Source organism: Streptomyces sp. NPDC050743, from assembly GCF_044456925.1.
GTDB lineage: Bacteria > Actinomycetota > Actinomycetes > Streptomycetales > Streptomycetaceae > Streptomyces.
On the sequence record NZ_JBITGJ010000065.1, the window covers coordinates 1 to 48,365 of the forward strand.

The following is a 48,365-nucleotide window of genomic DNA, read 5'->3' on the forward strand; positions in this document are numbered from 1 at the left end:
GTACGTCACCCCGCTCGAAACGAGATCCTTGCTCAGGCAGAACCTCGTCCCGGCAGCGTAAACACCCGCTGTCCAGTTCGCGGGGGGAACTTCAGCGAGGACTTGGTCGAGAGCCCGTTCCGCGGCGATGTGGCCTGTACAGCCGAGAGTCTTGTCAGACGTCAGGGGGGACATGGCGGCCATAGGAAGCCATCCCGATTGGGGTTGGCTCGAGAGGGAACTGCGCCGACTCGGGAATGCGGGGCTTGGAGGGCCGGGAAGGGCGACCGCGTTGGAGGTCCTCGGGCTTGCGGATCTGGAACGACACCATCAGAAAGTGATCGCCTGGCTCCTCGACCCTTCGCAGCCCCACCAGCTCGGAGAACGGCTGCTCACCTCCATGCTGAGGCGAGCCGGGCATAGGGATCTTCGGGCGCAGGCACTGGCCGAGGCGGAGGTTCTACAGGAAGTGGAGCAGCCGCCCGGCACCCGGGCCGACATCGTGATCAGAACCGAGGTGTGCACCTTGGTCATCGAACTCAAAGTGCACGCGACGGAAGGCCGCCGGCAAACAGAGCGGCTGGCCGACGGCTACGCCCACGAGGCGACACCGGTGTTCGTGTTCCTCACGCTGCACGGCAGTCTTCCTCTCTCGGAGCGATTCCATCCGATGACCTTGAGTCAGTTGGCCGAGGACCTGAAAGCGGCGCTGCGCAGCGCGCCGCGCCCTGCCAGCGCCGACGGTCACGCTGCGCGGACTGCTGCCTGTGACTACCTGGCGACGCTGCAAAGGATGAATCGGATGACTGCGCTGGACGACGACGCGGCGCGTCTGTGGCTGACCCACGGAATGGCCATGAAGGAAGCCGAAGCAGCCTCTGCACGGGTCCTGGAACGCCTGACGGAGGCTCTGCCAGGTCGCCTGGAGCAGATCGTGGCGGAGTTGAAGCTGGGCGCCGACGTGGAGGTTCTCCAGGAGCCGTACGCGTACCAATCGGAAAGACGCCCGGGCAGGCCGCCTTACCCGGAGCAGGCAGTGGTTCTGGCACGGCGGAACTGGCTCACCGCGGACGGCCGGCCGCGGGCTGGTGTCGGCTTTGGCTATCGTCTGCGCAAGGCCGGTGAGCCTGAGCCGGCCATCGACGTCTTCAAAACCGAACTTCGGCCATTTATCGGCATATTCGTTCCCGACCAAGCCGTGTACGCCGCTCTCAGTCCACTCTCGGGCAAGGCCTGGGCGAACAGATGGCTCTACCTACAGTACGCCGAGATCGCTCCGCCACCCGGCGGCGGGAATCTGGTTGAAGGCCTCACCGAATGCGTCCTCGATCAGTTGCTTGCATCATGGAGGGAGCTCAGCGGCCGGATCGACACCGCGATTTGCGACTGAGGTTGCGCGAGGGCGGATCGTGGCCGTCGTGGAGACGGCCACCGCTGACACTGGAAGGTCGGTGAGCTAAGAGGAGTGAGGATTCTCTAGCTCGATGGCAGTGACATCTGCATCATGCTGCTCAGCGTGTTCCGTGGCGGAGGGCTCGTGAACTTGCACGACTTCCCCATCTACAACTTGGTGTGTTGGCTTCGTCAGCTCCAAGCTTGAGAGGTGCTTCTTCAGCCTTTTGGCCATAGGAAGGTAGGTCGCAAGAGTGAGTCCGCCAGATACAACGGCCCCGACGACAGGGATGGCCTTTGAGACGGTCTTTGCGAAGGTTTGCTTCGTCATCTGAACGCCGAGGTAGCCTGCGACTTTTTTGACTATTGGGTAGATGACGCCTTGGGTGAGTGCCTTCTGGGGTAGCTTCTTGGCGACCTGCTTCGACATCATCCCCGCGACCTTGCCCACGGCAGCGTTCGCAGACTGGGTGCCGAACATCACGCCAAAGAAGAGCGTGAGCACTCCCTTGGTCGCGTCATCGAGGTCATCGCTGTCGCCCGAGAACAGATCGGGCCAGCCGTAGAGGTAGGCCAGTTTCTGCGCGATACGTAGCATGTGGCCGAAGTATTGGGCCACATCGGCGGGCACAGTGGCGGGAAGGGCGATGAAGCCAGGTATCCCAGCAGCCGCGGAGAGTGCGCTGGCCTTGGTGGTTTCGTAGCCGATGGAGTCGTTGGCCGCTTTGTCCAGAACTTCGAGAGGGATACCCGCCGCTGCAGGAGTTTCTTCGATCGCTCTGCGGATGTCGTCCTCGGAGCAATAGCGAGCCAGCGCCTTTCGGAGGTATGCGTCCCTATTGATGCGCACGCCCGGCAACTTTGCTGCGCCCACCAGCACTGCGGAGAAGTGTGACTCCGGGTTCTCGATCACTTTACTCGTGGCCATAGCAAGAATCTACAGTAACCCGGGAGTTACGCATCGGTCTTTCGGGCTGTGGGGCTGACGCTCCGCTCTGCCCTCCAGCGACCAAGCTGCGTCAGCTCAGTCTGGGCCTATGCGGGTGACGGGCGGGCTGGCCGCAACGCCCAGGGCTCCTGTGCCCGTTGAGCGAAGAGCTCTGCTTCGGTCTTGCAGGATGGCAGTGGCCGTTTCGCAACAAAGGGCCGTCTCCAGAGCAAGGTTGGTGATCCCGTAGACAGTGACCGTGTACGGGAGCCAGCGCGGCGGTCGTTGTCAGTGGCGTACGCCATGCTGCCCTCCTCGCAAACGGAGGAGGGGGCACAGGGTGGATGAGACGGTGGCGGACCGTCCGGAGCTTGCGGTGCAGCTGGCTGAGGAGGCGGGCCCGGCGCATCTAGTGTCGTTGCGGCGCCGAGGGAAAGTGGCGTGGGTGTGCCCGCGGGGTGCGGATCACCGGTGGGAGGCGTCTCCATACAACCGGGGCGTGCTGGGGCATGGTTGCCCGTATTGCGCCGGGAAGCGGCCGAGCGCCGGCCGTAACCTTGCCGTGCTGCACCCGGCTGTCGCGGCCGAGCTCGATGTCACCCTCAACGATGGGTTGCGGGCGGAGGAGCTGCTGCCGGGCAGCCATGCGCGCGTGTGGTGGCGCTGTGCTGCCGATCCTGCGCATCTGTGGCAGGCGGCGGTGCACACCCGCACGAAGACGAAGCCGCGGCCTGCCGGTTGTCCGTGGTGTTCCGGCAATCGGCTCGATCCCATGTTGCGTTCGCTGGCGGTGACACACCCGCGCGTGGCGGCGGAGTTCGACTTCGACCGCAACGAGGGTGTTGATCCCGGGCAGGTCTCATACGGCTCCAAGCGTGTGGTGTGGTGGCGTTGCTCTGCTGGCCCGGACCATCGGTGGCAGGCCGCCGTCTGTGCTCGGACCAGCGCATCAAATCCAACGGGCTGCCCTTACTGTTCCGGATACCAGCTGTCGGTCACCAACAGTCTGGCCGCGCGTCATCCCGAGCTCGCCGCCGAGCTTGATCCGGCACTCAATGATGGACTGACGTCCGAGGAAGTCCTCGCCGGGACGCGCCAGGTAGTCACCTGGCGTTGTCCGGAGGGTCCCGATCATGTCTGGTCTTCACCTGTGGTGCACCGCACGGCCACGGGTAACGGCTGTCCCTTCTGCGCCGGCCGACGGGCGTCAGTCACCAACCGTCTGTCCCTGTATCCCGACGTTGCGGCCCAGTTCGACCTGGATCGCAATGCTCCGCTGACCCCCGGCACGGTCTCCGGCCGGTCACGCGCCAAAGTCTGGTGGGCGTGCCCCGCAGGCCCCGACCACCGATGGCAAGCCGCGCCGTCTGTCCGCACCACCCTTGGCAGCGGGTGCCCATGCTGCGCCGGCCATCTGGTCTCGGTTACCAACGCGCTAGCGGCCCGCGCCCCGGATGTCGCAGCCGAACTCGTCCCGAGTCTCAACGACGGCCTCACATCGTGGCAGGTCACCGTGTCCAGCAGCCGCCGCATTACCTGGCGCTGCCGTCGAAACTCTCTGCACGTGTGGACCACCTCCTGCTCTGCCCGGACCGGCCCATTGCGCTCAGGCTGCCCCCACTGCCGCCTATCTCGCGTGTCCCGCCGGCAACTCGCGCTCGGCTTCGAACTCCAGGCCCTGCTCCCGGACACTCAGCCGACCGGCGCCAAGCTGACTGCGGGTGGCAGGCGCTGGGAGGTGGACATCCTCATTCCCGCGCTCCGTGTCGTCGTCGAGTTCGATGGCCGCTACTGGCACGCCCGGCCCGGTTCCGAGGCTCGAGACAGGCGCAAGTCTGACGCCATTCGCGCTGCTGGGTACACGCTCATCCGGGTCCGTGAGGATCCGCTGCCCGTACTCCATCCCCACGACGTAAGTGGGCCAGTCGGTCATACTAAAGCGGCAGTTGTCGCGGTCCTGAACCGCATCATCGAGATCACTGGCCAACCCATTTCGGCGGCTGCTGCCTACGCAGCGACCCCCGGCCTCCTCGCAGAAGCAGCCTTTCACGCCCACGTGGATTCCGCACTGGGAGACGACACAGCAGACACGCTGTGGTAGCGGCCGGGAAGTGTGGCTGCCCGCCCCGATTGGGGCGGCCGGTTGGTCTCCGGGAGCCTCTGACCCCACTGCGGCGTTCGGCCAGGGGCGCGGCATGTGATAGCGGTCCACGGGGCGCAGCACCGTTCGACCTCTTCGGGATCCTCTCAGCATGAGGCACCACCCTGAACCGCATCCGCATCCCCCCTGCAGGTAACTCAGTCCGAGGTTCCGTAGATTTTGCCGATGCCGGTGTGGTGGCGTCGGCGAACGGTCGCGATCTGGCGTCCCTCATGCAGCACTCGGAAGCAGTCGTCCTCCAGCAGGACTGTGACGTGCTCCCCGCTGAACGCCGCGCCCACCTTGATCGTCTGTCGGGCCACCATGATGTGGCCGGAGGCGTGGACCTTTCGGCGAACACTGGGCACGTCGAGGGGGCCCGCGGCAGGGCACGGGGAGGCTGCGCGCGACGTGGTCGCCAGAGCCGGCTGAGCGACGATCGGAGGGTTTTGGTATTCCATGATCGCGTCACGCAGCTTCACTTCGGCTTTGGATTCGATCTGACGCACGGCCTCTCCGGTGACCCCCAGGACTTGGCCTATCGCTTCAAGCGTCAGCGCGGGGCTCCCCTCAAGCCCGTGTCGCAAGGCGAGCACTCGATGCTCCCTCATCGGCAGGCGGTCGAGCAGCGTGTGAACCTCGTCGGGGGAGAGATTCCGGTAGTAGTTGGCTGGTTCGGACCAATGCGGTCCGCGGAGGGTGCGGTCGGCTTCCTCGTGTACGGCGTCGTCGCCGATCGCCTCGGCCAGTTCTTCCAGGGGGATGGTCCGGCGCACCTGCGAGAGCAGGTCCTCCGCCTTGTCCAGCGCCACTCCTGCGTGGGCGGCCACGGCCGGCAGGGCCTCGGCTGGCGCGTCATACCCTAGCTCCCGCGCCGCCTTGTGCAGCACAGCGAGGGTTTCGTGCGCGTGCACCGGGAGCCGGATGGTGCGGCTGTGGTCAGCAAGAGCCCGCCGGATTGCCTGGCGAATCCACTGCACCGCATAGGTCGAGAATTTGAAGCCCTTGCGGTGGTCGAACATCTCGATCGCGTGGAGCATGCCGATGTTGCCCTCCTGGACCAGGTCCAATAGGCCCAGCCCGCGCCCGGCGTATCTGGTGGCGACACTCATCACCAGCCGGAGATTCGCCTGAGCGAACTCTGTGAAGGCCTGCTCCCCGAGCCGGGCGACCTGCTGCAGGTCGCGGCGCATCCTGGGGGCGATCTTTCGATCGGACGCTTCCAATTTCTCCCGCGCCAGCAGTCCCGCCTCGATGGCCTGGGCCAGTGCTGCCTCCTGTTGTCGGGAGAGCAGCGGGTACTTCCCGATCGACTTGCGGTAGTACTTCAGCGAGTTGAACACAGGCTGGCGGGCGGAGGAGTCGTCAAAAGCCGCGTCAGCAGCGACGCAGTCAGTGCGGGCCGACGCCGTGTGCACCGCAGGCGTGGGCTCGGCGGGACCGGCAGGCGTGGGCTTCGGCTTGGGCTCGGCGGACGGGGGCGCAAGGGTCTGCACCGCTCTTGCCTGCCACCCGGCCGGGAGAGGGTCCGGGAGCAGGGTATGGAGCGTCAGCGTGGTCAAGTCCAGCCGGCTGTCCGGGCCTAGCTCGATGGTGAAGTGCGGCCCGGGTACTTTCTGGTTCGGCACGGCGGGAAGTCCTGTCCGGCCAGACGGTTCGTCCCGGGTGCGCGTGGGCGTGGGGCGTTCCGGCTGGGAGGGCGGCTGCGGGGTGGCCTGGAGGCCGAACGCGGCCGCTACGGTGGGTGGGAGCGTGACCCCCTCCCGCACGATCTGGCTCAGCGCCTCAACGAGCACCGTCTTGTCCGCGCCCACCAGCAGTCCCCGCAAGGCCATCAGCGTCAAGGTCCGCTGTGGTCCTGCCGCTGCCACAAGCGCGGCGTGTAGAGCGGTCGACGTTTTGACCCCGATATCCGTCGTCATCGACGTGCCCCCATGTGCTGAACGGCAGTGCTACAACCCCTGTTGCATTGGACCACCCACCACTGACAACCGGTCACGCTCCGGAGGCTGCCGCCTTCTGATGGGGCCGTGCCCGGGCACAGCGGACCGGGAGTGCGACCCCTGACCCACGGATTCCCTGTGGCCATTATGTGAAGGAATGGTAGAACGGTAAACTTCGGTCGTCTGGACTGCAAGGAGTACGGTCCGGGCCGGGGGAGGGGAAACATGCTGGTGGATCCCACACAGCTGTTGGACGACTGCGAGCGGGCGTGGCGAGAGGCGGGGGAGCCATCAGCCGTCGGCGGGACGCAGGATGCCGTCAGGCGTACCACGCTCGTCCTGGAGGCCCTGGTGGCCTACCGACTGCTCGCCGACCACTGTGACCTGCCGGCCGACACCGTCTTCACGCGCTGGCCCGCCTGCACGATCCACGCTGTGGCACTGGGCGCACAGAGCGAGACACCAGATATCGCCCAGTTGGTTTCCCAGGCGCGGACCCATGTCCTTGCGCAGCGCCCGGAATTCGGGCGTAGCAGGGTCGCCACGGACGCCGCGGCAACCGCCGGAGAATGGGTGTGGGCCGCGCGGGAGGCGGCCCGCATCCTGGGCTGGACCTGGAGTCCCCCGACCACCGCCACGGACTGGGGGATCGCACCGCCGGGCGAGGCCGCGCCCGGGGCCGCTCCCACTCCTCCGGAGCTGCGTCTGGGGCCTGGAGGGGGCAGCGTTCTGCTGACCCTGCCCGGTGGCCCGGAGGGATCCGTCTGGCAGTTGGCGGCCGAAGCCGAGTCCTTTACCGCTCGCCCGCCGCACTGGGTTCTGCCCGGCCCCCTGCGTCGCGTCGAGGCCACCGACCCGACGGGAACCATCCACGTATCGAGCGTCGTCGATCCAGACACGGTTCTGCTGGCCTTCGCCGCCGACGGCCAGCGGATTCCCCTTGAGGAGCCCCTACCCGCAGCCGAGACGTACCTGCTGCACGTGGGCGCCCTGGAGACAGAGGGCGCCCCTGTAGGAGCCGTTGAGCTGCCCACCCCGTACGGGTGGAGCGGGTGGACGCTGAGCAAGGCGTCTTTGGCCGGCGTGACCCGGCTGCGGGCCTGCGAAGGGGCCCCTGGCCGCTGGCTGGACGTGGCGGCAGGACGCTCGCTCGGCTGGGAAGGCGGCACGACGCTGCCCTACCTCACCGATACCGGCGGAGCGCCGGTGTGGAACCGTCCACCCGCACTGCGGCTGGCGCGCCGACCGGGCGAGCCGGATACACGCCACTGGCGCATCGAGGTGCGCCGCCCGGGCCACGAGGACCCTCTCGCCCGCCTCACCGGCAGCCCCGGCGCGCTTGTCGACCCTTGGCAGGACGTGCCTGGCCCGCTGCTTGGCCCCTACGAGGTGCTCGTCTACCGCCCCGACCAGCGGCGGGGTCGGCGCCGACTGACCGCTTTCCTCGCCGAGGGCATCACAGCGCAACCGTCCGCCGAGTGGCGTCTACTCGCCCCGCACGGAGGACTGGTGCCCGCCCGACTGGACCTGCGTACCAGTGCAGCGGTCACCGTCTCCCAGAGCGCGGTGTCGTTCGCCCCGTATGAGATCGCCAAGGCACTCGTAGTGCGTCATGGGGCCCGGATGTTCGACGTCCAGGCGCTCATCCCACACTCCGAAGTCCGCCTGGAACTCGACGGACACCCCCTTACCTGGTCCATTCGGCCGCTCGACATCGACGCAGCCGATCTGGCGCGGGACAGCGCCCTGACCGTGCGCCTGCCGGAGCAGGCCGTCGCCGTGACACCCGAACTGGCGCTGGTCGTCGAGGGCGCGACCCTGCACACCCTGCGGCCGGAACGCCGCACCCGTACCCGCAAGGGTGACCTGCGCTATGCCCTGGCTGCCCTTGCGGACACCGTGCGCGACTGTGTCAAGGCGGAGATGCGGCTGCTGGTCGCGGGACAGAGCATCCTTGTAGGGACCGTGCGTACGCAGCCCATCGCGGAAGACGTCGTAGCGGACGGCACCGGACTGATGGTGCGGCACCTACGCCACCCGGGTGAGCTAACCGCACATGTGCACGCGGTGTTCGCCCCCTGGGAGCACCCCTTGACCGTGGCTGTCGACCCCAGCGGGCGCATTCCGCTGCCTGCCGCCTGGCGTTCGGCCGGCCCCCTCGTCGTGAGCCTGCGGGCAGGAACCCCCACGCCCGGCGCCGCGCCAGGCTGGCCGAGCCTGCGTGAGCGCGACACCCTGGTGCTGCGCCGTGTGCCGTGGATGTCCACCGGCATCGACACAGCCGCGGCGAGGACCACGGCCTACCTAGCGGGACGTGGAACGCTGCCTCGCGGCACCGAGGCGATCCCCTACCAGTGGATCGTGGCCGCCCACGGACGCGATCTGCAGGCGTGCGGAGCGAAGGAGACCGCACCCAGGGAGTGCCTGAAAGCCTTGGGGGACGCCGGAGGTGACGCCCTCATGGGGGCGGCCGACAGCTTTCTGCGCTCCGGCGAGTTGGCCGCCGCGCTGGTGGGCAGCGGGCTGGCCGCCCTGCGCATCCGGGAGGTGGCGGACCCGGCCGGCGTACGCCCTGTGTGGCGGCGGGCTCCCTTGTGCGCACTGCTGCTGACCGCGCCGCTACTGCCCTACCTGTCCGGCGACCCCGCCTACGACACCAGCGAGCTGTACCCGCAGGAGGAGGAACTCCTTTCCGAGGTAGGGCAGTTCCTAGGCGACGGTGGAACGTCGCTGCTGGGCGGCCGTGAAGATCCCAGTGGCACGGTCGGCCGGTTCGATGCCCACGCCCGCGCCCTGGACCAGCTTCCCGAGATCCAGCAGAAGGCCATGTGGCGTACGGCCCGTGTCGTACCCCGGGGACTCCTGGACGCGGACACCCGGGCCGAGGCGGCCTGGCAGGCGTTTGGCAACCGCCGCACTTTGCAGTACTACGCCGTGCGCGAGGAGTGCGACGACTGGCTGGAGGCCATCGCGCTCTTCCTCAAGGACGGACACAGCGTCCTAGCCCAGGCCTTCCACAACCGACGGCCCGGTGTGCTGCGCGGCCTCGATGAGGCCTGGATGCGGGTACCTCAACTCTCCCTGGGCTGCGCGCTGATTGCCCGGCTTGCCGCCGCAGGAGACGTGCGGGCTGCCAAACTGGAGCAGCAACTGCGCCCATTGTGGACATCCGTCGCCTCCCACGCGCCCGACCTCACCGCCGTCGACCTCGCCCTCGCGGAATGCCTAGTTACCGCGGAGACCGTGCACCGCACCGGCTGAAATGCGGCCCAGACACACCCCGTTGCCGTAGCCGAAGCCGCGCCGGCCGAGCGCCGGTTCACCAAGCCACCCCGTCCCACTCGCCGCCGTCCCGGAGCCCGATAGTGCACAGCCTCGACCCGCTCGCCACCTCCGCGCTGATCAACGACACCTACCGCCGTTATCTACGTTCCCTGTTGCCCCTGCGCGAGCCCCACCTGGCTGAAGCCCTTGCCCACGCCATCGACACCAGCCCGCTGCTCACCAAGGGTCCCCTCCTTGAGGCCACCCCCGCCTACGCACCGGGTGCCACCTTGAACGAACTCATCGCCGAGGGCGTGCTCGATCCCGCGTTCCGGCAGCTGACCGGTCCCGCCTTGCCCGCCGACCGCCCCCTGTACCGGCACCAGGAGCAGGCGCTGCGCAAGGCCGTGGCCGGACGCAACCTCGTTGTTGCTACCGGCACAGGCTCCGGCAAGACCGAGAGCTTCCTTTTGCCGATCCTCAACACCCTCGCCGTCGAACACGCCCGCGGCACCTTGGGCCCTGGCGTCCGTGCCCTGCTGCTGTATCCGATGAACGCCCTGGCCAACGACCAAATGAAGCGCCTGCGCAGGCTGCTCGCCGCCTCTCCCCACATCACCTTTGGCCGCTACACCGGCGATACCAAGGACGATCCGCAGCGCGCCGCTGACACCTTCGAGCAGCTCAACCCGGGCGAGCCACGCCTGCCCAACGAACTGCTCAGCCGCCGCGAAATGCGCGCCACCCCGCCCCACATCCTGCTCACCAACTACGCCATGCTGGAGTACCTGCTGCTGCGACCCCAGGACATGGACCTCTTCGAAGGAGACCATGCGGGCGGCTGGCGGTACATCGTCGTCGACGAGGCCCACGTCTACGACGGCGCGCGCGGCGCCGAACTGGCCATGCTGCTGCGCCGTTTGACAGACCGCGTGGGCCAGGGACGCGACATCCAGGCCATCGCCACCAGCGCCACCGTCGGCGCGGAGGAGAACCCGGCCGCCGTCACCGCCTTCGCCCAAGCCCTCTTCGACGTCCCCTTCCACTGGGATGCCAGCGATCCGGCCGCACAGGACCTGGTCACCGCCACCCGGGTGCAGGCACCCCAAGGCCCGCACTGGGGGCCGTTGCCGACCACCGAATACGTGCGCCTGGCCAGCGCGGCCGATCCCGGAGCCGAGATTGCTTCTGTCGCGCGCAGGCACGGCCTGCCCCCAGACACCACCCCGGCCGCGGCCTTGGCCTGCGAGGCCGCTACAGCGGCTCTGCGCCGGGCCCTGGCCGAAGGCCCTCGCCCCGTCGGCGAGATCGCGCAGACCGTCTTCCCCGGCGATGTTGCTGGGCCCGCTGCCGTCACTGCACTCATCCAGCTCGCCAGCCAGATCACCGACACCGACGGCGCCCCGGTGCTCTCCGCCCGCTACCACCTCTTCGCGCGCGCCACCGAAGGTGCCTTCACCTGCCTGAACCCGGCCGGCCCCCACCTCGACCTGGCCCGCCACGAGACCTGCCCCCACTGCGTCCGCCCCTCCTTCGAGCTGGGCGCCTGCCGCCGCTGCGGCGCCGTCCACCTACACGGCACCCTCACCGGCCAGCAAGCCCGCAGCCGCCTCGCGCACCGCAAGTCCCCCGATAGCCCCCACACCTGGCTGCTCCTGGACGCGGACAGCTCGGGCGCCGGTGCCGACGAGGACGACGAAACGCTCGGCGACAGCGCCAAGGGCGGCCTCAAGGAGCGCAGACTGTGCACCCGCTGCGCGACCCTGCACCCCGCGACGACGACAGCCTGCACGGCCCCCGACTGCGAGCGAAGCGAGCTGCGCCGCGTCCACCAACTCGACACCCACGAAGGCACCCCGGCAGCCTGCCTGGCCTGCGGCGCGCGCGGCCACGGCATGATCCGCCTCTTCGAGGCCGGCAACGAGGCCGCGGCCGCCGTCCTGGGCACCGCCCTCTACCAGGCGCTGCCACCGGCATCCGACGGCCCCGCCGCCGCCCTTCCCGGGCAGGGCCGCAAGCTGCTGTTCTTCAGCGACAGCCGGCAGGCCGCCGCCTACTTCGCCCCCTATCTCGAGGACTCCTACACCCGCATCCAACACCGGCGCCTGATGACACAAGCCCTGAAACAGGGCTGCCCCGATCCCGACGATCCCCTGCACCTCGACGACCTCGTCGCCCACACCATCCGCGCCGCCGACCACGCCGGAGTCTTCCGCCGCAACCACTCCCGACAGGCCAAACAGCGCGAAGTCGCCCTGTGGGTGATGCAAGAAGTGCTCAGCCTCGATGACCGCCAATCCCTCGAAGGCCTCGGCCTGCTCCGCGTCGACCTCGACCGCGAACCCTTCTGGCAGCCACCCACCGCCCTGACCTCCCTCGGCCTGACCGACGACGAGGCATGGCTGCTGCTCCAGGAACTCCTGCGCACCGTGCGCAACCAGGGCGCCCTCACCATGCCCGAGGACGTCGACGCGGGCGACGAGGCGTTCGCGCCACGGCGCGGCCCCGTCTGGGTCCGCTCCAAGGGGTCCGACGCCAAACGCAAGGTGATCAGCTGGCTGCCCAGCACCGCCGGCGCCTCCAACCGACGCGTCGACTACCTGGTGCGGGTCCTCGACGCCCTCGGCCACCGAGGGGACCAGCAACCGAGGGCACTGGAGATCCTCAACCGTCTGTGGACCGACCTCACCACCGGCCACCTCACCGACTGGCTGCCCAGTGAGAACCAGCCCGGAATCGGCGTCGTGCGCCGTCTGGATCACGCCTGGCTGCGGCTGCGACCCGTGAGCGCGGACACCGACCCGCTGCATGTCTGCGACCGCTGCCGACGCATCGTCGCCGTGTCCGTGCGGGCCGTCTGCCCCACGCTGCGCTGCACCGGCCGCCTGCACGAGTACAAGCCCACCGTCGAGACGGACGACCATCTGCGCCGCCTCTACCTGACCTTCGACCCCGTTCCGCTCCGGGCTCAGGAACACACTGCCCAGTGGACCGGGGAGAAGGCCGCGGAGATCCAGGGCGAGTTCGTCCGCGGACAGGTCAACGCCCTGTCCTGCTCCACTACCTTCGAACTCGGCGTCGATGTCGGCGAACTGCAGGCCGTCGTCCTGCGGAACATGCCCCCCTCCACCGCCAACTACGTCCAGCGCGCCGGTCGCGCCGGCCGCCGCTCCGACTCCGCGGCCCTCGTCGTCACCTACGCCCAAAGGCGCCCCCATGACCTCGCACGGTTCGCGCAGCCGGAACGGATGATTGCCGGCGAGGTGCGGGCGCCGATCGTTCCCGTCGACAACGTCCGCATCGACCGCCGCCACGCCCACTCCATCGCCCTGGCCGCGTTCTTCCGCGCGATGAAGGACGAGCGGGGCCGCATCTGGCGCAAAGCCGGCGAGTTCTTCCTGCCCGACGACACTACCGGCGAGATCGCCGCCCACACCGTGCGCGACTGGCTCACCCCCGTCCCGGAAACCGTCCTAGCCTCCCTGCGCCGCGTTCTACCCGACAGCGTCCAAAAGGACATCGACGTCGACTCCGGCGCCTGGGTCGACGAACTCGACCGTCTCCTGCAGGCCGCCCAACAGATCATCGACCAGGACGTCACCGCCTACAGCGAACGCCGCGACCAGGCAGCCGCCACCCGGAAATACCGGCTGGCGGAAATGTACGAAAAGGTCATCCGCAACCTCACCCAGCGCGACCTGCTCGGCGTCCTCGCCAACCGCAACGTGCTCCCCAAGTACGGCTTCCCCGTCGACACCGTCGAACTGCGCATCCCCCAAGACGGCGGCACGATCTCCGGCCACCTCGAACTCACCCGCGACCTCAGCGCCGCCGTCCACGAATACGCCCCCGGCGCCGAAATCGTCGCCGGCGGCCAGCTGTGGACCTCCGCCGGCGTCTACCGCCTGCCCGACCGCGAACTGGTCAGCCGCCACTACGCCGTCTGCGCCACCTGCGGCCGCTACCGGGAAGCCACCGAACCCGTCGACCCCGCCTGCGCCGCCTGCAAAACCCACGCCACCACCGCACAACGCCGCTACGTCGAACCCATCTACGGCTTCGTCGCCGCACGAGGACCCCAACGCCGCCCAGGACAAACCCCACCCCGCCGCGCCTGGTACGGCGATACCCACATGTCCACCCACACCGCCGACCTCCACGACGGAGCCACCATCTTCACCACCGGCCACACCACCACCTGGTCCGCCGGTACTCGCGGCGAAATGGTCGTCGTCTCCGAAGGACCAGCCGGCGCCGGATACCAAATCTGCGACTGGTGCGGCTGGGGCCGCCCCCACGCCCATGCAACGCCCCTGCGGACAGGCCACCCCCACCTGCTGAAGGACGCCCAATGCACCGGCCCGCTCCGGGTCGTCTCCCTCGCCCACCGCTACCAGACCGACTTCCTCCAAATCCACCTCGACCCCCTCACCGCCCTCACCGTCACCCCGGCCCGCCTCCGCTCCGGCCTGTACGCACTCCTGGAAGGCGCAGCCACCCACCTGGAGATCAGCCGCGACGACATCGACGGCACCATCCACACAAGCAGCGACGGCATGCCCTCGCTGCTCCTCTTCGACACCACACCCGGTGGCGCAGGCAACGCCGTGCACATCGGGGAGCGACTCGAACCGGTCGTCGACGCGGCGCTTACTCGCATGCAAGCCTGCGAATGCGGCCCCGAGAGCAGCTGCTATGCGTGCCTGCGAACCTTCCGCAACGAGCGCTTCCACGAACTGCTCAGCCGCCGTGAGGCCATCGCCCTACTGGACGCCCTGACGGGTAGCAACACCAGCTGATCAGTAGGGAGAGGGGCGCGGCCAGTTTCACGGTCGCCGGGAGGACCTGCTCGCAAAGGAGCCCGCCCATGCCGAACAAACCCCTCGGGCGGCCTGATCCTTTACAGACTGCACGGTCTTGTACTGGACCGGCGCCATCGGCAGCACCTGGTAGCTGCCGGCACATGGTCTGCAGGCCCGTCCATCCCCGAGAGCCGGGAATCTGGGGAGGAAGGACGGGCGCCCGGGGATGGCGGCGTAGCCGCTGATTTACGCCGCATTCGCCTCGGGATGTTTGAAGACCTGCTGGTCGTGCCAGTCGAGGTGGGCAGGGGCGACGGTAAGCCGGCCGGGCCGGGGCATTGCGACAGGCTGGCCGTGAAGGGCGTCGATGGCTCGACCCGCCAGGCTGCGCGCGACGTACAGCTGAGAGACCCGGATGCGCCAATCGGGCAAGAGACCCAGGACGCCGAGATCGAACAGCGTGTGGTGCAGGGAGCACAACGCCAGCCCGTTGCTCACCTCGTCCGGCCCGTCCTGACTGTGCCACTGCACATGCGCGGCCTCCAGCCCCACGGGATTGCGGCCGAGCGCCCCGTCGAAGCCGCAGAATGCGCAGGCATACGCATAGGCGTGGAGGACTTCCTCGACGAACCCTGCCCGCCGCTTGCGCAGCATCTTCTTCGCCGCTACGGATCCTGTCTCCTCCCCACCGATCAGCTCCAGACCGACTGCGTCACAGATCGGTGCTTCCAAAACCGGCGTGAAGTGTTGCTGCAGAAGGAGCCGGGCGGCTGCCGTCAGCGCGCCCTCATTCGCCAACAGCACCTCCACCTCGGGGCGCAGACGAGCGTGGGCGCCCCGCGCCCGCAGCCAGCTGCCGCGCTCAGGAGCATCCGGCGGGATGTGATGTCCCTCCCGGTCCCATACCTGCCACAACGCACGCTCCAGGTGCACGAACGGCATGGCCGCTCGTTCCCGCGCGCGAGAGCGGTTCACCACGGCGGGTCCGAAGTCGTTGATTAGCTGGCTGACGGGCCCCTCCGCCTCGCTGTAGGTGACCGCCCTGCTGCCCGACGCTGTGAACCTCCCCAACAGCCACAGCATCAGCAGAGGTTTGTGCGGGGCTCTGCGGCCGCCTATCTGTGCTTGCCGCAGAGCGGACAGAGCGCTCAGCAACTCGACGCGGGTCATCACCAGGCAACCTTGCCACCAGCGCAGCGCCCACCTGCCGCGGTCCTAGAAAGCCGCAGCGGTGTCGTGTGGCGAGAGCCATGGCGGAGAGTAGCCTCGCTGGCTAATGAAGGCCAGAAGCCAGCGAGGCCTGTCTCGAGCTCGCTCAGGCCACCTTTCGCCGCCCCGGGCTACGGTCCCACCGCTCAGCGAAGGACCGGATGGACTCGGCGGTAAAGACCGGCCCTGCTCCAATGCGGCCTAGGGGACGCGGGAAGTCTGGGTGGTTCCCGTCCAATTGGGCGACCCGCTGGCGGCTGACGCCCAACTCTGCAGCCGCTTCCCTGTATCCCATGAGCTCCTGCTCCCTAGGGTGGGCCCGTTCGGCGTTCGCCTGCTCTGCCATGACCACACGCAGGTCCGTCAGCCGAGGCTTGTCCTCCAGTACGGTATTAAGCCCCTTGTAGGCCGACTCGAGGGCGCTTTGCGTGGCCTCCGGCAAGCCAGATGCCCACAGACGCCACACGACGTAGAGGCGTCGGCTGTCAGCCTCATGCCGAATGACGCCCTGCATGAATGTCCATAGCTCCTCGTACTGCTCATCGCCCAGAGCGTCGACCGCATCCACGGTCACGGATGCCTCCCACTCTTGCTTCACGCCTTTCTCCTTTCCTCCTTGGCCTGGTTCTGATTCGTTCGGCTGGACAGCGGGCGGGGGCCTGGCCTTCTGGCCCCCGCTTGCGCCCGGCTAGTCCTCTTCTGGGAAGACGAAGCCTGCGCCCCGCAGTTCGCTGATCAGGACGATCCACTTACCCGGCGTCTCCGGTTCGCGGCCGACCATGATCGTGGTCCCGTTCCGGGAAAAGAACCATGCGCCCTGCCGGGTCTGCCGGCTCTTGAATCCCTGACGGTCCAGCGCTGCGAGGAGCACATCCAACCGACTCGTCATGCCTATTCCCACCCTCCCTTCAAACCTTGCTCATGTCAAGCTTTGATCTCGGTAACCTACACGCCAAACCTTTCCATCGGCAAGTGACGAGGTGAGAGGGGTGAGGGCTGTCACGCGCGGGCGTTTTCCTCGGCGGGGGCCCGTCGCACGGAACGCCCCCTGTATCCAGGAACGGGGCACGTACGGCTGTGTTACCTGCATGCCGGACTGTGCCACGCGAGCTGTGGCATGCAGTGGTTGCCTTCGGATTCTGGGGGCGGGGGTGGTACGAGCCGTCACGCTGGGCCTTTTCGAGTGGGTCATGCGGGATCTGCGACGGTGGGGGAGGTGGGGCGGGGGATAGTGCCGGCGGGGGTGTACTGGGCGGCCTGTGCGTTGAACATCGAGGCGTAGCGCCCGTTGGCGGTCATGAGTTCGTCGTGGGTGCCGTGCTCGACGAGTCGTCCGTGGTGCAGGACGTAGATGCGGTCGGCGTGGCGGACGCCGGACATGCGGTGGGTGACCAGGACGACGGCCCGGTTTGGGGCGGCGAGCTCGCGGATGCGGTCGAAGGCGGCGATCTCGGCTTCTGGGTCGAGGGCGGAGGTGGGCTCGTCCACGATGAGCACACCGTCGGCGTTTGAGGTGGAGCTGCGCCAGTGGGTTCGGGCGAGTCCGATTTTCTGCCATTCGCCGCCGGAGAGTTCGCTGGCGCCGCGGAACATGCGGGCCAGCAGGCTGTGCAGGCCGTGGGGGAGTTTCGCGATGACCGCTCCGGCTCCCGCGTAGTCGACGGACGGCTGCAGGTCCTCGGGGCCGGCTTCCCGGGTGGGCCGGCCGATCCGGATGTTCAACGCGGCGGTCACGGGCCAGCGTTGGAAGTCCTGGGTGAGCAGTGCGACGCGTTCGAACACCTGGAAGCGGTCGAGGGAAGCCACGTCGGCATCACCCCACAACACCGTTCCGCTCTGCGGTAGCAATAGGCCCGACAGGACCTTCATCAGCGTGCTCTTGCCGGAGCCGTTCTCGCCGACGACGGCGGTGACCGTGCCCATAGGCAGGGTGAGGGACACGCCGTCCAGGGCGGGGGTGTCCCGGTCCGGGTAGCGGTAGCTCACCTGGTCGAGGACGATCTGCTTCACCTGTGTCGGAACGGGATCGCCCCCGTCGGGGATGGTGCGTCGTGCCGCCTCGTTAAGGAACCGGGCGTGGTCGCGGACGTAGAGGGACTCCTCGTGCAGCTGGTTGATGTTCATCACCAGCGCGCCCAGGCTCGCTGAGCCGGAGCGGACGGCGATGACGGCGGTCCCGGCCACGGCCAGACCCATGTGCCCGCTCGTGATCAGCCAGAACATGGCCGCGTACGTCGCCGCCATGGCCAGGCCGGACAGCGCAGCGGCCACCCACTCGGTGACGGCCTTGCCGGCGGCCAGCCGCTCCTGCTCGGCCTCCGCGCTCTCGGCCATCCGCTCGTAGCGGCTCAGCAAAAACGGGCCGACGGCGTGGATACGCACCTCCTGCGCGGCGCCGCGCTCGGTGAGCAGGTTGCCGATCAGGCGGCTGGCCCGCACATGCTCGACCCAGGTCATCACCGACACGTACCGTTCCTGCGCCACCCGCATCGCGCCCCAACCGCGCGGCGCCGCGATCAGGATCAGCATCGGCAGCAGCACCGGGTGGAGAATGGTGAGCACGCCGGCCGTGGAGATCAGCGAGATGGTCCCGTTCAGGGCGGCCACGCAGGCGCTGATCATGCGGCGGGCGGAGCCGGCGCCGTACTGGGCGACGTCGATCAGCCGCCTAAACTCCGGGTCCTCGATGGCCTCCAGCTCCACCGACGCGGCGGCGGCCAGGTACTGGGTGGTGGCGATCCGCTCGACCAGCGGCTCCAGCCGGCCCGCCCGCGAGGTGGACCATCCGGCCAGGCCCGAGTTGACCACGGCAGCTGCGGCGGCGGCGAGCAGTCCCGGCAGGACCGCGTGCAACCGCTGTTCGGGGGTGCCCGAGCCGAGCAGCGCGTGCATGACGGCGTTGACCGCGAGCAACCCGACCGCCGCGGCGACACCCTGCCCCACCTCGCTGATGGCGACCGTGAGCAGCGCGCGGCGATCCGCCTGCCACGCCATCCGCAACGTCGCCCCGACCAACCTCGGCAGAGAGCGCAGCGCCGACAGCATCGTCAAGTCCAGCCGGGCACACTCGTGTTCCGACCAGCCGAAGTCATAGCGCAAAGGCCCGCCGAAGAGCTCCTGCTCGGCGTCGGAGACCTCCGGCTCGGCCATCCGCACACGCCCGAAAAACCTCTTCACAGGGCGCCTCCCGACCTGGGCCAGCTCGGCGCCCGGAAAGCCGGCGCGGGCAGCCGCCCCGCCATGGCGACCGTGCTCGAGGGCACAGGGGCCCTGCAGCTGGAGTCGTCGCGGTACGAGTACTCCTCGTCCCGCGCCGCGTGATGGGAAGTCGTATGTGCGTGTGTCTTGGCCGAACTCAACGTGGTTCCCCTTGACGGTCGTGCAGCTCCTGCTGTGACTCAACGAGCCAGCCGGAATTTCGAACACATGTGTTTCAGTCGTGTTGGTAGCCCTGGGATTGAGCGCGCGCTGGAGCTTGTGGGTTGCATCGACCCTTGCGGTGCATGGGCCAGGGGCTGGAGCGGCGATGGCCAAAACGCCGAGCATGCCGCTGTTCCGGCGCCCGGGGCTGGGGCGCGGTCTAGCGGGGCTGCGGTCGACTTCGACGAAGGCGCGCAGCTTTCGCCGGTGTTCGCTCTCGACGGCGATGTAGTACATGACCGCGTCGGCGACGATCCACTCGCCCTCGCCGATGGAGTGGGACACCTCGGGGGTCCAGTCCCAGGGGCCGTGCTCGTGACCGAGCCGGCGGGCGTCTTGAGCGAAGGCGAGGTGGGCGCGTACGACGGCGAGCGTGTGGGGGGTCTTCAGCGACGCTGCCGTGGTGGAGGTGATGGGGTAGGGCGGCCGCCCCCGCAGGATGGGCAGGTCCCGGGTCAGCCGCGCGCCTTCCTGCGTGAGGTACCAGGCGTGGGTACGGGTGCGGTTCGCGTCCGGGAGCACCGTGCGGTCGACGAAACCGTCGGAGCGCAGCCTGTTCAGAACGCGGGATATCAGCTGCCGTGTGCCGTCGGGGCGCAGCATCCGGCGCAGACGTTGGCTCATGGAACACAAGTGGCCGGCCTGCGCCGCGGCCCCTGGCGGTGCGCAGTGAGCGCCGCAGAAAAGCCGATGAGCGGCGCCGTGGTGGAGGGCGTCGGCTTCGCCCGCTGGGGCGGTCATCCTGTGCAAGCCGGATGGGCGTGGAGCGCGGTCTGGTCAACCGCATCCTTCAGATGATCTCCTTGGCGGGCATCCGGGTCTGCGATCGCATGGACGTGGTGGCCCAGGCCTGGCAGGCGCACGTCGTCTACCGGGACCTCCTCGCCGACACCGGCCGTCTCGACCTGCGCGACCTGCCGTCCTACATCGACGCCGCCTACGTGGGCCGAAAGGTCACCATCGCCCTGGGGCACGGCGATCCCGGTATGCACGCTCGGCTGCGGCAGGTCATCGGCCATACAGACCCGACCCGGGCGGCAGCCGGCACGATCCGCGGGGATCTTGGCGAGGACAGCGTGGCGGCCGCCGCATCGCAGAAACGGCTCGTGCGCAACCTGGTCCGCACCTCAGACGACCCCGCCGCCGCCCGCCGCGAGTACGGCACCTGGTACGGGCCCGGTATCCGTCTGCAGGTGTCCGACTTCCACCGGTGCTCGGTGATCCTGTGCAAGCCGGACGCGGTGCAGCGCGGCCTCGTCGACGCCGTACTCGACCGGCTTGCCGCCGCCGGCGCCACGATCGCCAACCGCATCGACGTCACCGTGCAGCCGTGGCAGGCCCATGTGCACTACTGGGATCTGCTCGTCGACGCCGACTGGTTCCCCGACCGGGACATTCCCGTGTGCCTGGATGACGCCTACGCGGGCAAGACCCTTACGGTCGCCCTCGCCTACGGGGAACCACTCTCTCCGCTGGCGCGCTGGTCTCTTTCAGTTCCTCTTCGACACGCTGAATCAGTTCCGGATTCGCCCGTGAAGGCAACTTTTCCAGAAAGATCCCGGGGGAGGTGAACTGAGCGCCCAGTTGAATGTCACTTCAGAGATATCAACTCCACCCTTCCTGATGGCATCTAACATTGCCGAGCACAATTCACTGGATACACCCTCATCTACTGCACTCAAGACATCCGACTTACTCGGTGCGCGATCAGGGATGACCGTCATTTCAAAGAGCGTGGCCAGGGCCCTGGAAAGGGTCGTGAGCATGCGGCGTCCGATTGAGAGCGTCGACCAGGCCGTTGGGGGGCAGGTGCTGTCCTGCTCGCGGCCCGGTTCGGGGCGGCGAGACCTGGGTCGGCCAGCCGTCCGGGGTGGCGATGACCTGCACGTTCCCACCGTGATGCCGGTGTTTTCCGGACCACCACAGGTCCACGCCGTGGGGCCCGGGGCGGCGACGCGGTCGGTGCGGATGAGCGTGCCGTCGAGGTTCAGATACGTCACCTCGGCCGCCTTACGCGGTTGCGGGGTCCGGCGCCCAGGCCGCCAGCACAGTCAGCCCTTCGTGGAGGTAGCGGTATGCGGTCAAGGCCGATACCCCGTTGTCGCAAGCGAGTTGGGAAAGGCTTACTGACCCCGGCTTTTCCTCGGCCGGCGGCAGCCGGGCCCCGACTGGAGGCCGACCCGTGGATGTGATGGGCATGGACCTAGCATCAAGCATGATCGTGGAATACGACATCAGGCTCGGATGAGAGACAGGGGCGTGCCGTGAGCAGCGTCGAAGTGGATCCCGCCGCAGTGCGCTGCGGTGCCGTGGACCACGGTGATTCCGCGTCGCAGGTCGGACCGGAAGCGGCGTCAGTGGTGGGGTCGGGCGTATTGCTGACACGTCGCGGTCTGCGCGGCCGAGAGGCCGAACTCGAAGAGCTTGAGGCGCTGATCGCCTCGGTGGCCCGCACTGGAAGCGGCGCACTGGCCCTGATCCAGGGGGAACCGGGCATCGGCAAGACCACGCTGCTCGCGGAGGCCGTCACCAGGGCCAGGGCAGCGGGATTCTCGGTCGGCCTCGGCAAGGCCGATGAGCTGCATCGCATCGTGCCGCTCTCGTCGTTGGCGACCTGCGTCCTGCACGGCGATCAGCCGCTGCTGTCCGGCGACGTCTTTGCCGATCTCGCACGGAATCAGGATCAGCGGATCTGGCTGGTGGAGCGCCTGGCGGAGGCGATCGAAGCCAGAGCCGGCGGTGTGCCGGTGCTGATTGCCCTGGACGACGTGCAGTGGGCCGATCCGCTGAGCAGGTTTGCCCTGAAGCAGCTTCGGGTACGCCTGCGGACCTCGCCGGTCCTGTGGATGCTGGCCGGGCGACCGGACCCCGCCGTTCCGGCGGAAAAGATCCTTGCGGCCGCGGCCGACGGACTTGCGACGGTCACCGTGCCCTTGGGGCCACTGTCCAGCGCGGCCATCCGCCAGCTGGCAGACGACACGCTGGGGGAAGCCGTCGACGAGCGGATACGGGACCTGCTCAACGGGGCCGGAGGGAACCCGTTTCTCGCGGTCGAGATGCTCGCGGGGCCGGGTACCGCCGATGCCTCGAGTGATCTCGTGCCCTCAACGCTCGTGGTGGGTGTGCGTGGCAAGCTCAGATCCCTGCAGCCCAGCACCCTGCGTTTCCTTCAGATGGGAGCAGTGCTGGGGTGCCGGTTCGCCTTCTGCGACGCCGCCGCGCTGTGCGGCCAAGCGCCCGCCACGCTGATTCCGGCGCTGGAGGAGGCGATGCGCGCCGCGATTTTGGAGGACGACGGCGACCAGCTGGTCTTCCGGCATGATCTGCTGCGCCAGGCCGTGTACGTCGACATCACACCGTCAGCCCGCAAAGCCCTGCACCGGGAGGCTGCCGACCACCTTGTGTCCGTGGGCCGCCGGCCGATCGACGCGGTGCCGCACATCCTCAGGGGCGCCCTGCCCGGAGACGAGGAGGCCGTGGCGCTGCTGCGACGAGCCGCTGAGGACGTGCTTGCGGTCACGCCCGATCTCGCGGCCGACCTGATGACGCGCGCCCTGGAACTCGTGCCGTCCGCAGGGCCGCTGAGGTTCGACGTGGGTGAGCAGGCGATCCTCTGCCTGACTCGGTCCGGCCGGAGTCGAGAAGCCCTGTCGACCGGTGACCGGCTGCTGGCCTGCCGACCGCCCCTGGAGGTGGTCAGCCGCCTGCAGGCCGCCCTCGGCGGGACGCTGTGGAACATGGATCTCGCCGAGGAGCTGCGCCGCCGGACCGAATCGGCCCTCACCCTCGGAGGCGCCGCCCCGGAGGCCGGCGCGAGACTGGCCGCCCTGCGGGCGCTGGCTCTGTCCCGGGGCGATGATCTTGTCGCGGCGCGTGAGGCCGGCGAGGCCGCGCTGCGTGCCGCCACCGCTATCGGTGACCGGGAGGCGCATATCCTGGCCCTGTCCGGGCTCGGCGAGATCGCGCAGAACACGGGTGAGAACGCGGTCGCGCTGGAGCACTTCGCCGCGCTCAGCACCATCGATTCCGCTTTCCTTCCCGAAGAGATCGTCGCGCACCTGCACGTGGACGACTTCGCCTCCAGCGGACGACTGCTCCTGCAAGCAGGAGACAATGCCGCAGCGACGCGTCAGGCGATGATGCTGTGGGCACAGGGCCAGCACGATCTCGGGCTCGGCAGGCTCGACGACGCCGACGCCGACTTCACGACCATGGAACGCCTGGAAGACGACGTACAGGTACCCGTCCAGCAAGTGAACGCTCGCGTGATCCGCTCCCGGATCGCCTTGCTGCGCGGCGACCGGGAAGCAGCCCGCGAGCACCTGACCGCAGCGCAGGAAAGACTGGCGGTCAAACCGAACCCGAGCAACACGGCAGCGGTGCGCTTCATGGAAGCCGTCCACGCCGAGGCCGAGGGGAACATCGGGCTTGCCGTCGACAAAATCCGGCAGGTGCAACAGGAAGGCCTCTTCATGCGCTGGCGGCTGTTGCGCAACTGGGTCAATTCCGCGATACGCATGGCCCTGCGCGGCGCGGACCACGAGCTCGCCGAGGACCTGGCCGTACAGGCCGGGGCCTACGCCGAACGCAACCCTGCTGTGCCGACCGCCACGGGCATCGCGGCGCAGGCCCTCGGGCTCGTGAAAAACGATCTCGCCCTGCTGGACGACTCCGTCGCACTGCTCAAGGCAAGTCCCCGCCCGCTGGTCCGGGCCGCCGCCTACGCCGATCTCGGACAGGCACTCCTCGCAGCGGGCCGGAGACCTCAGGCAGCGGCCGCCCTGGCGCAGGCCCACGCCCTGTACGCCGAGTCCGGCGCCCAGGCCGCAGCGGCCCGCCTCCAGCGCGATCTGGACGGGGCAGGGGCCCGCAGGCGCACGACGGCGTCCCACCCCGTCCAGGGATGGGGCGCCCTGACGGCCTCGGAGAAGAAGGTCGCGCGCCTGATCGCCGAGGGCCACACCAACCGGTCGGCCGCCGACCTGCTCGTCGTCTCCCCGCACACGGTCAACACGCACCTGACCTCCGTCTTCCGCAAGTTGGCGGTGAACTCCCGGGTTCAGCTCGCAAACCTGATCATGGCCTTGCCCGACGACTGAGGGGACCTGTGGGTGATTTGGTACGTTCACGCGATGCCCCGGCGTGCCCGGACCCACTTGGCTGGCACAGCAGACTCAATCGGAGGGCACCGCCATGCCACCCACCTCCCCACCGCCAACCATCGTCCTTGTGCACGGGGCGTTCACCGATGCCTCATCCTGGGCGGCGGTCATCAGCCTCCTTCACGCTGCCGGTTCGACCGTGCGCGCCCCGGCGAACCCGTTGCGCGGCCTGACGCAGGACGCTGCCTACATCAAAAGCGTGGTGCACGACATCGATGTCCCTGTGGTGCTGGTCGGCCACGGCTACGGCGGCGCCGTCATCACACACGCCGCCACCGACGCCGACAACGTCGTGGCCTTGTGCTACGTCGCAGCGTTCGGCCTCGACGCCGGCGAGTGCGTCCTGGACATCACGAGCCGGTTTCCCCCTGTGCCGGCGGCCGACGCGACCTTCACCACCGATCTTCCGGCGCAGCTTCCCGGCGGCCCGGACAGCGAGTTCCGCATCCGTGAGGAACGGTTCCCACAGGTGTACGCCGCCGACCTGCCGCCCCACGTGAAGAATGTGATGTCCGTGGCGCAACGCCCGATCGCCCAGAGCGCGTTGACCAGTAGATCGGGCCCGCCGGCATGGGCCTCCAAACCGTCCTGGTACGCCATCGCGACCGCCGACCGGATGCTCAACCCCACCGCTCAGCGCTTCATGGCACAACGCATGGCGGCCACCGAATACCTGCTGGACGGTTCGCACGCCGTTGTACTGTCGCAGCCCGACGCCGTGGTGACGATGATCCGGGATGCCGCCGGACGGGGCAACGGTCGCGGCGACGAGCTTCGACACCCCTTCTGAGCAGGTAAAAGAGATCCGCCATGCCACCTGGCCACTGCTGCGGCCCGTGGTGTCCCCGCGACCGTACTGCTCGTCGTCGCTCGGCGCTACGCCGCCGTCGGCGCCACCAGCCCAGCCGTCAAGTCAGGGACCGTCCCCGCTCAGTCCCACACCCCCTGATCTAGCGGATTCACGCGATGTGCTGACCCAGGCCCGCTGACACCGTGTTTCACAAAGCACACCGGTCGAAGGTTGGAGATCATGTCGCCGGATGTTCTGGAAAGAAGCGCCCCCGGCAGCTTCCACAACACCGATTTGCTGCCCGCCGACCGCAGACGGGCGTACTGGCGCGAAGCCCTGTCCCGGACATTCGGCGCCGTGGACATGACCGTCGCCGACGAGGTGCATACCGGCACGATCCGTACGACGTCGCTCGGCCGGATCCAGGCCGTCACCTTGGAGGGCGACTGCCTGTCAGCCCTGCGCACGCGCCGACTCGTCGCGCAGGGCAGCGAAGACGAGTACGTGGTTGTCAAAATGATGGACAGAGGAGTCGCCCGACTGGAGCAGGACGGCCGTGAAGCACTCCTTGGGCCGGGGGACATCTTCGTCTACGACATGGCGCGCCCCGCCCGGCTGAATCTTCCCCAGCCCTTCCGGACGAAGTCCCTCGTCCTGCCGAGAGACATTCTGGGCCTGAGCGAGTCCGACATCGCTCACGTCACGGCCTCCCCGCTCAACCCCGCCACACCCCTCGGCGGTCTGCTCTCGCCCTTCCTGGCCAGGCTCGTGGACGGCGCGGGAACCTACCCGCCACGCACCAGCGAGCTGATGGCCCGGAGCGTCGCGGACCTGCTCTGCGTATGCACCGACGAGCTACTCGGCCGGTCGAGCGCGGACACGCCCGGCGGGAACCGGGCGATGCTGTTGCGGGTCCACGCGTTCATCGATCGTCATCTCGCAGACCCCGACCTGACCCCGCAGGTCATCGCCCGAGCCCACCACATATCCCTGCGCTATCTGCACAAGCTGTTCGAGAGTGAAGACCTCACTGTCGGCCGGTGGATCCAGCGGCGTCGCCTGGAGGAGTGCCGACGCGACCTGGCGCGCGACGCAAATGGCTCGACGATCGCCGCAGTGGCGCACCGATGGGGTTTCACCAATGCCGCGCATTTCAGCCGGGTGTTTCGGGCCGCCTACGGGATGGCCCCGCGTGAATGGCGCGAGACCCGGGGCTCGGCGCCCTGACGCCGATGCGCAAGGGGGCGGGCTGACCGACGAGCGGCGGGCCTTCCGTGAGAAGTTGAGGACGGAAGCGGCCGAGCGGTTCGCCCAGGGCGGCGAGAACGCGGTCATTGCGCACGACCTCCCGGGTCAGCGTCCGGTCGCTACAGCGCTGGCGCAATGCATGGTCGCAGAACGGGCCGAGGGCCCTGCCCTCCCCAAGGGCCGGCGTCGTTGCCGCTGCTCAGTACGAATTGTTCGCCGTTGCTGGAGCAGGAGCTGGCCAAGGGGCCGGTGGCGCACGGCTGGCCGGACCAGACCTGGACCCTGTCACGGATCAAGACCCTCATCGGGCGTCGGTTCCAGGGTGTTGCCGCGCTGCTCAAGCGGCATGGGCGGAGCTGCCAGATGCCGGCCCGCCGGGCGGTGGAGCGCGATGAGGCGGCAGTTGGCAGGTCGGGTGAAGGAGACCTGGCCCAGCGTGGAAGGGTCGTGGCGGCGCTCGGGGCCTGGCCCGTCTTCGAGGACGAGGCCGGATTCTCGATGACGCCGCCGACCACCCGCACCTGGTCCCGCCGCGGGCGCACTCCCGTCGTTCGTGTGCGAGGCCGTACCCGCCGCCGCTTATCCGTCGCCGCCCTGGCCTGCTACAAAGCCGGCGAACGCCCGCGGCTGATCTACCGGCCCTGCCCGGACGCCCGGCCCGACGGACGCAAGAGCTTCTCCTGGAAGGACTACCGCGACCTGATCCAGACCGCTCACCAGCAACTCGGCGGCCCGATCGTTCTCGTCTGGGACAACTTGAACACCCACCTGACGGCCGGCATACGCCGTTACATCGCCAAGCGGGACTGGCTCACCGTCTACCAACTCCCGACCTGCGCACCGGACCTCAACCCGGTCGAGGGCATCTGGTCGGTACTGCGGCGCACCACCACGGCCAACCGCGCGTTCGCTGACCCCCATGACCTGATCACCGCCGTCCGGCGGGGCCTGCGCCAGCTCCAGTACCGCCACGACGTCCTCGACGGCTGCCTCACCGGAACCGGACTCGTACTCGCCCCACCATGACGACATCACGCTTTCAAAGTCAGTAGACCTCACGGTCCAGTTCGAACAGCACCGCAAGGCTCACAGCTCCTCATCCCGGGACGCTGGGTGACCGCGATCAGGTCAGCGGTACTCGCGGGGACATCCGCAGCGAACGCCTGGTGGAACTTGGACTGGTCGATGTAGAGGTCGACATCCTTCGAGCCGTCGGGGTTGGTGATCGGGACGGGACGCAGAACATCGCCGATGATGCTGCCCTCGAACTTGCTCGCCGGCTCATTGGCGCTCTCGCCCTTGTCGGGGAGGAAGGCGTCGGCGTATACCAGTGCCGTGACATTGTCGGAGCCGTAGGCGGCGTTGCTGATCACCGCTCTGCCGTAGGAGTGCCCGACAAGAACCACCGGCCCGCGATGCTGGCCAGCAGGGCTTTGACGGAGGCGGCGTCGTTGTTCAAACCCCGCAACGGGGTGGCCGCGGCCACCACCGGATAGCCGTCCTCCTTCAGCTTCTTGATCACGCCGTTCCAGCTGGAGGAGTCGGCGAAGGCGCCGTGGATGAGCACGACGGTCGGCTTGGCGCCCTGTGAGGTGGTGGTGCCCTTGGTGGTGCTGGCCGACCCGACCGACGTAGCAAAGAAGGCGGTGGCGACCGTTGCGGTGGCCACGAGCGCGAGAGGAGTGCGGGCACGGCGGTAAAGCGAATGACGGGACATGAGAAGTCCTTTCGAGCAGGGATTTCAGCCATGTCCGGACAGATGGACACGGCCGCGGTTGCGGCAGGATGCTGCCGCAGGTCATGGAGAGGCGGGCCGTGGGCTGCAAGCGGGAACATGTCTGAGGCCTGCCAGGAACCGGCTACGGCCGAGGATCGGCTCGGTGATCCGACCGGGCTCGACGGTCCCCGTGCGTGGGTTGGCAGGTGCCGAGCGACCGTGCTGATCGGCTCGCCCACGGTGCTCATCGTGCTGCTGGGATCGATGCGCAGTGGAGAAAACGGTGATCACCGTTGTGTGCCTGCGCCTGTAAGGTCCAAGCGCACGAGCGCCGACGTTGTGAACAGCTGCCTGCGGGTCGTCGAGGACCTTCCGGGGCACTCACGTCGGTTGTGGGGCACGTCTTCAACTCCGTTGTGCATACGTCGCCTGCGACCCCGGCGCCGGCCCCGGTCTGCGCTGTCGAGTCGCTGATCAAGCAGCTTGATGCACAGCACGGCAACCACGAAGGGGAGTCTCAACAAGCTGGTCCAGCTCAGTCACGAGCCGAACAGCACCTTCGCGGCGGAGAACCTGTATGCCTGCCATGTGCCGCCCGTGTTGAATGCGAAGTACTTGGAGCAGTTGGCCAGTAGTCCACCGTCGAATTGGACGAAGACTGACATGGGCTCCCTGCAGAAGCTGAAGGACTTCAAGCCGCAGGACAACGATGCTTTGCACTGTCGGATTCGCAAGTCAGAGGAACTGATCACGATGGGCTACATCCCACCGCAGGCGTGGCCAGAGGCTCTCCTACGCCTCGTGATCGACGCACTGTACGGATCTCCCGGCGTGGCTGGCCAACTGCTTTTGGGGCTGCTGGCCGGCCTTCCAGCACGTGCCGAGGTCGCCACCGCACGCCCGCAAGGGCGCATGCGCTGCATCCGTGCCTGGCTCAGGACGGTGACCGTGTCCAGGCGGGGTCGGCGGCCGAGAGGCGGTGGGTGGTCACGGAGGTGAGGGCGAGGAGTAGCAGGGCCAGGCTCAGGGTGAGCACGAGGTGGCCGTGCAGGACCAGTTGGGCTCCGACGAAGGCGCCGAGGAACATCACCAGTACGGACAGGATCCGGCGGCCGGGCCGTGGCGCCGCACCGCCGGCCGCAGTGGAGTCCGCGGCCAGCCCCGTCAGGGTCAGGGTCAGTACGGTCGTGGTGAGGTCCGGTACGCCCAGGCGCCGGGCGACCGCGTTCTGCAGGCCCATGGCGATCCCGAGGAACACGATCAGCGTGTACCGGACACTCGTGGTGACCTGGCCGTCGGTGACCGCGGCGGCAGCCACGGTGACGGCGACCAGTACCGTCTGCACGGCGGTGGCCCTCTTCAGCAGGTTTCCGCGGTGGGTCGCGAACCGGGTGCCCAGCCTGCCCCCGGCGAGCGCGCCGACGAGGAACGCCGTCAGCGCGACGACGGAGGCGGGCGCCGACAGCCCCGGGGCACCCACCAGAGCGAACCCCAGGAACACCACGTTGCCGGTCATGTTGGCGACGAAGACGTGCCCGAGCCCCAGATAGCTCACCGCGTCGACAAGTCCGGTGACCAGGGTCAGTGTCAGCAGCAGGGGAGGCAGCGGGCCATGGCGGTCTCCCTTGGGCGGCGCCAGGGTGTGGACCGCATCAGTCAGCAGCCGGTGCATGGGGCATCCTCTCTGAAGCGGTGGGCTCGCGGTGCAGCACCAGACGGGTCAGCAGCCCGCCGGCGGGGCCGACCACGATCGCGGGAAGGACGACCCACAGCGGCCAGGACGTGACGCCCAGCGCATGGTCGAGCGACCACCGGCCGGGCCCGGTGAGGGCCAGTGCCGCGGAGACGACGACGAGGACCATCGGATATTCGTAGCCGTCGTTCTGCACCCACAGGCCTTTGGGCCATTTGACGGTGACCGCGACCGTCATCACGCCCATCACGACCATCGCGGCCAGGGGCGTGAGCAGTCCGGCGGTCAGGAACAGGCCGGCACCGATCTGGCTGGCTCCCGCGACGATCGCGGTCAGCCGACCGCCGCGGAACCCGTCGTGGCGGAACTCCTCGGTTCCGCCCGCCAGGCCGTGGCCTCCGAGCCGATAGCTCACCTTCTGAACTCCGTGGCCGGCGACGAGGAGTCCCGCCACCAGTCGGAGGACCAGCAGTCCAGCGTTCATCTCTTCCTTGCCTGTTCCTGACTCAGTCCTTGACTGCTCGGTGAAGGGGCGGGGATCAGCCGGCGGCGTGGGCCCCGATGACGGCCTGCGCGTAGACCACGCCGAGGCCGTAGGCGCCGGCGTGCTCCTTCACCACGTCCATGACCGGCATGTAGGTCTCACCGCGGGCCCAGTCACGCTGCAGCTCGAGGAGGACCTGCACCCAGGTGACCGGGACGGCGCCGGCCTGGACCATGCGCTGGATGGCGTGTTCGTGGGCCTGCGGGCTGACGCCGCCGGACGCGTCGGTGACGACGTAGACGTCGTAGTCCTGGGCGAGGGCGGAGAGCGTGGGCAGGACGATGCAGACCTCGGTCCACAGGCCGGCGATGACGAGCTTCTTGCGGCCGGTGGCCTTGACCGCCTCGACGAAGGCGACGTCCTCCCAAGCGTTCATCGTGGTGCGGTCGATGACCTTGTGGTCGGGGAAGACCTCGGCGAGCTGCGGCAGGATCGGGCCGGAGAAGGATTCGGCGGCCACGGTGGTCAGCACGACCGGCACGTCGAACACCTTGGCGGCCTTCGCCAGGCCGACGGTCGAGTTGATGATCGCGGTGCGGTCGCCGCTGCCGGTACCGAAGAACATCTGCGGCTGGTGGTCGATGAACAGCACCGCGCAGTTGTCCGGCGTGAGCAGGTCGGGGCTGGGGAACGCGGTGACCTCGGCGATGTTGACCATGAGAGAGCCTTTCCAGGTGTGTGGTGATCGCGGACGGGTGTCCGCTGATGAGCGCAACCGCGCGGTGGGCGGCGCGAGTGAGGGTGGTCTCCTGGGAGGGGCGGTTCGTGACCGGGCTCCTCCCGCGGCATCAGAGGGAGAAGCAGGGATCGAAGAAGGTGCTCGCTGTCTCCGGGGCCAGGCCGCGCCGGGCGCGCCACTGACGGTGCTGCTCCGACTCGGCGACGGCCTGGCCGAGCAGTTCGGCCTGTCGGGCGCCCGTCAGACCCGTACGGGGCGTGGCCTGGTAGCCGCCGAAGTGTGCCACCGGGCTCCACTCGGGGCTGACCGGCGGCAGCTCCTCGTCCAGGCCCTCGTACTCACCTGCCGCGTAGACGATCCGGCCGCCGGTGACCGTGAGCAGCGACTCGATGTGCGCGATCTCCGGCTCGGGCACGGTGAAGTAGTCGTCGGACAGGACCGCGAGGTCCCCGTAACACCCCGGTCGCAGAACGCCCTTGACGTCCTCCTCGCCGGTCAGCTCGGCGCCGGCGCGGGTGAACATCGTCAGCGCGGTCTGCCGGTCGACACGGTTGCTTCGCGGGCGGAGCACGAGGTCGCCGACGTTGCGGCCGCTGACCAGCCAGTGCAGGGCCACCCAGGGGTTGTAGCTGGAGACCCGGGTCGCGTCGGTGCCGCCGCCGACGGTCAGACCGCGCTCCAGCATGGCCCGGATCGGCGGGGCGTCGGCGGCGGCACCGGGACCGTAGCGGCGTACGAACGCCTCTGCCTGGAAGGACAGCCGGTTCTGCACAGACATGGCGCCGCCGAGGGCGGCTATGCGGTCCAGACTGTCCGCGGAGACGGTCTCCGCATGGTCGAACAGCCACCGGTTGCCGGCCGGGAAGAGCCCGTCCGCGGCAAGCTTCTCGAACACCGTCAGGTCCCGGCGGATGGTCTCGTCATAGGTGGCGTGCAGCCGGAATCCCCAGCCGTTCTCCATGAGCAGACGTACGGCCTTCTCGAATTCCGCCTCATACTCACCGAGTTCAGGCCGCGGCTCGGCGAAGTTCTCGAAATCCGCCGCCGCCCACGTCAGATTCTCGCCTGCACCATTGAGACGCAGCCACTCGTCCCCGTCCTCGGGGCGAACCATTTCGATCCAGCGGGTGAGATCGTCGATTTCCTGGCCGACGGTCTGCGGGAAGAGATGATAGGCGATGCGCAGAGACAGCTGACCGGCCTTCGCCAGTTCGGCGACCGTGCTGTAATTGTCGGGGAAGTTCTGGAACCCTCCGGCGGCATCGATCGCCGACGTCAGGCCGAACCTGTTCAACTCCCGCAGATAGTGGCGGGTGGAGGTCTTCTTGTCCTCCCCTTCCAGCACCGGGGCCTTGGCCAGGGTCGAGTAGAGAATGAGGGCGCTTGGGGCGGCCAGCAGCATGCCCGTGGGCTCACCGTCCCGGCCCCGTACGATCTGACCGCCCTTGGGGTCGGGGGTGTCCCGGGTGATTCCGGCGGCCTTGAGAGCCGCCCGGTTGAGCACCGCCGACTGGTAGAGGTGCAGGACGAACACCGGGGTGTCCGGCGCGGCGGCGTTCAGCTCGGCAACGGTCGGCAGACGCCGCTCGGCGAACTGCTCGACCGACCATCCGCCCACCACCCGCACCCACTGGCCCTTGGGCGTACGGGCCGCCTGCTCACGCAGCATCGCCAGGCCGTGGCGCAGCGTGGGGACACCGTCCCAGCGCAACTCCAGAACGTAGTTGAGCCCGCCTCGGATGACATGCAAATGCGAGTCGTTGAGGCCAGGCACCATCCGGCGGCCGAGAGCGTCGACCACCTTCGTGGCAGGGCCGACGTGGGAGGCGACGTCGCTGTCGTCGCCGACAACCGTGATGACACCGTCGCGGATGGCGATTGCCTCGGCCTGCGGGCGGACCGGGTCTCCCGTGTGGATCTTCGCGTTGCGGACGACCAGGTCCGCGGCGTTGTTCGTGGCGCGGGGAACCAGCCCACCGACCAGCATCGTGGACACCTTTGGACAACCTCCTACGGAATGAACGACGTCGATGGCATCTGTATCGACTTCCAGGTGCGTCGACAGCGGCCGGCGGAAAGAACCGACGCATGCGCAATTGCTGCGCCAAAGCCGAATCGATCCCCATTCCGGGGCAGGCTTTCCGTGCAATACACATGCCCGAACCCGGCGACCTTCGACTGCTACGCCGCCAGGCTATTTCAAGCCGAAGATTCCGTTTATCTCGGCAGTGCACTGGATGTGTTCCGACAGTGCATTGCCTCCCCATGCACTGTCGGAGTCAGTTCCGGTGCACTCACGGACAACGCCGGCCGCCCGAGCGGGCTAGCGTGGCGACCGACGACTCCGCAGGCCTCTGACCTGCCCCAAAGCCGCCTCACCTCGCCGAAGAGACCGGCGCACCACACGAATTCGGGAGACATACATGTCCAACTCCAACGCCGTCGTACCGATCCGGCTGGCCCTGGAGCCGGCTGCAGCCACGTTCGTCGAGGCCACGGCCAACCCGCCCTACCTCTACGACCTGCCCACGGCCGAGGGCCGCAGGGCGGTCGACGAGGCGCAGTCCGGCGAGATCGAGAAGCCGCAGATCGACGAGGAGTGGATCACCGTCCCGGGCGGTCCGACGGGCAATGTCCGGGCCCGCATCGTCAAGCCCGCCGGCGCCGAGGGGGTCCTGCCGGTGATCCTCTACATCCACGGCGCGGGCTGGGTGTTCGGCAACGCCCACACCCACGACCGTCTGGTGCGCGAGCTCGCCGTCGGCGCCCATGCTGCCGTGGTGTTCCCCGAGTACGACCTTTCCCCCGAGGTCCGCTATCCGGTCGCCATCGAGCAGAACTACACGGTCGCGAAGTGGGTCGTCGAGCAGGGCGCCTCGAAGGACCTGGACGGCTCCCGACTGGCCGTGGCCGGCGACTCCGTCGGCGGCAACATGGCCGCGGCGCTCACCCTGATGGCCAAGGACCGCGGCGGACTCCCGCTGGTGCAGCAGGTGTTGTTCTACCCGGTCACGGACGCGAACTTCGAGACCGATTCCTACTATCAGTTCGCCGCCGGCTACTTCCTGCACCGCGACGCCATGCAGTGGTTCTGGGACCAGTACACGACCGACGAGGCCGAGCGCGCCCAGATCACCGCGTCCCCACTGCGCGCCACCACCGAACAACTCGCGGGCCTGCCCCCGGCCCTGGTCATCACCGCTGAGGCCGATGTCCTGCGCGACGAGGGCGAGGCCTACGCGGGCAAGCTCCGCGAGGCAGGCGTCCCGGTCACCGCCGTGCGCGTCCAGGGCATCATCCACGACTTCGTGATGCTCAACGCCCTGCGCGAGACCCATGCAGCCGAAGTCGCCATCACGCTGGCCACCGGCACCTTGCGCACCGCGCTCCACGCCGGCTGACAGCACGCTCCGCGCTCACCTCCGGCATACCCGGCCGTGTTCGCCGTCGTCGTCCCTGCCGCCGTCACCCAGGTCCTGCGGTGGCACAGTGCCCTCCACCCGCTGTGGCGTTCGCGGAATCGGCTCCCGCCGGCCGCGTGAATGACCAAGCCCCCCGTGTCCTGGCCCAAGAAGACTGCAGATCTGAGCCGCGAGGCAGTACACGCGACCAGCTGACAAGACGGCGGGCGGCATGGCGGCCGCGCGGACGGACTTCGCACGGTGGTCCGTCCGCGCGGCCCTTATGTCTTGGCGCAGGTCGGGATCCCGCCGCAGGCCTGGTCACCGGCGCGGCACCGTAACCACCGCGACCAGGCCCGCCATGAGCAGGCCGCCTGCGCGTGCAGCGAACCGGTGCCGTGATGCCGGTCGAAGGCGCTGCGGACGGCGACGGTGGCGGCCGCGACGGACTCGCCGAGGACGATGAGGGCGAACAGTTCGTAGCGCTCGGCGATGTGATGCGGATGCCACGGCGTCATCCCACCCGAGCGTGATGACGTGCAGATCCCCGTCCTCGAAGGCGAGGCGCACGCCGACGGCGAGGATCAGCGAGCCCGTGATCTGCACCAACACCGTCAGCCGGTACGTGACGTCGTCCGGGTCGTAGGCGGAAGTGAACCAGGTGCAATTCGTCCACGCCCACCAGATGGTGAAGAAGACCGGCTCGAAGCGCAGCGCACCGCTGCCGTAGTCCCCTTCCAGCAGCGCCCCACGCAGACTCGTGGACGCCTGCGCCACCGCGACGACGAAGCACAGGTCGAAGAAGAACTCCAGCGAGGTGGCGGAACGATACGGTTCGACGGGATCGCCGCCCAGCACGGTGCGCCACCGCCTGGCGCCCGGGTCCGTCCGCGGGCCCCTGCTCGACGAAACACCACCCACCAGTACCAGCCCACCCCGGATGAGACCCGACCCGGCCGTCGTCGCCGGGCACCGCGAGGGTCTTGCCCGGCGGCCCGGGCGGAGCGGACGGCAGGCAACAGGGCCGCTTCTCGGCATCGCGCACCAGGTCCTCAACGAACGCGACCCCCTGATGGGCCCAGCGCCACAGCAGCTGTGCACGTCGGTACGTGGGCAGTTCGTCCAGGCTGGCCATGTGGGAGATCCTGGCCTACGGCACTGACAACCGGGCCGGGGCCGGTACGCTGCGGCAGCAGAACGGCCCCCGAGCGCCTCTATCGCACGGGGCCGTTCATGGTGCGCCACCGTCAGTCCGCGACCAGGCGGAGCCAGGCGCGCAGCGGGGGCGGGCTGTCCGGGTCAGGCCAGTCATCGGCCGCCAGCCCGTACGACGGCGGAGCCACGGTAGCGATGGTAGACGTCCTCCCACGGCGCCTTGAAGTATTTCGGCAGCAGGCACCCGGTGTTGGGGGCGCCAGTCGGCCAGGTCATTGCACCCTCGGTCGTTGAGGATTTGCTGAAGCGCTGGAGGTGGAGGCCGTCGCCCATCACAAGGTCGCGAAACCTGCCGGACTGCACAATGAGCGAGGCTGCCGGTCTGCGGCCTGGGCGGGGCCGATCCGTGGCGGGGTGGTCGGAGGCAGCAGGAAGCCCCGCCCGTCCGCCAGGGGGGGAGGCAGACAGGCGGGGCCGTTCCGGGAGGGTCTACCAGCGGATGGTCTGCCCTTGGGGGGTGAGGTGGACGGTGAAGTGCTCCAGCGTCGGCGCACCACTGGCGCGCCAGCGGCCGAGTTGGTCCTCGACGGCGTCCCACAGCAGAACGGGGCCGTCCTGACGGACGGTCCAGCGGCCATGCTGTTCGTGTAGGGCCGCCCAGGAGCCGGAGTCGACGTCGACCAGGACGTGCTGCTCTTGTCCGTCCTGCGTGAGGGTCAGACGCTGCGCGTCCGGTACGGCGGCCTGCACGACGAACCGCGTCGTCCAGTCGTCCAGGACGTCGGCGCCGATGATGGCTTCCCGCTCCACGCCCGCGTTGAGATCGGGCAGGAGACCGAGCGGGGGCGGCAGTTGCGGGCGGGCGAGCATGAAACTGACCTGCCCGCCCAGCAGCGGGCCCGATGCCGTGCCGTCGTCGTGGACCGTGAGCCGCGCCAGCTCGGATGCTGCGAGCCAGCCGCCGACGGTCGCCAGGATGATGCCGCCGGGCCGGGTCTGCTCGATCCACGCTGCGGGCAGCGTGCGCACTCCGCACGTGGCGATGACCCTGTCGTATGGTGCGCCCTCCTCGTAGCCGAGCAGGCCGTCACCGGTGACGAGGGTGGGATACATGCCGAGCCGGGCGAGGACGGCGCGTGCCCGAGAGGCCACGTCCTGGTCGTACTCGATGGAGGTGACACGCTCATCCCCGAGGCGCGCGCGTAACAGCGCAGTGGAGTAGCCGGTGCCGGTGCCGATCTCCAGCACCCGTGCCTCCGGCTCGACGTGGAGGGCTTCCAGCATCCGCAGGACGAGGGAGGGCAAGGTGCTGGAGCTCGTTGGCTGACGCATGATCTGGCCCCGGATGTCCGCAGGCGCGATCGTTCCGGCGATCTGTGTCACCAGTGACTCGTCCGTGTAGCAGGCCTTGAGCCATCCCGGGTCGTCGTCCAGGACCGGCGCCCACGCCGCCGGCACGGCGCCCTCGACGCGGCGGAAGAACCCGCCGCGCAGGAACTCGTGCCGGGGGACCGTCTCGGCCGCGCGTTTCCACGGCTCGGTGCGCAGGCTGCCATGGGCAGTCAGTGTGTCGATGAGCTGCTTGTGCAGCAGGGCCTGATCGGTCACGTCGTCCTCTCCAACAGGTCTGCCAGGGCGGCGAGCATCGGCAGGCCGGTCTCGGTTTCCAGCCAGTACCACTGGCCGGAAGGGTTGCACTCCAGGAACCACCATCGCCCGTCCTCACCGACGCAGAAGTCGAAAGCGCCGAAGAGGAGCCCGAAGCGGTCCATGTAGCGGTGAAGGGCCGGTTCGATCCTGGGAGGCGGATCGACCGGGGTGTAGGTCAGCCGGCTGTAGTCGGTGCGCCAGTCCAGAAGGTCTGAGTCGATGCGGACGCAGAAGACGCGGGAGCCGATGACGGTCACGCGCACGTCGGCCGTCTTGGGCACCAGCTGCTGGAACAGGTGCACCGTGCCGGCCACGCGGTCGTCTATGTCCTCGGCTGTCACCTCGGCGACCTTCACGACGGAGGAGACACCGGCGATCAGGTAGACGGGGTTCCACAGCGGCTTGTAAATGACCGGGGCGTGCCGCTTGATGAAGGCGCGGGCCGCGTCCGGGCTCGAGGTGATGAGCGTGGGCGGCACGTAGAACCCGGCAGCGGCGGCCGCGGCCAGCCCGGACGGTTTGAACTCGGTGTCGCCGATGCGGTGCGGGTGGTTGACGTACAGGCAGCCGGGCAGGGAGGCCAGCACCCCGCCGAGCCCGTACCGGGCCTGGGTGAGGGCGAACCGTGCGTCCTGCTCGCTCAGGTGCGGGAAGGCGAACCCTGTGGGTCGCCGGTAGTAGAGGGAGCGGACGGCTGCCAGGTCGGCGGTGCGCGACGAGGTGTGAATGACCCCCTTCACGCCGTGTGAGGTGATCTCGGCCTCCACCGACAGTGATGCGGGGAAGTCCCCGGAGTCGAACCGCACGACCGGGACGCCCCGGTCGTGCAGCTCGCGTATCACCACGTCGGCGGTGGGGTCGTACAGACTGGTGACGACCAGCACCGGACGCGAGTCATTCACTGGTCGCTGTCGCTGCCCTGGTCGGAGTCGGTGTTGCCCTGGCCTTGTCCGTCGGGGCTGGTGCCCGTGGCCGGGGCGGTGCCGGTGCTGGTGCCGTGCCCGGGCGCCTCCATGACGTGCCCGGAGGCGTCGAAGAACACGGCGGTCTGGGTAGCCGGGTCCAGCATGACGCGCGCGAAGTCCGGCGCCATGGTCGGGTACGGGGCCATGCGGCCGACGCCCCAAGGAACATGGGTGGCGAAGCCCTGCGGGACCGCGGGGCTGGTCGGCATGCGGTCGGCGTGGACGAACATCTTGTCTCCTTCGTGTCGAAAGTGGTGGGCCCGCCCAGGTGGCGGATCGTGGACCGTGCGGCCGGCGCTGGGGCTCGCAAGGGGGGAACCCCAGCGCCGGCACTTCCGCCCGTGCCGACTGCCTGGTCAGGAGCGGGCGGAGCTTGTGAGCGGCCGCGGCGGTGCCGCTTGTTGGTGCAGCGTGAGGAGTGAGCGAGTCAGGGATGCCAGATCGTCCAGGCGGTCAGCCCGACGCGACTCGGCGACGGTGACGCCGAGGGCGCTGTGCGTGCGGCGCACGACGTGCTCCGCGGTGTGCCACCACTCGCCGCGCATGTGCGGCATCTGGCCCTCGACCTCGGACAGGAGCAGTCCGGCGCGCCCGCGCAGCAGCCCCGCCAGACGCGTTCGCTGCTCCTGCGGCAGGTGCCCGGTGGCCCGCAGCACCGTGTTGTAGCTCTGGGGGATCAGGTCAGCGTCGATGGGCGCCGCCTCGAGGTCAGCGGACGCATCTCGCGTGTTCACTGGCACGTCCCGGCAAGGGCGAGGCGGCACCAGGTGGTGGCCCCCTCATCGCTCGTTCCCCACCCGCCGCCGTGTGCGCCGGCAAGGTGGTCAACGAGGAACAGGCCGCGGCCGCGCTCGGCGTCGCTGCCGGCGTTCTGCACCGTGAAATCGCCGGGCGTCTCGTCATGCACGGCGAGGTGCAGGAAGCCGTCACGGACCGCGAGGGTGAGGGTGACCTGTGATCCGCTGCCGTGCACGACGGCGTTGGTGACCAGCTCGGACACGATGAGCGTAGCGTCATCGACCAGGTCCGGCAGGCCGCAGTAGCGCAGCCAGGCCGCGGTGACCCGGCGGGCCATCTGCACGCGACGGGCGTCCGGCTCGGCGACGTCGCGCCCGTTGCTGCCCGGGGAGACGCAGAAGCACACACTCATCAGGCCTTCGGCCACGCGGGGGCGCCCACGCTCTATGCGGGGGCCGCCTGTCGGCGTCGCCGAGCCAGTTCTCAAGGGTGGTGCGCTCGTCACCGCTGCTCCCAAGGCCGAGATCAGTCGCTTTACTCGTAAGAGGTAATCGCGCGGTCACGGTCTGCGGGTACCGTGGGCGGTAGGTGCGACCGTGAACACCGTGAACGCCATGGAGCTGTCGGGAGTTGAGACATGGCCACGAGGAAGCGCACGCCCAATCCAGCCTTGGACAGGCTGCTTGAGCAGGCACGCTGGACGCGCACGCAGTTGGCGCAGCAAGTCAACAGGCTCGGCCCGCAGGCCGGACTGCAACTGACGTACGACCGGACGGCCGTCGCGCACTGGATTGCCGGTACGCCACCGAAACCCGAGGTCAGGCCTTTGATCCTTGAGGCGCTGTCCGCCCGCTTAGGGCGACCGGTCACTCACGCGGAAGCAGGACTTCAGCCCGCCCGCCCCGCAGACGGCTCCGAACCAGTCGACACTGTGGAGGAGTTGATCGACCTCGGAAGGGCGGATATGGACCCATCCCGTCGCAGTGTCCTGGCCGCGACTTTGTTCTCTGCCGCGCTGACGGTGCCTGCGTTCAGCAGCAGCGCCCGGGCTGCCGACGACCCGGTCACCCCGGGCAAGGCCACCACCCGGATCGGCGCCTCCCAGGTCGCCTCGGTGCGCTCGATGACGGAGCGGATCGCCGACATCCTGGACGAGTTCGGCGCCGGCCACGCGCGCCCCATGGCGGCGGCGTTCCTCGTCAACACCGTCGGCCCGTGGCTCAGGGCGCAGGCCTCCGAGCCGGTGAAGCAGGACATGCTCGCCGCCGCGTCCGACCTGACCTACCTGACGGGCTGGATGGCCATGTACGAGAAGGCCCACGGCCTGGGGCAGACGTACTACACCACGGCGCTGAAGCTCGCCGACGAGGCGGGCGACCACCTCACCTACTGCCGCACGCTACGCGGCATGTCCCTCCAAGCGTCGAACCTGCGACACGGCCGGATGGCACTTCAGTTGGCGGACTCGGCGGCCGAGGCGGCACCGTCGGCCGGCCCCCGCCTGGTGGCATTCCTGCGGGGACAGCAGGCACACGCAGCCTCCATGGTCGGGGACCGGCGTCAGGCCCATGCCCGACTCCGCGATGCCGAGGCGGCGCTGGCCAAAGCTGACAACCGACGCGATGCGATCGGCGGCTACGACCAGACCGCCTACCTCTTCCACGTCTCCCACGTGCTGATGGAAGAGGGCGACCTGCCGGGCAGCATCGAGGCGATGAAGCAGTCGATCCGCGTGCAACCCGCGCAGGAGCGGCAGGGCCGCCTCCACGCCTACGCGGTCCTCGCGCAGCGCCAACTGCGGTACGGGCATGTGGAGGCCGCATGCGAGTCGTGGGCTCGGTTCCTGGATGAGTACGAGCACGTCTCATCCGTCCGCGGCGATGACCACTTCGCCACGATGCGCACGGACCTGGCGCCGTACGCGAAGACGCGCGCGGTGAAGGAGCTCGCTGGGCGGGTCCGGCAGGTGGCTGCGGCCAAGGCCTGAAAATGTGGGGGCCTCCGGGGAGCTGTCGGCAAACCCCGGAGGCACCTCCCACGACACGGCCCCCAGGCGCAGGCAGCGAGCGTGCCGCATCCTCCCTGCTGCACCCACACGTACGACAGTTCGATGGCGCGCGCATCGCAGGACGCTAAGCAAGCGGCCCCACGGTTCGGAAAACTGCCTGCCGCCCCAGGACCGGTCTCCTGGGGCGGCAGGCTGATCAACAGCTATCGCCGGCGCAGGCGATTCACAGGTCCATCCATGGGCGGCGCTTACCGCCGACCAGAGGCATCCACACGGCCTGGGCGGGACCGTGTTGCTCAAGGTCTTCCAGCACGGCGGCGGAAACACTAGGTCTCCTTCCGTCGCGGGCCGCCCGTGGCGGGTGGGCCGGAGGTAAGGGCGGGTGGCTGGTCAGTGGGTGACGGTGACGGTGTAGTCGGCTTCCAGGACGGCGAGCGCGGCACGGATGGCGGCGCGGGTCTCCGGGCTCGGCACCGAGTAGGGGAAGTCCAGGGCGTGCACGGCGTCGTCCAGGTGACCGTCGGGCATCGGCAGCACATAGCCGCTGCGGTAGAGGGCGACGGTGGTGGCGGTGGCGACGCGGCTGCGGTTGTAGGCGACGGCTTCCTCGGTGTCGAACCTCGGTTTCGAGCGCCTCGCTGGCGGTGGGCGGCGGCGCCGCGATTCCGGCGGTGAAGCGGCGGGCGGGAATGCGTAGACGGGCCGGTCGCAGGGCGGGCCGCAGCGTTCGCAGCCTGGCAACTCCTGAGGTTGGAAGCGGGGGAGGGGGGAGAACGAAGGTGCTGAGCGCGGCGGGCCGGCGCGGAGGGGACGGAATCTTCCCTGAGCCACCCCGTCTCGGTCTGCTGCCGCCTCCATAGTCGTGCGAGGACCTCCTGCTGCGGATGCCCGAGCGCCGGATCGGCGGGCAGCACGACACGAACTGGCACCGGCACCGGCACCGGCTCAGGTCGGGCGGCATCGTCACGGCCCCCACGGTAAGCGGGGAGGCTGGGGGCCTCGTACCGCGAGGGGCCGCTGAGCCTGGGCGGCAGGGCTGGATATCGCCTTGTGACTGAGGGTGCCGGTGTGGTTACGGTGGTGGCTGACCTGATGGTGATCACTGGGGGGCAGGTATGCGCGTGACCTCGCAGACTCTGCGGGCCGCTGCACTGTGCGGTGCCGTGGCGCTCACTGGTCTGTTGGCTGGATGCGGCTCTGGCGGGGATGACAAACCGGCACCGTCGACGCCCGCGTCCTCGACTGGTGCCGCCGCCTCGGCGAGCCCGTCGGTGCCGGCGGATCCGCAAGCCGCCGAGCGGGCCCGGGCGCTAGCGGCCTACCGGGCGATGTGGGTGGAACAGATGAAGGCCTACGGCAAGGCGTCGGAGCAGGGCGCTGAGCTCACCCGCTACGCCTCGCTGGACGCGCTCGCGACGTTCCGTCTGGATCTAGCCCACATGCGCCGCTCGGGCGTCGTCGCCACCGGCAGCCTCGGGCACACCCCCAAGGTGACCGCGCTGGACCTGCACGCCTCGACACCGACCGCGACCGTGACGGACTGCCTGGATCTGGCCCACTGGCAGGAGAAGCACCTCAAGACCGGCCAGGCGATCGCACTGCCGTCCGACCAGCCGCGGCGCTATCAGGCGACGGCACGTGTGGAGCGGTGGGACGGCGGCCGGTGGATGGTGACGCAGTACACCCCGCACGGGGACCGGACATGCTGAGCCGTGTCGTCGCCACCGCGGCCGGGACTGCCGCCCTACTGGGAGCACTGACCGTCCCGGCCGCCGCCGACGGTCACAGCTCGGCCGACCCGGACTGCGGCGGATCCAACGTGGTCGTCACCGTCTGCGCCGCGGCAACCTCCTCCACGCCCGGCTCCGGCGGCTCGGGGCCGCCCGCCGCGCACCACAGCCAGGGCGGCTCGGGCACCCCGAAGTGCACCTACAGCAAGCTCACCCCCCAGCCCCCGGCCAACAACCTGGCCATGCAGGACGGCAAGAGGAGGGGCGGCAAGGGCGCGGTCTACCAGGTGTGGTGTGACACCGGACGGTTCGGTGTGGTCTGGATCCCGGACGGCGCGGCCCCGGCGCAGCCCGCGGTGGACCCTCAGATGCTGGCCCGCCGCGCGGCCGACTCGATGGCGCTGCGCGGCCCGGACATCGCCAGCCCGCGCGCAGCCGGCCGGTACCTGGTCGGGATGCCGATGTGGATGTGGGTGGACCAGACGCCGACGACGTACGGGCCGCAGAGCGCCAGGGCAACGGCCGGCGGGGTGACGGTGACAGCCACGGCGAAGGTCTCCTCCGTCAGCTGGAACATGGGCGACAGGACATCCCCTGTGGTGTGCACCGGCCCCGGCACGCCGTACACCGCGTCCGCGGGCAAGGCCGCATCGCCGGACTGCGGCCACCTCTACGCCACCACCCCGAGCACACCTGACGGCCGCTTCCCGCTCACCGCCACATCCACCTGGACCATCACCTGGCACGTGGACGGCAACCAGACCGATGCCGGGCAGTGGACCGAGACCCGCACCAGCACCCTCGGCGTTCACGTGAGCGAAGCCCAAGTCGTGAACCAGTAGCCCCGATTGCCCCGCGCGCAGCGCTATGACCTGCGATGGTCGGGCCTGTGGTGGGGGTCTGGGACGTCGTGGTCGGGGTCCTGGACGTGCCAGGCGCCCCGACAACGGCGGGGCTAGCGGCGGGGATCGGTCCAGCGGACCCGCCTGTCGGGGTCCTGGACGGGACGCCAGACGGGTGCTGAGGGACCGTGCTGCAGGATGTCGACCAGGGGTGCCACGAGTACAGGGACGTCGTGCAGGAGGGCGGTCAGGGCCGGATCCGCGGTGGCGGCATGCAGGGCGCGTACGCGTGTGTCGATGCCGGCCGGGCCGGTGCCGTCCAGGACGAACAGCAGCCGCGGGAAGAGGTGATACCGGCGCCGCCACTCCTCCTGCAGGGGCTCGAGCGTCAGCCGCCGCCCGATGGGTGTCGGCACATACCGGTGAAGCCGGCCGTAGTTGCCGAGCTTGGCGGCCAGGCGCTCGGGTCCCATGGTGGCCCGGTCGACCTCTACGAACGCCCGCATCATCGACCCGCCGGTGCCGCTGTCCGTGTCGCGGCTGCGGTAGTAGAGGAGGGCGTCGGGGATGACGGCCTCGCCGGCGCCGAGGGGGTGGTAGACCTCGGGGAGCCAGTCCAGCGGCTGGCACAGGTCACCACGCTTGCGGGCGTCCTGGAGGAACTGCAGTCCCGTCTTGGTCACCGTGAGGGCGTGCCCGACGGCCAGGCGCACGGCGGTCGGGTCCGTCGCCGTTTTCGGCGGCCGTCGGCCGCGCAGCTCGGGCCACTCGGACGCGACCTGCGCCCCGTACTGAGTGGGGTGCCAGACCCGCAGGCGCCCAGCCTGGGGCAGCGTGACCCGGTCAATGAGCCCCTCGGCGCGCAGCTTCATCAGCCGGCGCCTCGTCTGCTCGGTGCGTACATCGGGGGAGAGGATCAGGTGCATCTGCTCGCTGGTGGCCATTCGGTATTGGGTCAGTACCGCCAGTGCCAGCCGGTCACGGCCGCCTGCGTCGACATCGGTCATCGCCGAGTGCTCCTCGCGTACGGGGCGGCACCATCCCTTGTTGGGTGCCGCGTGTACGGCGCAGGCCATCAGCCGGCCCCGACCCGACCACCGACCATCAAGGCCCGACCATGGTCACGATGCGACAAGGGGGCCCTGATCGGTCCGACATCCAGGCCGATATCCCGTCCGACCGCTGTGTGCGCGTGTCTGGGGCGTGGCGCCCACCAGGCCCTGGTCGGCAGCCCGACGTCCCCTCCGCACACCCCCGTGTCACCACAGACAGAAAAGGAAGGAGAGGGGGGAGGGACGGGCTGCGGCTGCGGCGCGCGGCCGGCGGATCGGGGCGGGGCTGTGGAGTGTTGCGCTTCGGCGGCGCCTCCGCGCGGCCACACAGCATGGCCTCAGTGTTCTGACGAGTGTGCGCCGCTGTGTTTGCCCAACCAGTAGGGGCTTGTAGGGTGTTGCGGTGCTGGGGGAGCAATGGAGTCGGTTGCGGCGGTGGGTCGTATCGTCGCCGGGGCGACGGGTCCTGACGCGAGCGATTCAGGAAGATCTCGGCTTCTTCGATCTTCTGCCGAGCGACGCAGTGGGTGTCGACGGTGCTCGGCGTAGGGCGTTGCTGTTCGCCTCGCTGCGACTGCGCGGGACCGAAGCCGTCGCTATGCGACGGATCCGAGTGAATGCCATCGTTTTCCTCCTTCCGTTCACGATCGCTGCGTTCGTCACCAGCATCCGTAATGCAGCAGCGGACTATGTACCGCCACCTCCGACACCACCAGGTGCACAGCCTCCAGCCGTGATCGACTCGCCCACGGCGCTGATCTTCGGAATGACGACGGCGGTCATCTGCAACGTCGTAGTCGCCCGGGCACGCCGTTTGCCTGTCGTCAGCTATTCCCGCGGCCGCCGTCTGGCTGTGGCATCTGCCTTGCCTGGCTTCTCCGCCGCCACCGTGCAGATCCCTTTCTCCCTCATCACCCCGCACACCGCCTGGTGGCATTACTGGGTCGGCTACTACTACGTCACCGGCGTCTTATTGATCACCCTGGCTGCCGTTGTCCTGTTCGAGCAACCCCTACCTCGTCGGATCGCCGGGCGCTGCCGGCCGACCGACCGCCTCCTCCTCCAGACAGTGGCGACCGCTGCCGAGATACACGCACGAACCCGTCGCCGTCTGACCCCCACGCGATGCCGCTCGCTTTGCCGCGACTTGGAGCACCTGGCCTACATGGCGGAACGCGATCTGACGTTGCCCTACCGGGCACCCCACCACATACGCCGCGCCCTGCGGCAAGACGCGCTCCGGGTAGCAGCGGTCTACCGTGCCCACCAAATGCCCCTAACATTGGTGGATCACCCGCGTGATGCAAATCCGCTGGTCGCCTCCTTGCTGGCAGCCGCCGATGCGTTGGCCGCTGGAGAGCGTGGCGCATTGTTGGACAACGCGCCTGAACAGGTGGCACAGCGTCGACTGGTGCGTCGCGTGGTGTCGCGGGCTTGGCCGGCGGTGGTGCTCATAGCCAGCGGCGTCCTGCTGCCTCTGATTCCAGCCGTGGCGCAGCAGCCCGCGCTGGCGAGCAGCCTTCGCTGGACGCTGGTAGTCGCCGGAGCGCTCACCTTCGTCGCTGGCAGTGATGTAGCCACTCGCGTTGCCAGCCCGCTCGACAAAGCGCTTCCGTGGCGCTAACGCCGTAAACCGCGCACCGAACTCACGATCGCCATGCTCACAGGCGGCCCCCACCGACCACGATGCAACAACCCCGCCCGGCAACCGCTCCGATAACCCCGCCGACAACCCGTCTGACAACTGCCCGCGCCCATCTGGCGATTCGCGGCATAACCGCAGGTCACCACGACCCTTCTGACGTGGTCGGTAGCCCGACATCCCCCTCTGCGCACCCCCGCGCCCAGCCTAGACAGGAAAAGGAAGGAAAGGGCGGGCGGGGACGGGCGGGCGCGCTGCCGGGGGGATCGGACGCCCTCGAGGGTGTCGTTGCGCGTCGGCCAGGCCTCCGCGCTCGACGCCGATCCCCTGCGCGGCGAACAGGGAACGGAGCAGCCGGCGGGCAGGGCGTAGTGGGAGGTGATCACAACCCGGTCGTCACGACGGCGCGCTGGCGGCTCCCTCACCCTGCTCGGCCTCGTACTGGATGCGGGCCTCATTGACGGCGCGTTGCCAGGTACGGGAGACACCACCGTGCTCGCGCGCCAGTTGCGCGGCGAGGCCGCGGTGGTACCCACCGGCCTGGCGCAGCGCCTGCAGAGCCACCGCTACCGCCTTCCCACGCTGCTCGCGGCCGGGCCCGCCGCCGTTGGCGCCGCGCCCATCCCCGCGCCTTCGGCCGGCCGCCCCGAGTAGCCCGGTGCCGACGTCTTCCTGCCACGCGGCCCAGAAGGCCTCCACCGCTTGCTGGTCGAAGTAGTGGGTGCGGCCCACCGTGCACACCACCTCTGGATGCCGCCGCTCCTCGGGCTGCTGAAGGCGCTGGGCGTACCAGCGGGCCAGGGTGGCCGCCGACGCACCCGTCAACTCCCCAATCCAGGCACGGCTGACGACCCACCGGCCCTCATGCACCCGGCGCAGCCCATCGTCCCCGGCACCCGACACAGCCACTCCCACGCCTCCCTCCGGCAGGGCGCAGCACCGCCCCACGTGATCCAGATGTCCCCTACGATAGAAGCACCTCGTCTGAGAGAAGAGGCAACGCTGGCGGGGAATTTCCGGCCCGGGTTTGCCGACCCACCGGATCCGCCGTTCCCCGCCAGCCCCAAAACATAAATCACCCAGCGCGCAATCCCAATTTCCTCTTTATTCATCTCCTTATTTTGCGCGCGGTCTGCTCCGCAGACGCGACGCGCCGCCGCTACGCGGCGGAAAAGACCGGGCGTGCTTCGCACGCCCGAAAAAGGCGGGCGGTGGCATCGCTACGCGATGCGAAGAGAGGGGGGGGGGGGGGCCCGGCCGGGCCCCCCCCCCCCCCCCGCGCCCGCCCCCCCCCCCCCGCGGGGGGGGGGGGGGGGGCCCCAGCCCCCCCCCCCCCCCCCCCGGGGGGGGGCCCGCCACCCCCCCCCCCCCGGGGCGGGGGGGCCCCCCCCCCCCGCCGCCGGGGGGGGGGGCGCCCCCCCCCGCCCCCCCCCCCCCCCCCTCTCAGTCGCGACGCTCCGCGCCGCTTGTGCGGGGGTGCCGGGGAATCCACGCACCGACACCCCCGCGCCCCAGGCGGGCCAACTGGGGCCGGATGCAGGCCGGGTAGCCATCCCGGCCCGCGCAGCTGCTACAGGACGGTGTAGGCCACCGGCGGGTAGACCGCTTCGGCGTCCTCCTCCGCGCTGGTGTGGACGCCGAACGCGTCCAGGAACGCGGCCGATTCACGGTCCCCGATCAACTCGGCCGCACGGGCGGCCTCACACTCGTTCAGCACACCCCACGTCAGGTTCCACGCCTGGACCGTGCAGGCCGGGCCGCCCTCGTCTACCGCGGGGGACCGCAGGTACATCACGCCATAGCACAGCGTCTGAGCCAGCCCAACAGCCAGCAGGAAAACGAAGTTGTCGAAGTATCGGGACTCCACGCCCACCAGGTCCTCCGAGCCGCCCTCGCCCTGCACCGTGACCGGCAGGGTGGCACTCAACGGCCGCTCCTGGCCGTCCATGCCCACCCCCAGCCGCAGGACGTGCTCACCCGGCGCCAGACGCGCCATCACCCGCGCGAGCACCACGTGCGCCTCGTTCCGGGCCTCGGCGAAAACGTCGAGAGAAACCGGCTTCAGTTTCATGGATTTCTTCTCCTTGTTCGTCTGAGAGAATGAGTCCGAGAAGTTGCCGCTCCTTCAGACACTCTTATCTTATCCATGCAGGGTGACTCAGTATCGCCGAATTCAAGCCAAGAAAAAGCAGAAACGAGACGGCCAGGCTGGCCTAGCCAGCCGCTTTTCAGGAATTCGCGGAGCGAATTCCTGCGCCCGGATCGCGGAGCG

Annotated in this window: 35 protein-coding genes and 5 pseudogenes; 15 read left to right on the forward strand and 25 right to left on the reverse strand. The window is 69.0% G+C overall.

Features of this window, described 5'->3' with window-relative positions:
• Window positions 1–172: 172 nt before the first annotated feature.
• Window positions 173–1,369 (forward strand): PD-(D/E)XK nuclease family protein, encoded by a 1,197-nt coding sequence (locus tag ACIBJF_RS38085; protein WP_399180895.1) that lies wholly within the window; start codon window positions 173–175, stop codon window positions 1,367–1,369.
• Between the two features lie 66 nt (window positions 1,370–1,435).
• On the opposite strand, the gene ACIBJF_RS38090 is transcribed toward ACIBJF_RS38085, so the two are convergent.
• The gene (locus tag ACIBJF_RS38090; protein WP_399180896.1) at window positions 1,436–2,299 is read right to left on the reverse strand and encodes a hypothetical protein; all 864 of its coding nucleotides are present in this window, start codon (window positions 2,297–2,299) and stop codon (window positions 1,436–1,438) included.
• Between the two features lie 376 nt (window positions 2,300–2,675).
• Between ACIBJF_RS38090 and ACIBJF_RS38095 the strand changes: the two are divergent.
• Window positions 2,676–2,813 (forward strand): annotated as a pseudogene (locus ACIBJF_RS38095) (hypothetical protein); the annotation flags it as partial.
• A 48-nt stretch (window positions 2,814–2,861) separates the two neighbouring features.
• Entirely contained in the window at window positions 2,862–4,400 is a 1,539-nt protein-coding gene (locus ACIBJF_RS38100) for a zinc-ribbon domain-containing protein (protein WP_399180954.1), read from the forward strand.
• A 197-nt stretch (window positions 4,401–4,597) separates the two neighbouring features.
• Here the strand turns inward: ACIBJF_RS38100 and ACIBJF_RS38105 are convergent, their stop codons facing one another.
• Window positions 4,598–6,361 (reverse strand): sigma-70 family RNA polymerase sigma factor, encoded by a 1,764-nt coding sequence (locus tag ACIBJF_RS38105; protein ID WP_399180898.1) that lies wholly within the window; start codon window positions 6,359–6,361, stop codon window positions 4,598–4,600.
• A 246-nt stretch (window positions 6,362–6,607) separates the two neighbouring features.
• On the opposite strand from ACIBJF_RS38105, the gene ACIBJF_RS38110 reads away from it, so the two are divergent.
• Both ACIBJF_RS38110 and ACIBJF_RS38115 read left to right on the forward strand, forming a co-directional pair.
• A complete protein-coding gene (locus ACIBJF_RS38110) occupies window positions 6,608–9,643 on the forward strand; it encodes a hypothetical protein (RefSeq protein ID WP_399180900.1) in 3,036 nt (1,011 codons plus the stop codon).
• Window positions 9,644–9,747: 104 nt separating this feature from the next.
• Window positions 9,748–14,445, forward strand: a complete 4,698-nt coding sequence (locus ACIBJF_RS38115; protein ID WP_399180902.1) for a DEAD/DEAH box helicase — start codon at window positions 9,748–9,750, stop codon at window positions 14,443–14,445.
• A 249-nt stretch (window positions 14,446–14,694) separates the two neighbouring features.
• On the opposite strand, the gene ACIBJF_RS38120 is transcribed toward ACIBJF_RS38115, so the two are convergent.
• The 5 genes and pseudogenes from ACIBJF_RS38120 to ACIBJF_RS38140 form a co-directional block, all read right to left on the reverse strand.
• Window positions 14,695–15,618 (reverse strand): phosphorothioated DNA-binding restriction endonuclease, encoded by a 924-nt coding sequence (locus ACIBJF_RS38120; RefSeq protein WP_399180904.1) that lies wholly within the window; start codon window positions 15,616–15,618, stop codon window positions 14,695–14,697.
• A 145-nt stretch (window positions 15,619–15,763) separates the two neighbouring features.
• Window positions 15,764–16,255, reverse strand: coding sequence for a hypothetical protein (locus ACIBJF_RS38125; protein WP_399180906.1), 492 nt, complete (start codon window positions 16,253–16,255; stop codon window positions 15,764–15,766).
• Between the two features lie 90 nt (window positions 16,256–16,345).
• On the reverse strand, window positions 16,346–16,546 hold the full coding sequence (locus ACIBJF_RS38130) for a hypothetical protein (protein WP_399180908.1): 201 nt from the start codon (window positions 16,544–16,546) through the stop codon (window positions 16,346–16,348).
• Between the two features lie 299 nt (window positions 16,547–16,845).
• On the reverse strand, window positions 16,846–18,834 hold the full coding sequence (locus ACIBJF_RS38135; protein ID WP_399180956.1) for an ABC transporter ATP-binding protein: 1,989 nt from the start codon (window positions 18,832–18,834) through the stop codon (window positions 16,846–16,848).
• A 423-nt stretch (window positions 18,835–19,257) separates the two neighbouring features.
• Window positions 19,258–19,818 (reverse strand): annotated as a pseudogene (locus ACIBJF_RS38140) (replication-relaxation family protein); the annotation flags it as partial.
• 14 nt (window positions 19,819–19,832) lie between these two features.
• Between ACIBJF_RS38140 and ACIBJF_RS38145 the strand changes: the two are divergent.
• Window positions 19,833–20,648 carry a nucleoside-diphosphate kinase gene (locus tag ACIBJF_RS38145; protein ID WP_399180910.1) on the forward strand — a complete coding sequence of 272 codons (816 nt, stop codon included), beginning with the start codon at window positions 19,833–19,835 and terminating at the stop codon, window positions 20,646–20,648.
• 237 nt (window positions 20,649–20,885) lie between these two features.
• Here ACIBJF_RS38145 and ACIBJF_RS38150 read toward each other — a convergent pair.
• A pseudogene (locus ACIBJF_RS38150) lies at window positions 20,886–21,198 on the reverse strand (transposase family protein); the annotation flags it as partial.
• A gap of 143 nt (window positions 21,199–21,341) precedes the next feature.
• Between ACIBJF_RS38150 and ACIBJF_RS38155 the strand changes: the two are divergent.
• The 4 genes from ACIBJF_RS38155 (at window position 21,342) to ACIBJF_RS38170 (ending at window position 27,303) form a co-directional block, all read left to right on the forward strand.
• Complete coding sequence (locus ACIBJF_RS38155) at window positions 21,342–24,176, forward strand: ATP-binding protein (RefSeq protein WP_399180912.1); 2,835 nt, start codon at window positions 21,342–21,344, stop codon at window positions 24,174–24,176.
• A 130-nt stretch (window positions 24,177–24,306) separates the two neighbouring features.
• On the forward strand, window positions 24,307–25,029 hold the full coding sequence (locus tag ACIBJF_RS38160; protein ID WP_399180914.1) for an alpha/beta hydrolase: 723 nt from the start codon (window positions 24,307–24,309) through the stop codon (window positions 25,027–25,029).
• 240 nt (window positions 25,030–25,269) lie between these two features.
• Entirely contained in the window at window positions 25,270–26,256 is a 987-nt protein-coding gene (locus tag ACIBJF_RS38165; RefSeq protein ID WP_399180916.1) for a helix-turn-helix domain-containing protein, read from the forward strand.
• Window positions 26,257–26,412: 156 nt separating this feature from the next.
• A complete protein-coding gene (locus ACIBJF_RS38170) occupies window positions 26,413–27,303 on the forward strand; it encodes an IS630 family transposase (protein ID WP_399180917.1) in 891 nt (296 codons plus the stop codon).
• A gap of 77 nt (window positions 27,304–27,380) precedes the next feature.
• On the opposite strand, the pseudogene ACIBJF_RS38175 reads toward ACIBJF_RS38170, so the two are convergent.
• The 6 genes and pseudogenes from ACIBJF_RS38175 to ACIBJF_RS38200 form a co-directional block, all read right to left on the reverse strand.
• Window positions 27,381–27,994, reverse strand: a pseudogene (locus ACIBJF_RS38175) (alpha/beta fold hydrolase); the annotation flags it as partial.
• 539 nt (window positions 27,995–28,533) lie between these two features.
• Window positions 28,534–28,659, reverse strand: a complete 126-nt coding sequence (locus ACIBJF_RS38180) for a hypothetical protein (RefSeq protein WP_399180919.1) — start codon at window positions 28,657–28,659, stop codon at window positions 28,534–28,536.
• 269 nt (window positions 28,660–28,928) lie between these two features.
• Window positions 28,929–29,666 (reverse strand): YoaK family protein, encoded by a 738-nt coding sequence (locus ACIBJF_RS38185; protein WP_399180921.1) that lies wholly within the window; start codon window positions 29,664–29,666, stop codon window positions 28,929–28,931.
• Window positions 29,647–30,171, reverse strand: coding sequence for a DoxX family protein (locus ACIBJF_RS38190; protein ID WP_399180923.1), 525 nt, complete (start codon window positions 30,169–30,171; stop codon window positions 29,647–29,649). Before ACIBJF_RS38190 ends, ACIBJF_RS38185 begins: the two co-directional genes overlap by 20 nt.
• A 55-nt stretch (window positions 30,172–30,226) precedes the next feature.
• Window positions 30,227–30,889: a hydrolase gene (locus ACIBJF_RS38195; RefSeq protein ID WP_399180925.1), complete on the reverse strand. Its 663-nt coding sequence runs from the start codon at window positions 30,887–30,889 to the stop codon at window positions 30,227–30,229.
• A 130-nt stretch (window positions 30,890–31,019) separates the two neighbouring features.
• Window positions 31,020–32,897, reverse strand: coding sequence for an amidohydrolase (locus tag ACIBJF_RS38200; protein WP_399180958.1), 1,878 nt, complete (start codon window positions 32,895–32,897; stop codon window positions 31,020–31,022).
• A 436-nt stretch (window positions 32,898–33,333) separates the two neighbouring features.
• Between ACIBJF_RS38200 and ACIBJF_RS38205 the strand changes: the two genes are divergently transcribed.
• Window positions 33,334–34,311 carry an alpha/beta hydrolase gene (locus tag ACIBJF_RS38205; protein WP_399180927.1) on the forward strand — a complete coding sequence of 326 codons (978 nt, stop codon included), beginning with the start codon at window positions 33,334–33,336 and terminating at the stop codon, window positions 34,309–34,311.
• Between the two features lie 281 nt (window positions 34,312–34,592).
• On the opposite strand, the gene ACIBJF_RS38210 is transcribed toward ACIBJF_RS38205, so the two are convergent.
• The 7 genes and pseudogenes from ACIBJF_RS38210 to ACIBJF_RS38240 all read right to left on the reverse strand — a co-directional run bounded on the left by ACIBJF_RS38210 (window position 34,593) and on the right by ACIBJF_RS38240 (window position 39,231).
• On the reverse strand, window positions 34,593–34,829 hold the full coding sequence (locus tag ACIBJF_RS38210) for a low temperature requirement protein A (RefSeq protein ID WP_399180928.1): 237 nt from the start codon (window positions 34,827–34,829) through the stop codon (window positions 34,593–34,595).
• 76 nt (window positions 34,830–34,905) lie between these two features.
• Window positions 34,906–35,349 (reverse strand): annotated as a pseudogene (locus tag ACIBJF_RS38215) (low temperature requirement protein A); the annotation flags it as partial.
• A 606-nt stretch (window positions 35,350–35,955) separates the two neighbouring features.
• A complete protein-coding gene (gene tgmC / locus ACIBJF_RS38220) occupies window positions 35,956–37,074 on the reverse strand; it encodes an ATP-grasp peptide maturase system methyltransferase (RefSeq protein ID WP_399180930.1) in 1,119 nt (372 codons plus the stop codon).
• A complete protein-coding gene (tgmB, locus tag ACIBJF_RS38225) occupies window positions 37,071–38,018 on the reverse strand; it encodes an ATP-grasp ribosomal peptide maturase (RefSeq protein WP_399180932.1) in 948 nt (315 codons plus the stop codon). The genes tgmC and tgmB overlap by 4 nt, the downstream gene beginning before the upstream one ends.
• A complete protein-coding gene (gene tgmA, locus ACIBJF_RS38230) occupies window positions 38,015–38,311 on the reverse strand; it encodes a putative ATP-grasp-modified RiPP (RefSeq protein ID WP_399180934.1) in 297 nt (98 codons plus the stop codon). Before tgmA ends, tgmB begins: the two co-directional genes overlap by 4 nt.
• 126 nt (window positions 38,312–38,437) lie before the next feature.
• Window positions 38,438–38,815 (reverse strand): hypothetical protein, encoded by a 378-nt coding sequence (locus ACIBJF_RS38235; RefSeq protein WP_399180936.1) that lies wholly within the window; start codon window positions 38,813–38,815, stop codon window positions 38,438–38,440.
• Entirely contained in the window at window positions 38,812–39,231 is a 420-nt protein-coding gene (locus tag ACIBJF_RS38240) for an ATP-binding protein (protein WP_399180937.1), read from the reverse strand. The genes ACIBJF_RS38235 and ACIBJF_RS38240 overlap by 4 nt, the downstream gene beginning before the upstream one ends.
• 225 nt (window positions 39,232–39,456) lie before the next feature.
• Here ACIBJF_RS38240 and ACIBJF_RS38245 point away from each other — a divergent pair, with 225 nt between their 5' ends.
• A complete protein-coding gene (locus ACIBJF_RS38245; protein WP_399180939.1) occupies window positions 39,457–40,806 on the forward strand; it encodes a hypothetical protein in 1,350 nt (449 codons plus the stop codon).
• A gap of 411 nt (window positions 40,807–41,217) precedes the next feature.
• On the opposite strand, the gene ACIBJF_RS38250 is transcribed toward ACIBJF_RS38245, so the two are convergent.
• Window positions 41,218–41,568, reverse strand: a complete 351-nt coding sequence (locus ACIBJF_RS38250) for a hypothetical protein (protein ID WP_399180941.1) — start codon at window positions 41,566–41,568, stop codon at window positions 41,218–41,220.
• A gap of 530 nt (window positions 41,569–42,098) precedes the next feature.
• Between ACIBJF_RS38250 and ACIBJF_RS38255 the strand changes: the two genes are divergently transcribed.
• Both ACIBJF_RS38255 and ACIBJF_RS38260 read left to right on the forward strand, forming a co-directional pair.
• Window positions 42,099–42,536, forward strand: coding sequence for a hypothetical protein (locus ACIBJF_RS38255; RefSeq protein ID WP_399180943.1), 438 nt, complete (start codon window positions 42,099–42,101; stop codon window positions 42,534–42,536).
• Window positions 42,530–43,399 carry an ATP/GTP-binding protein gene (locus tag ACIBJF_RS38260; protein WP_399180945.1) on the forward strand — a complete coding sequence of 290 codons (870 nt, stop codon included), beginning with the start codon at window positions 42,530–42,532 and terminating at the stop codon, window positions 43,397–43,399. Before ACIBJF_RS38255 ends, ACIBJF_RS38260 begins: the two co-directional genes overlap by 7 nt.
• A 113-nt stretch (window positions 43,400–43,512) precedes the next feature.
• Here ACIBJF_RS38260 and ACIBJF_RS38265 read toward each other — a convergent pair whose 3' ends face one another.
• Window positions 43,513–44,406: a replication-relaxation family protein gene (locus tag ACIBJF_RS38265; protein ID WP_399180947.1), complete on the reverse strand. Its 894-nt coding sequence runs from the start codon at window positions 44,404–44,406 to the stop codon at window positions 43,513–43,515.
• A gap of 448 nt (window positions 44,407–44,854) precedes the next feature.
• On the opposite strand from ACIBJF_RS38265, the gene ACIBJF_RS38270 reads away from it, so the two are divergent.
• Window positions 44,855–46,075 (forward strand): hypothetical protein, encoded by a 1,221-nt coding sequence (locus ACIBJF_RS38270; protein WP_399180948.1) that lies wholly within the window; start codon window positions 44,855–44,857, stop codon window positions 46,073–46,075.
• Window positions 46,076–46,489: 414 nt separating this feature from the next.
• Here ACIBJF_RS38270 and ACIBJF_RS38275 read toward each other — a convergent pair whose 3' ends face one another.
• On the reverse strand, window positions 46,490–47,002 hold the full coding sequence (locus ACIBJF_RS38275) for a hypothetical protein (RefSeq protein ID WP_399180950.1): 513 nt from the start codon (window positions 47,000–47,002) through the stop codon (window positions 46,490–46,492).
• A 661-nt stretch (window positions 47,003–47,663) separates the two neighbouring features.
• Window positions 47,664–48,164 (reverse strand): hypothetical protein, encoded by a 501-nt coding sequence (locus ACIBJF_RS38280; protein ID WP_399180952.1) that lies wholly within the window; start codon window positions 48,162–48,164, stop codon window positions 47,664–47,666.
• Between the last annotated feature and the right edge of the window lie 201 nt (window positions 48,165–48,365).

Bases quoted from the DNA above. Each gene is read 5' to 3' on its own strand.
- ACIBJF_RS38280 (WP_399180952.1), bottom strand. From the start codon at position 48,164: ATGAAACTGAAGCCGGTTTCTCTCGACGTTTTCGCCGAGGCCCGGAAC.
- ACIBJF_RS38145 (WP_399180910.1), top strand. From the start codon at position 19,833: ATGGGCGTGGAGCGCGGTCTGGTCAACCGCATCCTTCAGATGATCTCC.
- ACIBJF_RS38110 (WP_399180900.1), top strand. From the start codon at position 6,608: ATGCTGGTGGATCCCACACAGCTGTTGGACGACTGCGAGCGGGCGTGG.
- ACIBJF_RS38210 (WP_399180928.1), bottom strand. From the start codon at position 34,829: ATGACGCCGTGGCATCCGCATCACATCGCCGAGCGCTACGAACTGTTC.
- ACIBJF_RS38185 (WP_399180921.1), bottom strand. From the start codon at position 29,666: ATGCACCGGCTGCTGACTGATGCGGTCCACACCCTGGCGCCGCCCAAG.
- ACIBJF_RS38265 (WP_399180947.1), bottom strand. From the start codon at position 44,406: ATGACCGATGTCGACGCAGGCGGCCGTGACCGGCTGGCACTGGCGGTA.
- ACIBJF_RS38090 (WP_399180896.1), bottom strand. From the start codon at position 2,299: ATGGCCACGAGTAAAGTGATCGAGAACCCGGAGTCACACTTCTCCGCA.
- ACIBJF_RS38245 (WP_399180939.1), top strand. From the start codon at position 39,457: ATGGCCACGAGGAAGCGCACGCCCAATCCAGCCTTGGACAGGCTGCTT.
- ACIBJF_RS38170 (WP_399180917.1), top strand. From the start codon at position 26,413: ATGCATGGTCGCAGAACGGGCCGAGGGCCCTGCCCTCCCCAAGGGCCG.
- ACIBJF_RS38165 (WP_399180916.1), top strand. From the start codon at position 25,270: ATGTCGCCGGATGTTCTGGAAAGAAGCGCCCCCGGCAGCTTCCACAAC.
- tgmA (WP_399180934.1), bottom strand. From the start codon at position 38,311: ATGTTCGTCCACGCCGACCGCATGCCGACCAGCCCCGCGGTCCCGCAG.
- ACIBJF_RS38200 (WP_399180958.1), bottom strand. From the start codon at position 32,897: ATGCTGGTCGGTGGGCTGGTTCCCCGCGCCACGAACAACGCCGCGGAC.
- ACIBJF_RS38205 (WP_399180927.1), top strand. From the start codon at position 33,334: ATGTCCAACTCCAACGCCGTCGTACCGATCCGGCTGGCCCTGGAGCCG.
- ACIBJF_RS38130 (WP_399180908.1), bottom strand. From the start codon at position 16,546: ATGACGAGTCGGTTGGATGTGCTCCTCGCAGCGCTGGACCGTCAGGGA.
- ACIBJF_RS38195 (WP_399180925.1), bottom strand. From the start codon at position 30,889: ATGGTCAACATCGCCGAGGTCACCGCGTTCCCCAGCCCCGACCTGCTC.
- ACIBJF_RS38190 (WP_399180923.1), bottom strand. From the start codon at position 30,171: ATGAACGCTGGACTGCTGGTCCTCCGACTGGTGGCGGGACTCCTCGTC.
- ACIBJF_RS38085 (WP_399180895.1), top strand. From the start codon at position 173: ATGGCGGCCATAGGAAGCCATCCCGATTGGGGTTGGCTCGAGAGGGAA.
- ACIBJF_RS38180 (WP_399180919.1), bottom strand. From the start codon at position 28,659: ATGTCAGTCTTCGTCCAATTCGACGGTGGACTACTGGCCAACTGCTCC.
- ACIBJF_RS38240 (WP_399180937.1), bottom strand. From the start codon at position 39,231: ATGAGTGTGTGCTTCTGCGTCTCCCCGGGCAGCAACGGGCGCGACGTC.
- ACIBJF_RS38120 (WP_399180904.1), bottom strand. From the start codon at position 15,618: ATGACCCGCGTCGAGTTGCTGAGCGCTCTGTCCGCTCTGCGGCAAGCA.
- ACIBJF_RS38260 (WP_399180945.1), top strand. From the start codon at position 42,530: ATGCTGAGCCGTGTCGTCGCCACCGCGGCCGGGACTGCCGCCCTACTG.
- ACIBJF_RS38105 (WP_399180898.1), bottom strand. From the start codon at position 6,361: ATGACGACGGATATCGGGGTCAAAACGTCGACCGCTCTACACGCCGCG.